Source organism: Pirellulales bacterium, assembly GCA_036499395.1.
Lineage (GTDB): Bacteria > Planctomycetota > Planctomycetia > Pirellulales > JACPPG01 > JACPPG01.
Map to the genome: position 1 here is coordinate 1 of DASYDW010000063.1, position 57,671 is coordinate 57,671.

Here is a 57,671-nt window from a genome sequence, read left to right on the forward strand (position 1 = left end):
CATCAAGATCGCGAGCTGGTTCATTATTGCCGTGGTGATCAGCTCATTTGCCTCGCGGGTCAAGCGCAGTACCGAGCTGCGATTTAAGGCCTTCGACTTTGCGAACTTCGAGTCGAAGTTTCTGTGGGAAAGCTTAAAACATCTAGAATTCCCCGTTCTCGTTCCGCACCGTCCTGGCCGTCGTGGATTGGATGACAAGGAAGCCAGCATCCGGCGCCGCCATCGAATTCCTGACGATGTACCGATGGTGTTTATTGAGGCCGAACTGGGCGATGCCAGCGAATTCCAGCATAGCCCGCTGATGGAAGTGATCGATCATGACGGTCGGTTCGTCATCAGCGTAACGCGTTGCGCCTCGATTGCACATGCGATCGCGACAGTCGCCCTGGAGCTGTCCCGCGTAGGAAAGCCGCCCGAAATCCACTTCGGATGGTCGGATGACAACCAGTTGGCGGCGAGCATCGGGTTCTTCCTTTTAGGAGAAGGAAACGTTCCCTGGCTGGTCCGCGACTTGATCCGAAAGGCCGAGTCGAATGCGAACCTTCATCCGAAAGTGATCATCGGATAACTTTGCAACAGTGGCCTTGAAGTTCTCTGTCTGTCGTAGATCACGTTACGCAGCAGCTCAATCGCAGCCGCATGGCCCGTATTGGCCAGTGCCATGACGCCGACCAGAAAGTTGGTCGGAAGAAGATCGCGGCCGCGACGAGTGGCGGAAGGGAAGCTTAGTTGGCGCCCATATGCAGGCCGCTGATATTCGAGTCAGTGGCCCACACGTCTGCCGTCGAACGACGAAAGCGTCACGGCTGCGCCTGAGCCGTCCTCGCTCATCCTCGCCGCGCTCGGCGGCTTGGCGTTGATGGCGATTCGTCGTAGATGATCGCCTCGCGACGGCACGGTGGAAACTGATCTCACAATTGTTACACACGGTGCGACACACGAAGAAAACAAGAGCATGGCCTCATGACCAGGGATGGGTCGTGTTTCTTGGGAGGCACGATCGGCGATGCTGGAGGAATCAATGCCGGTGAACAGGTTGTAGGGCAATCGTACACATTTGCCAATTCGGTCTGCCATGCGGTCAGTAAATAGTGGCGGACTGCGGCTGGATTTGATCCTCTCGATTGCGGACTTGGTCACGCACCGAGCTTCCAGACACGCGTCGGTCAGATTGAGCGAGGCATGGCGAATCGCATGGGTGACTCGCGTCGGTTCCCCGAATGGCTTTTGGGTACACCCAAAAAGCAGACGTGGCGCAACACGCCAGCATTCACTGCTAACGATAGGCGCAGTGGAACTATCGCGAAGCGACTAGCAAGGACCGGTGCGAACGTCGGAAAGTCTGCAGATTTCGGCGTTTCGGCGCAATTTTGCAGGTCAGGCGCGAGTTGCGATCCATCGGGCACGACAGTTGCGTCACCTGCCGAGGTTGCGCGTCAAGTAAGCAAACTGACAGGTAGCACCATGAACCCCGATACTATCGAAGAACACAAGGAAAAGAAGAAGAACAAGAAGAAGAAAAAGCATGCCCTATTAGCGGCTACAACAGACGAGAGCGTGGCTGGCAATGGCTCGAATGGGCACGCCGAGTTGGTCCTGCGCGGAGATCGAAAGGCCAAGCGGCACAAAATCGACAATGAGTTCTACGAGAAGGAGTTGGCGCGGCTGCAGATCGAACTGGTCAAGTTGCAGGCGTGGATCAAACACGAGGGGCTGAAGGTCGTCGTGCTGTTCGAAGGGCGCGACGCAGCCGGCAAGGGGGGCGTGATCAAGCGAATCACAGAGCCTCTTAATCCGCGGCTGTGTCGCGTGGTTGCGTTGAGCAGTCCGACCGAGCGGGAGAAAACGAGCTGGTACTTCCAACGCTATGCGGCCCATTTGCCGTCAGCCGGGGAAATGGTCCTGTTGGACCGCAGTTGGTACAACCGCGCGGGTGTCGAGCATGTGATGGGTTTTTGTACCGAGCAGGAGTATCAGGAGTTTCTGCGTAGTTGCCCCGAGTTCGAGCAAATGCTAATACGCTCGGGAATCATCCTGGTGAAGTATTGGTTCTCGGTCAGCGACGTCGAGCAGGAACGTCGATTTCAGGGGCGGATGCACGACGTGACGCGGAGTTGGAAATTGAGCCCGATGGATATCGAGTCACGGGCCCGGTGGATCGAATACTCGCACGCCAAGGACCGAATGTTCGCCCATACCGATACCAAACAGTCTCCGTGGCGTGTGGTCAAAGCCGACAACAAGAAGTGCGCTCGGTTGAATTGCATCCGACATTTGTTGAGCGTGATTCCGTATCAAGATCTCACGCCTACGCCGTTGGAACTGCCACCACGTCCGCCGGCGACCGACTACGTTCGTCCGCCGATGGAGGACCAAACGTTCGTGCCGGAAATCTACTGAGATTTTCCCGCGTCTTCGATGACTCCCTCACTTTCCACGGACCGTCGCGAGTCGGTGCCCATTGCGCTGGCTCTTGGCCGTTTATGAACAGGTGCCATGCGCAAATACATCATCATGGGGGTGCAGGGCTGCGGCAAAGGCACGCAGGCTAAGCTGTTGGCGGAGCAATTCGGTTTGGTACATATTTGCGTAGGGGACATTTTTCGCTGGCACATTCAAAGCAAGACAAAGCTAGCGGCTCGGATCGCCCGACTGACGAATGCCGGCGAGCTGGTGGGCGATGACATTGTCGAGGAGATCGTCCGTGGCCGCCTGGACCAGCACGATTGGAACTACGGCTACATTTTGGATGGCTTCCCGCGCAATCGTCGGCAAGCTGAGTTCTTTCTGGAAAGTTACGATATTGACGCGGTTATCCAGATCGACCTGGCCGACGAAATCGTCCTACAGCGCGTTCTGAACCGTCGGGTCTGCGGCAAATGTGGTCTCGACTTCAACCTGATCTTTCATCGGCCGGTGGATCCAGAAGTGTGCGACGTGTGCGGCGGATCGCTGCTGGCTCGGGCCGACGACAACGCGGAGGCGCTGCAAACTCGGCTTCGCGACTACCACGGCAAGACTAAGCCGATCCTCGAGCTTTTCAGCCGAAAAGAGTTGATCGTGCAGGTGGACGGATCACGCTCGACCACTGACGTGCAAGATGAAATCCGCCAGCGGTTGGGGCTGGGTTGAGATCGCCGAAAACCAGTGCTTGCAGGCCACCGGCCGCAAAATATAGAGAGTTAAGGCAAGCCCGCGAGGGGCACTTCTGTTTCACGAACTTCTGGTTCTTTTAGGGCTTTTCGCACATTTCGCTGTGAATCGCTGACGCGACTTCTATTTCGCAACGTGGAGATTCGAGTCCTCCCGGAGGTATTTACTTATCCAACGACGCCTTAAGGTGAATGACCTGCGGAGTTTTTCAGCATTGTATATTGGGTGAACCCATAGCACTGCGTCGTATTGCTTTTGCAGGCAATTGGGAAAGTGGCTGGATCCGACGAGTCCGAACCAGACGTCTGCGATCAGGTCATACTCGCGCTCGCGCGTGCCAGTAGTTGGATAACCGAATTCCACGGGAGCTGAACCTCTTGACGGACGCCGAAGCGACCAAAATGCTCTTTCGCCAAGACGAACCGACAAAGGCGGATGTGGCTCTCGTCTTCGGTTCCAACGAAGAGTTGCTATCTAAAGCCCGTGCGCGACAAGCCTCGTGGTTGTACCTTAATGGTTTTGTACGCCTCGTCGTTCTCACTGGAGGAACGAACGAGCCCGAAGCGTTACCCGAAGCGGTTTGCATGGCGAAGGTTCTCTCCGACCACGGTATCCCCCAATCGGCGATGCTACTCGAAGTCACGTCGAGAAACACCGTTGAGAATGTCCGCAACTCCCTACATATGCTTGACGAGAAAAATCTGCTCACAGAGCCCTTCAAAATATTGCTGGTCTCTTGTCCCTGGCACATGCGGCGGATCTTTGAAATCTCAAAACGAATCTTCCCGCTAGGTACAGGTCTAGTTTCAGCGCCTCACTCGGAGTGCTGCACTGCCACGAATTGGTCGACATCCCCAATCTGTCGCAGCCGAGTGCAAAACGAACTCCGGCTACTTGGGGCGACACCGCTTGTGCCTTCGATCGGGGACAATTGCGACTGACCGGACCGTCATTCCCGACGCATCTATGCTTTGACTCCCGCCAGATGTCCGCTCATCCCGCGAAACATTTCCTCGCACCAGAAGTGGCAACGCCAGACAAATTCTAAATAGCGCGCAGTTCTGGATTCGAGCAAATCGCGGATCACGTTTTCGACTGATAGCACATCCGGAAAGCCAAATCGCTTTATCATGGCACGTTTGGCAACTACACGATCACCACTCGTTTGAAACCGACGAACGATAGCCTGACCGCCGCCTTTGGCGCCGCCGGTGACGAGGACACGTTTGGCAGCGAACTCGCTGCTGGAGACGTCGAAACCATATGTAGTAGTCATGCCTTCACCATCGATTTGTTGTGAATGATGACGAGCTGAGTGATCCGGCCGCTCCGGAGGGTGAAATAGAAGCTCAAGATCAACGGGTCGGGCAGGCCCGTCTTGTCGTAGGTCCCGTCGACGCGTGCATGCACCGTGACATCGCTGTGGTGATCCCAGGCCTGCTGGACGTCCATGTTCACATTCGCTCCAAAGATTTCAGCGTCGGCGAAGCCGCGGATGGCCTCTGTGCCTACGAACTCACGTTGGAAGTCGTTAAGCATGGCGTCTGGAGCGAACGTCGCCATCCAGGCCTCGATGTCGTGGGCATTACAGGCGGCGATGTGGTCGACGATGATCTTTGGCAGGTTATGAGTGATATCGGTGTGCAATGGAGATCTCCTTCGCATAAGAGGGGGGGGAAGCCTTTAGCGCCTATCGCCGACGGTTTCCGGCGGAGGCGCCCTTCGAATCGTGGACTTTCCAAGCGTGGTTCAAGATCGATAGAAATTGCTCGGTACTTGTGCTCCACGAATCTGGACTTGATTGTTCACCAGGAAGAACGAGAAGCCCGAGATGCCGATCCGCCGAACGGCATTTTCATCATCTTGCTGGATGAAAGAGCGGAGCCCATCGCTCCCTCTATTCCATAGACACAGGCGGTGAGGGACTGTGACAAATCTTTGTCAAGATTCTTCAGTTAAGATGGAGCGCGGCGCGGACTTGCTGGTTTGTCAGCAGCTGCCTGAGCCAAATGGTCTGATCCACTGGCTGCAAGAATGGATGGTCGCGATAAATAGCCGCGTGCTGGCGTTCAACAACGTCCTCGATCTCTCGGACCGTTTTGGCGGCGGCATCTTTGACTCGCTCAATGTGCTGAGGAACGAACCACAGATGCTGGGGATCGACGTGCCCCGCCTCGATAAAGCCCCGGGTCTTTTTCGCACAGCGGCAGGGATTATTCCTATTCACCAGGCCGCACTGATTGTTCATGAAGCTGTAGAGGTCGCGGCGCGCACGGACTAGGCACTGGCGGAAGTTGTCGGGCTTCATTTCCAGAACATCGCCACCAACCCTGTCGCTGATGCCGAGGATTTCGCCAAGCGTAAAAATCAGGCGTTGCTTGCGGTCCAGGCAGAGCAGCATGCCTGTCGTACAACTGATCTTGGTCTCTTCGATCAAAAGTGGTACCTCGACCGGCACGCTTTTCGGATCCGGCAGCTCCAGGTCGGGTGTGTCGTCAATGGCCGCGCCATACGTGGTGAACGTCAACTCTTCTGTCTCCACCCTCTGGCGTTTCATATTCAGGACGTGGTTGGCCGCGATGCGGTAGAGCCAGGTGCGAAACGCGCTTTCACCTTTGAAGGTGCTGAGCTTGGTGATGACCTTGACGAGCACCTCCTGGGTGACCTCTTCGGCGTCGTGTGGGTGGCAGACCATGCGGACAGCGATGTTGTAAATCCATGCCTGATGCCGTAGGACTAGCCTTTCCAACGCGGCGCGGTCACCGTTCTTCGCCTGCTCAACCAGCTCCGCATCAGCCGAATCATTCCCAACGCTTTCAATAAATGGATTGAACACGACTTGGCTCCTCGGTCCGGGGCACAGTCATACTAGGCAGTGGACACAATGTCCCATCCCTTGGACACGCTCCAAGGACGAATGTGACAGTCCAGTAGAAGAAATCACGGAGTAGCCGACAGTTTTCCCTGTCATGCCTTCTGACCGGCAGAAGGATTACCGGTGACACCTTCACGGGCTGATCGGCGGCAGTATTGGCAATAGACACCAGCCACCCTATCGTTCCTAGGACACGGAGTTTCATGGAACTCGCGGAGCGAGTAGGGTGTCCATGCAATCGCCGATCGGGTACCTCTCGAGGCTCAATTGGGCGTTGTCCTTTCCGGCTCAGGAAGTCGGTTCATTACTTACCTCGCGAATGCACCTGCAGACATAATGCGGATGAAGGGCAATGATCCTGGTCCGGGCGGTCTAGAGCGCTTAAAAGACAATCATTGGTTCTTGATTTGCACTCTACGGGGCAATTCCTGCGCTGCATGTGCAACGGGCATCGGTCTTTTTTGCGGCCATCGCAAAGTCCTTTTTTCCGATGGCGGCAACCACTATTTGAGTCTAAAATCTGGTTGACGCACCGTTTCCTAACAGCCTGCGAGTGACCCATTCGATGCCTTTTTGTCAATGTCCCAAGTGCAAATCTGTGTTCACAGTCCAGGTCGCTGATACGAAGGCCTGGTACGCTGAAAAGTGGCCTAACTACTCGACGAACGAAGTCGTTCCAGAAGTTTGTCCAACATGCTCACAGAAGGCGATGGATCGGATGACGGAGATGGGCAGCGACCAGAGGCTTCCTCCATTTGGCCGGACCTAACGTCGGCCTTGACAAGGCAGCGGCACCAGACCGGTATCTCGCCAATCTCGTCTTGATAATGGCGCCGACAACATGAGGGCGTTCACTCGACCACTGCGCTAAGTGACCCGCTGACATGGTCGCTGTGACGGCACCTTCGATCGGCTCACTGAATTTTGGCAGATCGATCGATCAAATTTGACCTGCCCCCTTCAAACGAGTCCATCGACGGCGCGATAATCCGTTGGAGAGGACGCAAGCGAAGGAGGGCGACCGATGCCACGAGGTCAGAAGTCCCGGCAGAAGCGATCATCGCGAAGTTGCGTGAGGCGGACGTAGAGCTCGCAGGGATTCTCATTATTCGGTCCGACAGACGAAAAAGGGAAATTCGATCACCAAGCAATTCCGCGGATGCCATACATCACGGCAAACGTCAGATACCCAATAATTACCCCAGCGACGGTCTGCATGAGAGTGTGGCGACGCAGATAGACGCGTGCCCAAGCAATAAGTGGTACAAGCGGTGCGTAGCGGAGTGCCGCACTGCCCAAGACAAACGTTGCAAATGTGATTAGGCCCGCCATCGCCGCAGTATGAATGCTGATTTTCCAACTCAAGGTGATCGCAAATAGGAGGAAGGTCTCTACGAAAACGGCTAGCAATGCGACAAATAGGATCGTCGGTGCATGCAGGGCATGTAATAGTATCAATCCGCACAAAGCAGCACACAAGCTGACCACGAATGGTACCGTCCGTTGATGTCGCTCGGACAAATGAACGTCAGACACACGATTCGTGGTGACCAGCCAAAGGACATAGCCGAGCGGCGGTGGTACAGCGATCAGAAAGTACAACAACGCGAAACGGTAAGCCCCTGACATTCCCGTGGCCATAACGCCCAAGATGAGGAAGGGAATTCCCAAGACTGCCGGATTAAAAACATCCGAAATGATCCTGGCAATTCCGTGCAAGGAAATAAGTGGGCGTGCGTCCGAGCCAGTGAATCGATATGTGTTCGCCATATAAGTATCTCGATGTATGGCGACAATCCTGGCCGTCGCCTGTTTTAAGATTGAAGTTCGAGAGTCATGCGAAGATGGTCGACGTAGGAATTCAAAAGGGCGCGTTGCTGTAATGGAGTGAAAATTTGCGGATCGCAGCGAGCCCCGATCGAGAGCCGACCCGCGTAAGAATGGGCCGAAAACGAAACGCGCGTGTCCGGCCGGATAGGGCCAGCCCCCGCGCCACTTTCCAGAATCAGGTCGCCCGCGAGTTTATGCCGATCTGTGGACGGTAACGGCATAGAATCGAAGGCCGAACCCAGATTTGTAAAAACGGCCGTCGCGAACGCCCATCGACGATTCAACGACCAGCGCACGAAGGCAGGGAAGCGACAAAGCAGCCTCAGCCCTGCTTCGTAATACAGACCAAGATTGTCGCGCTTAATCGTCGCCATGTTCAGCGAAATGCTCTTTAATAGCTGCTCTCGACCGGCGCAAGCCGACGCGAATCGAGTGATGAAGGCATAACTGAACACGTTCGCCGCCGGCATCCGGCTGTCTTCGCGTCGCCGCATATTGGTCGGAATCATAATCCGCAATGGCCCACGTTCTTCGGATGTGCCGCGGTTCCAGGCTGCGAGCATCAAAAAGAAATCACGCAGCAATAGATCGTTGACCATGACGGAGTGCTTGGACGCGACGCGAGACAGGGCCGTTGTCTCGTCTTCGGTGAGATGTTCGACCAAAAAGTCGGTGGGCAAGCTCGGTGCGAGGTGATCGTTCTTGTCCGCTCCCGGTTGATCGCTAACCAAGGCGGCTGGACGAATGCTCAAGGGAAGATGGACGCGCAGCGTCCGCCACAGATCCACCATCTTCCATTTTCTGCGAAAGAGGTGGTGCCGATCTCGTTCTCGAAGTAACTCGTTGTTTAAAGTACGCCACGAGGGAGCGCCAGCCGTTTCTGCAGAAAAATGTGCATAGGCGACGAATACGTCGGAAATGAATTGGAACGCACCCAGCCCATCGACGGCCCTATGACGAAAGGCGAATAATAAAACCACACGGGTGCCATTTACGCGAACGTGCAACTGCACGCCAGCCTTCGAGGCCGAGTCAAATCGGGCAAACGAATCTTGAATTCGCCCGTCTTCGATTCTGGGCTCCACGCTCTGCTCAAAGATCACGCACTGTGGTTCACCGGCCGACCAGTAGGGCCATCCTTTGTCTTCTCCCTGGACTCGCGAGGCTAGAATTGGATGGCGAATCTGGGCCAGGGCAAATGCCTTTTCCAGCGCTTCCTGATCCAATTCTCCGGCCGCGATGACTTCTATGGGAATGACCCCCTGATACGCAGGCCGGTCATCACACAGGAAAAAGAATTCAAAGGGGGTCAGGTTTAGGGGAAATAACGAGGTCGGACTGACGCTTTTTGGGTCTGATTCAGGCTGAGGTCGGGTTGTTAGGGGCTCTTTAAGAGACATGAGGATGTGACAAGGGGACTCGTCCTCCACGCTGATGCATTTTAGCTGTGTACATCGCACTGCTTTCGAGGGCCGGCGCTTGCATTTGGTGATGTCGCGAATGGCATACCACAAATGGCGAATGTTTGAAAATTACGCAAATAACCAGAGGACAATTACCGCCGAAGTGCAAGATACACGGAACTGTGCCTGGCGGTCGATCAGTTAGCCGGTGGCCGCGATCGCGTCCAGGACGCTGAATTGAGCTGATTTTAACACGATATGGTCGTCCCGCTGTCGCATTGACTGCCGAACGCCGAATCGCGCGTGCTATTTATCGCGATCGACTATTTCTATCGGATGCCTAGGATGCAGTGCGGAAGGAGAGTCATCGTAAGTCAGCTTTCATCGAGTTAGCCAGGCACAATCATGACGAAACAAGTTTCCGCAACGATCCCCCATTCGCTCGGCAAGGAAGAGGCGCGCCGCCGGCTACAAGAAGGTTTCGCTAGGATTCGGCAGCAGCTCAGCGGTGGCCTGGCAGGAATGCTCGCATTTCATGACCGGTGGGACGGCGACCGCCTGTATTTTGAGGGAGGCGCCATCGGGCAAAAAATCAGCGGCCGGTTGGACGTTCTCGCAGACTCAGTTCAGATTCAGTTGGATCTTCCGAACGTACTCGCCCTGATCGCCGAGCAATTCACCGGTCGGCTGAAAAAAGAGACTCAAGTGCTCTTAGAGAACAAATAAGGCGATTGCGCAATTGCTTCGGCAAATACCAAGCAATGGACCATCGCTGTCTCCCCGCCGTAACCGGCAGGACATCATTAATGCAATCCTCTCAGTCCGATGCTACCAGTCAGTTAACGCGGATAGGAATTTCGAGCCCGCACCTAGAATTTGTCGCTGCAAATGTCGAGAAACCTGCCGTGCGAACGTAGCGAGACGTTACAACACGGCCTCGGCGCCGATTTCGATCACGCGTTCCGCGGGCAAGTGAAAATACATCGGAGCGGCATTCGCATTCCGCGACATCCACGAGAACAGCTTCTCACGCCAATTGTAGAAGATCGAGGTATGCTTCGACACCGCGGTCTCGCGACCGACAAAGTAGCTCAACGTCGAGAGATCGAGCCCGGACGTTAAGGGCAGCAAATCTTGTGGGACGTTCGGTTCGTCCTTGAAGCCGTAGGTGAGAACGGCGCGGGTGATGTCCTCACGAACCTTTTCGGTTTCGAGCCGTTCCCGCGGCGGCACAAAGGGGCGCGCCGCGGTTTCGACGGTCACGATAAGATTCCGCTCGTGCAAAACGTGATTGTGCAGCACATTGTTCTGCAGAGCCAACGGTGTGCATGTCCGCGTACTTGCCATAAAAATGGCCGTGCCGTCGACCCGGGTCGGAGGATCGGCCTCGAGCCCCGCGATGAAAGACTCGAGTGAGGGCCTGGCAGGATGAATGCGCGCCGCGAGTCGTTGTCGGCCATCGTGCCAGGTGCTCATCAACAGGTACACCGTGGCTGCAATCAGCAAAGGAAACCAGCCGCCATGCGCGACCTTGATAAGATTGGCGCTAAAGAACGACAGGTCGATGATCAGAAAGAATCCGGCCAGTAGGATTGCCACACCTACAGGCCATTTCCAGTGATCTTTGATCAGCACGAAGAACAAGATGGTGGTGATCACCATGGTGATCGTAATCGCCACGCCGTAGGCAGCAGCCAGATTGGTAGAATTGTGAAACCCCAAGACCAGCGCAATTGTCGCGAACATCAACATCCAATTGACCGTGGGAATATAGATTTGGCCAATGTGCTCGGATGACGTGTGTTCGATGCGCAGCGGAGGGCAATAGCCAAGTTGAATGGCCTGCAATGTCAGTGAGAATGCGCCGGTAATGATCGCTTGCGAGGCAATGACGGCCGCCCCTGTCGCAATCGCGATCAAAGGGTACAGGGCCCAGTCCGGAGCCATCCAAAAAAATGGATTCTTCGCGGCCGAAGGATCGTTCATCAATAATGATCCTTGGCCAAAATAATTCAGTAGCAAGGCTGGGAACACCAACGTGAACCAAGAGATGCGAATTGGCAATTTTCCGAAATGGCCAATATCCGCATAGAGCGCTTCACCGCCGGTCACCACCAGAAACACCGTCCCGAGAACGATGAAGCCGGCCTTGCCATTCTGCTGAAAAAAGCTCCAGGCGTGACTGGGATCGATAGCGCCCAGGATGTCTGGACGCTGGGCGATATGCCAGATGCCGAGCGCGCCGATCAACACGAACCAAGCAAACATCAAAGGTCCAAACAGGGCGCCAACCGTCGCCGTCCCCCGGGCTTGCAGGCAGAAAAGACCGACCAAGATCACCACGGCGATCAGTTCGACGTAGGGCCCGAAGACAGGCGTGGCCAGTTCGAGCCCTTCGACAGCGCTCAGGACCGAAATCGCTGGAGTGATCATGCCATCCGCGTACAGGAACGTGGCTCCCGCCAGACCGAGTACGACGATGATCCCTCGCCGGGGGCTGGTCTTCATACGGGGATTTAGCATGGCCACAAGCGCTAAGATGCCTCCTTCACCTTGATTGTCCGCTCTCAGGATGAACACGAGATACTTGAGCGAAATGATCAGCGTCAGCGCCCAGAAGATGAGCGACAACATTCCCAAGATATTCCCCGGCGACACTTCCAAGGCGTGGGCGCCGTGAAAGCATTCCCGGATCGCATAAAGCGGGCTGGTGCCGATGTCGCCAAAAACCACGCCCAAGGCCGCGATAGCGAGTATGAACCAGCGGCTGTTCGTTTCTGCGCGACTGTCGCGGGGTGCCTTTGCGTGGCGACTGCCTGGGAGATCATTCAAATCCGTCGCCATCATTCGGTCAGACCTTCGCGTTTTTAAGCATGCGTGCGGTGAGATATGGTCGACCATCGCCCTGGCCGGGCGACAAACCGGAATTGCCAGAGACAGAACTGCGGTCGGTCAAGGATTTCAAGAATAACTCGCAGTGTCAAAACATTCCGAGGATCGGTTGGCATCAGCAAATAGCGATGCATAGAACTTAGCTGACGCGAATTTCCACTTTGTGAGTTATTCCATCGTCGACGAGCGGCAAAAAGAGTTCCGGTTGTTCGATCCCATCGAGAATGACGCGGTCGACGACGATCCCGCTGCCGCCGTTCCAGATCGTGATTTCAAAGTTCGTTTCATGGAAGCGGTAATAAACTTTGATCGAAGGCCAGCCGGCCGGCAGACAGGGCGCGAAATACAACTTGTTTACGTCCAATCGCAAACCCAGCAGTGATTCGGTGATCAGGCGATACATCCAGCCGGCTGAACCGGTGTACCAGGTCCATCCACCTCGCCCCACATGGGGAGTAACTGCATACACGTCCGCCGCAATTACGTAGGGCTCGACTTTGTAGGTAGCGATTCCCGGCGGCGTGGAACCGTGGTTAACGGGATTGATTAACGACAGCAATTCCCACGCCCGGTTGCGATCCCCCAAGGCTGCAAACGCCATCACGGTCCAGATCGCGGCATGGGTGTACTGGCCGCCGTTCTCACGGACGCCTGGCAGATAGCCCCTGATATAGCCAGGATCCAGCGGTGACTTATCGAACGGGGGTTGGAACAACTGAATCAACGACGCGTCACGCCGCACCAGCCGGTCGTTGACCGCGGCCATCGCTTGACGACACCTCGCCAAATCCCCGGCGCCAGACAGAACGGCCCAACTCTGAGGGATCGAATCAATCTGGCATTCCAGGTTGGTCGCTGAGCCCAGCGGCTCGCCGTTATCGAAATAGGCCCGTCGATACCATTGGCCGTCCCAGGCGTTGGCTTCGATGTGTTTCGTCAACTCGACCGCCTGCGCCTCGCACTTTTCCGCAAATGTCTGATCGGCGCGCTGGCGAGCAATGTCAGCGAATTCCTTCAAAACATTGACCAGGAAGAATGCCAGCCAGACACTTTCGCCCTGCCCTTTTTCGCCGACCAGATTCATTCCGTCGTTCCAGTCGCCGCAGCCCATCAAGGGTAATCCGTGTCGGCCGAAGCGCAGGCCATTCTCAATCGCCCGGACGCAATGTTCGTAGAGCGTGGCCGACTGGTCGGAATGGCTTGGCAAGTCGTAGTACGCTTCCTCCTCGGGCTTGAGCGCTCGACCTTCAATGTATGGAATACGTTCGTCGAGAACGCCGGTGTCACCGATTTGCTTTACGTAACGGCAGGTCGCCAAGGGCAACCAGAGAAAGTCGTCGGAAAAATGCGTCCGGACACCACGTCCCGTTGGTGGGTGCCACCAGTGCTGAACGTCACCTTGAGGAAACTGGTGTGCCGCGGCGCGCAGTAGATGCTCGCGAATCAGTCGTGGCTCGGTATGGACCAAAGCCATAACGTCTTGCAGTTGATCGCGAAATCCAAACGCACCGCCCGATTGGTAGTAACCACTTCGTCCCCAAAAGCGACAGGCCAAGGTCTGATAGAGCAGCCAACCATTGGTAAGAGCGTTAATTCCGGGATCGGGTGTTTCTACGTAGACTGCCCCCAACGTGCGTTGCCAGTACTGCCATACCGCTTGCAGCGCCTTGTGTGCCGGATCAACTCCCCGGAATCGCTGGATCTGCGTGCGTGCGTCGTCGATGTTTGCCGCGGCGCCTAGGCGGAAGACGATTTCGCGCTCTTCACCTGCCGCGAGTACGAACTGCGTTTGCAACACTCCGCACGGATCAAGCCCGGCGCCGAGTTTTCCGGAAAGACGGTCGCGGCTCATAGCCGCGGGGTTAGCGTAGGAGCCGTTCCGCCCGATGAACTCAGTGCGATCGCCGGTATACGATCGCGCCGGCTCACTGATATCGAGATAAGCAACCCGTCCGGGAAACTCCGAATTGTAGGAATTTCGGGCCAGCAAAGCGCTCGTGCCCTTGTCGATTTCAGTCACCACGTGCATCAGCGATTTGTGACGCAGGTCGCCCAAGATCCACTCGATGCAACAAGTCGCCGATAGCCGACGTGTCTCCTGCGACGTATTGCGCAGCTTGAGCGAATAGAACTTTACCGGCGCATCCAGCGCGACGAACAAAGTCAACTCGGACGAAACACCGTCTTCGATCGTCTCAAAGACACTGTAACCAAAACCGTGTCGCGTCACATAGCTATTGTTGCCCGGCGCAGGCAGTGGCGTCGCCGACCAGAACCGACCGCTGTCCTCGTCGCGGAGATAAAGCGCCTCGCCGCAGCGATCGGTCACCGGATCGTTGTACCAGGGGGTAAGTCGAAATTCATGCGCGTTTTCGAACCAGGTATATCCGCTTCCGCTTTCGGTCACGACCGTGCCGAACTCGGCATTCGCTAAGACGTTCGACCATGGGGCCGGCGTGCGTTGCGCGGCGCTGGTCGTGATAACGTATTCCCGACCATCGGGAGTAAATCCCCCCAATCCGTTCGCGTAAATCAGATCGCGATGCGGCAGGCGTGGCTGCGAATCAGCGGCATTTGTCCGCACTCGTGTCGAAATCAGCGACGGCATCGTCGGTTCACGGCTGCCGCGCCGTTCGATTTGATCTGACAGCGTCCCGGCCGTGTCGGTCAGTACGATGCGCGCCGCGGTCTCGAGCAGAATCCGATCTTCCTCGGACATCAGCTCGGGCCGTCGAACGAAAATCCCGCCAGGGCGATCGACGAGATTGGCTTCCGTGCTATTGCCGATGATGTGCATGATCTCATCGTGCAATTCTTGGCGGTAGCCCGACTGGTCTTCATTCCAAATGACCAGATCGACGACTAACCCTTTGAAGCGCCAGTAGGCATGGGCACGGACGAGCTGCTCGACGAAATGAATCTTCTTCTGATCACTGAGCCGTAACAAAATAATCGGCAGATCGCCCGAAATGCCATGTCCCCATAGACCAGATTGGCCCCGCGTATTCTTGGCGAGTATGTTTACGTTCGCGCGCCGGGTGCTGCTGGCATAAATGACAGCGCTTGCCAGGCGCCCATAGAGTTGAGCCTCGGCCTCGCTCGCATTTAGTTGCTGCAGAACGACTTGACTGTGCGTCCACGCCAAATCGATGAGCCGGTCGGCCAAATGGCGATCGTGATATTTCTCGATCAAACCGATTGCTACGTCGCGAGTTTCGGCGGCGCCACTGACAATGTCGACCACGGCGGTTTCACCGGGCTCAATCGTCAGAGTGGCTCGAATCGCCACGATGGGATCGAGAACGGGGCCCTCACTGTTCGAAAGCGGGGCCGCCCGTGTCATCACCTGCGGATTGCGCACGTTGTGAGCGCGGCCCAGAAACTTGGCTTTGTCGGTTTCAAACGACGTCGAGCCCACCGTCCGACCGTGAACCGACATCAGATGAAGCATCCAGGGGGGATGTTCGCTGTGCGAACGAGGGCGGCGAGTGCAAAGGATGGCGTCGCGCTCGCGTACGATCTCGGTTTGCACAAATAAATTACTGAACGCCGGATGCGTCGCATCAGACTCCGCCGAGGCCAAAACCACTTCCGCATAGGTCGTCAGTTCAATGGTCCGCGGATGTCGCGAACGATTGGAAATATTGACGCGGCGCAGCTCGACGTCGTCCTCGGGGGATACCGCCACTTCAGTGTACGTGTCCAGATCGAAGTCGCGGCGTCGGAACTCGGCACGCGACTGGGGAAATATCGCCTTGTAAGATGTCGCCGACTCGAGCGTTGGCTGGTACGTAACTGACCACACCTCATTCGAGGTGACATCACGCAAGTAGCAGAAAGTTCCTGAGTCATCTTGCGCGATGTCCTCGCGCCAGCGCGTGATCGCGATGTCCCTCCAGCGGCTGTACCCGCTGCCGGCATTCGTGATCATTACATGATAGCGCCCATTGGAAAGTAGATGTACTTCAGGCGCCTGCGTATTCGGTGTGTTCAGGACGCGCATCAGCACATCGCGGACAACCTCTGGTCGGGAGGCGTCGTCGTTCTCTGCGGATCGCGGAAATACGGGAATGGTTTTGGGAACGCGCTCGTGCAAGAGCAACTCTGTCGCCTGAAACGGCGCATAGGATTCAAATCGCCGCTGCATCGGTCGCTTCAATAGTTCGTAGGCAAACGCCAAGAAGCTCATGCCCTGATGATGCGCCATGAACGATCGTACGACGCTGTACGGTTGCCCTCGCCCAACGCGGGCGGTCGTATAATCCAACGCTTCGTAGAATCCATATCGCCCTTCGATCCCCAATTCGGCAAGGCGGCGTAGATTCGCGCAAGAGGCATTGGGATCCACCATCAGCGCCATCGCGGACGCGTATGGCGCGATGACAAGGTCGTCCGCAAGACCTCGTTTGAAGCCCAAACCGGGCACCCCAAATGCGCGGTACTGGTAATTCAATTGAGCGTCGGTGGCGTTGTATCCCGATTCGGAAATGCCCCACAGGACGTGGCGACTGTTTCCGTAAGTAATTTGTCTGGCCACCGCCCCTTTGTACGTTTGATCGAGCAGGCTGTCGGCAAACGTGGGCATTACCAAGAGCGGCATCAGATATTCGAACATCGACCCGCTCCACGAGAGCAGCGTCGGTTCTCCATTCACGCCGGTCAGCAATCGCCCCAGTGCAAACCAATGCTCCTGCGGCAGTTGACCCTGCGCGATTGCCACGTAGCTTGCCAGGCGTGCTTCCGAGGCTAGTAAGTCATAGAAACTTGCATCACGCCGGTATTCAGTGACGTTGAACCCGATGGCCAGCAGTTTTCGCGACGAATCGTAGAGAAACTCGAAGTCGGCGGTACTCAGGTCTAGGCATGCTTCGGCCAATTGCTCGCACGTGTCCATGCGCAACTTGGCCTCGCGACTTATCTCGCCCACAAGGCGTTTCAACTCAGCCAGCTTCTCGTGATCGTTTTGCGTTGAAACCGAAGTGTCAGTGAGCAGCTTGGCCAACTCCTCTTCGAGCGCCGCCACGCGACGCCATGTAAACGGGCCTGCATCGGGGGAAATGGCCGCCTGCAAAGCATTCGAAAAGCTACTCCCCAAAGCACCGTCGCTCGACGGTTGTTTAGGATGCAGCAAGCTCGCCAGCGGCGCGAGCCAACTTACATCGTCGAGCCAGCTACGGACCTGCCGCCGTAAAGCACCGGACCACCAGCGAACTTCCTCGTCGGGATGCTTTTCCAATTCGGCCAGATCCGCACATTCGTCAATCCCCCGAAGCAACGTCATGCGGGCCGAAAAGTTGGGTGGTGCATTCAATAATTGTGCTTCGAGTGTCCCAAGCTCTCGGCATGCACGATCGCTGTCACGGCTCAAGACGCCGGCTTCGTGCGACGTCGATCCGCTACTCGAACGTATTGCCTTAACGAGCACTCGTAACGTAGCGCCTAACCCGTGCATCGCACCTAGGGGGAGTACGTCATGATCAGCGATCTGCAGCAGTCCCTCACGGAGAACAAGCAGATGGCCCACAAGATTGCCGCTGTCTACTGTCGAGACGTATCGCGGCAAGAGTGGGGCGAGAGTGCGGGTGTCGTACCAGTTGAAAAAGTGTCCTTCATATCGCTCAAGCCGCCTTAACGTCGCAAAGGTGTTAGTGGTTCGCTCCGCCATCTCCTGAGGCGCGATAAAACCAAAATCATATGCAGTCAGATTCGACAGCAGCGCCAAGCCGATATTTGTCGGAGACGTGCGATGCGCGATGACCGCGGCCGGGTAGTCCTGAAAGTTATCGGGCGGCAACCAGTTATCTTCGGCGCTTACGAACGTCTCGAAGAATCGCCAGGTCTTCCGCGATAACTCGGCCAGGAAACGCTCATCATCAGCGGTCAATCGTCCGGTCGTGCTGGGCAGCGGTCGGCTCAACCACCAGGCTACAACCGGAGACACAATCCACAGCACCAGCACGGGAGCCGCCGCCGCCATGGCGCCTGGGCGATATCGCATCAGATACCCGGCGAGCAGCCCCGCCAGCACTGGGCCGAACCACATTGCGACAAGCAAGCCAAACAGATGAGGACGGGCGCTTCGTTCGACATCACTCGAAGTCCGCCACTGCAGCAGGTTGCGCTTCGTGATAAATAGTCGGGTTACAGTCCGGACCACGGCATCGCTGCTGTAGTAGGCCTCGTCCGGCAAAAATGTTAAGGCACATAGCGCCTGGATCATCCGCAGCCCCAGCGATCGCAAGGTATCGCGCGCGTGCAGCGGCCAGGAAAGGTCGGTTGGCTTCTTGAGAAATTCGACGAAGATTCGCAGCAGTACTGGCGTCAGCAAGATCAAGGCCACAAAGAACGTCCAAAACGCTGCCGTTCCCAATGGAACTAGCCAGTACAACGACAGCAGCAGCACGAGCGAGATCGGTACAAAGCTACGGCGAAGATTGTCCAGGATTTTCCAGCGCGATAGCGCGGAAAGTGGATTAGCTACTAGGCCGCCCTGCGGCTTTGGTACCCACGGCAACGCCCACATCAGAATTTGCCAATCGCCGCGAATCCAGCGATGGCGTCGGCTGACATCGACGCCGTAGTGGGCGGGATACGTCTCGAACAACTCGATATCGCTGACCAGGCCGGAGCGGGCATGGCAGCCCTCGAGCAAGTCGTGGCTGAGAATCAAATTGTCAGGAAAACGTCCGCCCAGGAATCGCTCAAAGGCGTCGACGTCATAGATCCCTTTGCCGATGAACGACCCTTCGTGGAATAAATCTTGATAGACATCCGAAACGCTCCCGGTATAAGGATCAATTCCTGCCTGGCCACCAAAGATGCGCACCAGCCATGATCGTCGAGCACTCGCGAGGCTTAACGACACGCGCGGCTGCAGAATGCAGTACCCGTCGCTAATGAGTCCGCTGCTGCTGTCGACGCACGGACGGTTAAGAGGATGCGCCATCGTCGCAATGAGCCGTCGCGCCGCCTCTCTAGGTAACTGAGTATCGGAATCCAGAGTGATGACGTATCTCACCTCGCCTATTGACGCGGTGTCGCCAACGACTACGGTAAATCGCGAGTTATCGTTACCGCGCAGGAAGGCGTTCAAGTCACCGAGCTTGCCGCGTTTCCTCTCGTACCCCATCCAGGTTCGCTCTTGGGAATTCCATCGGCGCGGTCGATGGAAGAGGAAGAAGATGTCGCTGCGATCGCCTTTGTATTTGTTATTTAAAGCCTCAATCTCTTGGCGAGCCTGGTCGATTAATGCCTGATCTTCCGGCAGTGTCTCGGTGGGCGCATCTTTCAAATCCGTGAGCAGAGCGAAATGGATTCGCTCGTCGCGATTCGCCAGATAACGAACTTCGAGAGATTCGATAAGATCATGCACGCCGTCGGGGCTCGTCAGCATGGTCGGTATCGCAACCAGCGTACGACTATCCGCCGGGACGCCCTCCGAGAAATCCATCCGCGGCAACGTACGCGGCGCCGTCCACAGTGTTGCCAGCCAATTGACAACTGCCACGCCTAACTGCGACGTGCCGAGGAGAACTAACACGGCCGTCGTCAACAGTAACAGTCCGCTCGCACCATTGCCGTAGGCATAGGCCAACGCGCAGGCTGAAAACGTCGCAGTGATCGTCGCGATGGCGCCCAGGTATAAAGGGAGCGGGTATCGGCGACCAAACCGACTGATCATCTGCCTTAGCGTCCGGCGAGCGTATGTCTCCTTCTCGAGTATTGGCAATCCTCGATCAATCAGGAAATAGCCGACGTGGGCCGACCGGTCGTGGACTCCTCTTTCATCCGCGCAGCGTTGAGCCAATCGAGACGCTTTCAACGCGACTTGCCATTCGGGCAAACCACTCGACTTCGCGACTTGTTCGACCGCGTGGCGATATTGATCACGAGTCGCGAAATCCATCTCCTCGTAGACATCCGAATAACTTTGTAAGTCTTGGATAATGCGGCGGTAATAGGCGGCATCGTCTGACGAGTCGCCAAATGCCTCCAGCGGATAACCTCTCAGTATTTGCTCGACAATGCTCAGCAGTTCGACGAAGGCACGCCAGTCGACGGCTCCTAAGAAGCGAAGACTGCTGACACTGTTGCCGATCGACACTTGATCGGCGGCCTGCTGCTGTCCCTCGCTCTGCATCAGCTGATCAATCGTGACATTGCGCTCGGCGAGCCGCTCCTCGAGCCATAGCAATGGCAAAGCCATGGCGTGGCTGCGTTCCTGAAGGCGGCGCGCAAGTTCGGCGACGAACTCGCTATCCATCGCCGGGGCCGCGCGCGTCATGTCGGCCATAACAACCACGATTCCGGCCGGATCCGCTTCGGCCGCGATATTCATCCGATCGGCCCAGGCGTTGGCCTCGTCTCGGTACAGTCGAGCCGCGGTCATCCGTGCCACCACCCGGCGCAAGTTCTCGACCAGCGCCAGGCGAAGCATAATAGGAATCGCCCACAATTCGCCGAGCGTCAGCGGATTGACCGTTTGATAGGCGGCGACGAGTGAAACCAGGCTTTCCGAAGTGACCCGCCCATCGACGTGCGAGATCAGTTCCTGCATCAGGTCGTAGACGCGCGGAAAGCCGGCCAGTGGACCCACGGTCAGTCGCGGGAGCTCAGTGCTGTAATCCTTGGGAAGATGGCGCCGGGCTATACGGATCTGATCTTCAACGAGGTAATAGTTGTCCAGCAGCCATTCATCTGCCGGAGACGTACGGCGCTTTGCTGCAACGGCCGAAACGACGCGGCGATACCCTTCGTTGAGAACCGCTTCGTTTTCCTGCAGTCTGCCGAGAAGCCGGTCTGGTCCAGGGCGTGCGTCGACCTCGTGCGATGCGGCAACTGTCTTGGCATGCTGTTCCAGTTGCTCGGTGCTGAGTAGCTCCGCTCGCAAGGGGGCCTCTTCGGCGAGGCCCTGCTTATTCCTTATCTTCGGATTGGCGAGATCAGTTAACTGCCGCGATAAACCACGATACCAGCTCGCCAATGGCTTTTACTCCATGTGTCTATTTGCAGACGCGAACACGCTCGGCACGCTGCAGTAGTATATAGGCTTCCGCCCGGGCAGCCGTTTGTGATCGAAATCCGCACTCGCGCTTCGCGAAGCTCGCCAATAATTCGTTGTATGACCGACTGCCAGGGTGGACGCTGAACGCGCAGAACGACTTACACCTCGCTCCGGTCAAATGACGTGTCTGGGGCGTCCTTTATCCGGTACCACATTTGCTACGCGATCCTTGTGCCATTCCGAGGAACTTCGAAATTGAGCCGTTTTATGGACGTCAGCTTGCAAATCGCGATCGCCGATGATGACCGCTCTAGCCGAGCAATTCTCCGGCAAATCCTGCAAAAGCTGGGGCATACCATCGTGGCTGAGGTCGACAGCGGCTGGTCGCTCGTCGAGCAGTGCGCAGTCACCAACCCCGACGTCGTGATCACGGATAACCGGATGGCGGATATAAGCGGACTCGACGCTGCGGCCGAGATCTGCCGTCACAGGCAGCTTCCGATCATTTTAGTTTCCGCGTTTTGCGACCCGGATTTGGTGCGCATTGCTGAGCAAAAGCACGTTTCCATGTACTTGGTGAAACCCATTCACGAAGCGCACGTTGCCGCGGCCTTGTCTCGCTGCATTGCTCAGCGAGATGCTAGCGGCTTTTTGGAGGAGCCCGGCGCAGTCATCCTGCAATCGTCTGAAGTGGCCGACAGTCGCTCAAGGTTAGTGCCTCGCGACCGCTGAATCGTGGCAAGCGCCGGCAGCATGGGGGACCGTCTAGATTCGTTTTCCTACCGCCGACCTTTGTCGCTGCTCTGCTCTTCCGCGAGTCCGATTTCATCGATCGAGTGCGATGATGTATCTTGCGATTGGAGCTTCTCGAAACGATCGTGGAGGCGCACGATCTCTGCTTTGCTCAGGTCCTCAATATTGATCAGGCGTGGGCTTGCCTTGTGCAATGCTGCGAGTGGCTCGTTGACTTTGAGATGAAGAGCCATGCCGTCCTTCGTCTGCGACCGCTGCAAAAGGAACAGCAGATGCGTCGATGATGCGCACATCCAGTAAGCCTTCCTGACCAGATGGCTCTGGTTTCTTGTTTTTTCGAATGCAGTCAGATGAATAGATGATTTCCGCAGCGATCTGGTAGCGATGTTTAAAAGTCGTGGTTTTGGATTTCTCCTTCTGTGACACCGTTTGCTCAATATCACCGTTCCAAGTAAAAGCCGGATCCATCTTCAGAATCCCTTCGGTCCCAATGATTTGGTATTCAGAGACCTTTGTCTCGCCAAATCCGCACAAAAATGTCGCCAACCGATCCTTCGGGAAGCGCAACGCAGCTCACACCGCCTCGGGCACTTCCTTAAAGCGGCGATCTTTACTGCGAATGGCGAAAGCCGTTACCTCTTCGGGCTCGGCTTTAAAAACGTAGCGAGCGGCATTCAGGCAGTGGATAACTCCGAAAGATCGGCACGATTCGACACCGTCGCGCCTAAACAGAGACGACTTGCGCAAGATGCCGTTTCGCACGTCTGATAGGAATGATGCTGGCCCGGTCTGCATTACGATGAGGCAGGAATTCGTAGTCGGAACGAAGGAGTACTACTGCTTTTTGCGCGCAGTGCGGTTGTAAGGAGGCCGAAAAGAAACTTCGCTTACCCTGCTCCGGAATGCACCAAAGTGCAGAGTAGAATCCTGCAGCGTCTTAGTACCTAGTTTCTGCCGGCGAGTGCTCTGTCGTTTGCACCTACGAGGGCGCCTCGAAAGTTGTTGACGCTGGAACGACCGCAAACCCCTCATCAAAAAAAACGGGCAAGTTGTTGATCGTGAAAGAATTAAACCTGCAGACGCACGTAGAAGGATAATCTGCCCGCGACAACGGTCATTATTTGGCAATCCATTTGTTGAGGACAACTATGCGAGTGTGGCCGGGACGACCTTACCCCCTTGGTGCGACGTGGGACGGAAACGGCGTCAACTTTGCACTCTTCTCAGAATGCGCCACCAAAATAGAGTTGTGCCTATTTCATTCGGCCGAAGACTCCCAGGAGTTTGAGCGCATCCCCGTCGTAGAGCGTCGAGACCTGGTCTGGCATTGTTATCTACCCGACATTCGTCCTGGCCAACTCTACGGATATCGTGTCCACGGTCCGTATGAACCCGAGCATGGGCATCGCTTCAATCCGCACAAGATTGTGTTGGATCCTTACGCAAAGGGCATCGGACGCGACGTGCGCTGGTGCGATGAGATGTGGGGGTACAAGATCGGCGACCCTCAAGAGGACTTGTCGTTTGACGATCGTGACAACGCGCATGCGGCACCATTGGCGGTCGTGATCGATCCGGCCTTTACCTGGGGCGATGATCGCCCTCCTCAACGGCCGTGGCATGAGACGATTATTTATGAGGTGCATGTAAAGGGGTTTACCCAGCTACATCCGGGGGTGCCGGAGGAGTTACGCGGCACTTATGCCGGACTTACCTCACCGGCCGCCCTTGATCATCTGAAAAGCTTGGGAGTTACAGCCGTTGAACTACTCCCGGTCTATCAGCGCATTGATGATCGCCATCTGGTCGACAAAGGTCTTTGCAATTATTGGGGCTATAACACGCTGGCTTTCATGGCGCCTGACCAGCATTATGCATTGGCGAAAACCGCAGAAGACGCCGTCAAAGAATTCAAGACGATGGTCCGCGGTCTGCATGCGGCGGGCATCGAGGTTTTGCTCGATGTCGTCTACAACCATACGGCGGAGGGGAATCAAATGGGCCCCACTCTGTCGTTCCGTGGAATCGACAATGCATCCTATTATCGCGTCTCGCCGGAGGATCCGCGTTACTACATGGATTTCACCGGCTGTGGAAATGGCTTCAACATGCGAGCGCCGCGGGTTCTGCAGTTAATTATGGACAGTCTTCGGTACTGGGTTACCGAGATGCATGTGGACGGGTTTCGGTTTGATCTCGCGAGTGCCCTGGCCCGGGAGCTGTTCGAGGTGGACAAGCTCGGGGCATTTTTTGACATCCTGCATCAAGACCCCGTGCTGTCTCAAGTCAAGTTAATCGCCGAACCGTGGGATCTGGGCTCCGGCGGCTATCAGGTCGGAAACTTCCCCTCTCAATGGTCCGAATGGAACGGTCGCTATCGCGATAATGTCCGCCGTTTTTGGAAAGGGGATAGTAAAACGCTGTCGGAGTTCGCCACGCGCATCTGCGGCTCGGCTGATTTATACGAATGGAGCAGCCGCAGACCCTACGCGAGTATCAACTTTGTCACCTGCCACGACGGTTTCAATCTTCATGATCTCGTGAGCTACAACGAGAAGCACAATGAAGCCAACGGCGAAGACAATCGTGACGGGGCGAACGACAACGAAAGCTGGAACTGCGGCGCGGAGGGTCCGACGGAGGATGTCGCGATCAATCAGCTCCGCGAGCAGCAGAAGAGAAATTTGCTGGCCACGCTGTTTCTCAGTCAAGGCGTTCCGATGCTTTTGGCAGGCGATGAACTCGGAAAGACACAGAATGGCAATAACAATTGCTACTGCCAGGATTCAGAAATCTCCTGGTTGCAATGGGAATTGGACGACGAGCAAAAGCAACAACTCGACTTTGTACGAGGCCTAGTAGCGATCCGCAAGACTCAGCCTGTGTTTCGTCGTCAAAAGTACTTTCAAGGGAGATCCATTCGTGGCCAAGAAGGGGTCGTTTCGGACGTTGGTTGGATCGGCACTGACGGCAAACCGGTAACCGATGAAGTGTGGAACGCCGACTTTGTGAAATGCATTGGTTTACGACTGGATGGCAAATTGATCGACGAAGTCGACGAACAGGGAGTGCCGATCGAAGGCGATACCGTGCTCTTACTCTTGAACGCGCATCATGAGAGCATCTTGTTCACGCTCCCGACACCGGTCGCTGACGCGTTCTGGGAACCGATGATGGACACTGCTCAGTTTCCCGGAAGACTGTCGGATACAAAGGGCGGAACACGGTACGAAATACTCGCTCGCTCAATGGCTTTGTTGCGGCTGGCCTCGCCCACGATTGTGGAGAAGCAAAAGGAAGGGTTTGTCGCGGCCGAAATCATCGCCGAGGCCGCGATGGAAACCGCAACCACTCTGCCGGCAGGTAGCACAACAAAAACATCCAGCCAATAATCGTCAAGCTACGGATGTGGGCCGTGGACGACGATCTGATGGCCGACGTTGGCTGGTCGCTCGGGCCGTTGGTCGCAATCCGTCAGAGTTGAAGTAGGAAGTGGCCATACAATCTCTGCGGAGTGGTTGGCAAATTGTCTGGGGCCAACGATACGTCCGGTAAAAGGCAGATAGCTGCGGCGAGATCCGAAACGATGAGAGGCCAATCAGAATGGCGCTCTTTTATTTCCGGATAGACGCTCGCGACAAATCAAGAGTTCAAATCCGCGAGGATTTCTTCGGCCATCTCGTGGTACTCGTCCACGAGTTTCTTGCCGAAGGTGTAGGTTAGACCCGCCCCAGCCGCGACGGCGAGGGCCTGGCCGGCGAACGGGATGAATTTTGCAAACGTTTTCGGCACTTCGTGTTTGCCGATAGTCTTCAAGATGCCGACGATGGCCGACTCGGTACCATACTTCAGAGTTAATGCGACCGTCTTTTGTAATACGGCACGCCCATCCGGTCCTTTCAGCAGAGTTTTCCAATACTCTTCTTGCTCCTTGGTCAAACTATAAATCTCAGCGACCTCGCGCGAGAGCCTGCGAAGAATTCCGAGATCGACGGTTACATCAAGGCCGACTACAGGATTGAGGCCATTGAGCGCCGCCATGCCTGCATACCAGGCCGTGAAGCGCATGGCATTCTCACGCTTCCTCAGCAGTGCCTCTTTGCTCCAGGCGGCGAGATCGTTTTCCAGCCGCAATCTCTTCATTCCATCGAACGAGTCTTGAATATCTTTCAACAAAGTCGGCAAGTCGAAGTGCGCCGGATGCCGAGCAGACACCATGTACACCTTCTGTACGTCCAAAGGTGCCAGGTTCTCCCTGATGTTGTTCTCGATGGCCGCTTTGCTCTCCGCTTCGGTCAGATTATGTCCGTCGTACGCGGCGTCAGCCAGTACAAGATCGAACTTATTCCGCACGAGAAAACACGGCTTCTTCAGTTCATTTCTGATTTGGGAGTATACGATCTTGTCGTCCTGAAAGAATCGCAACTCGGTGACGAAGATGAATAGGTCATGGTCGCTCAGATTGAGTTTTTTGATGTAATCCTTGGTCGGAAAGCGCTCCTTGCCACATCCAGGAAGATCGACCAAGACCAGACCACGATGAAAATATTCGTGAGGCTCAACAGTCGTTTCCTTTGCAAAGCCAACAGCAGCGAGTTTTTCGCCAGTGATGGCGTTGATGAGGGACGACTTGCCTACTCCACTGCGGCCCACGAAGCCGCATTTGACCTTGGTGAGTTCGTACTCTTCTTTTTGACGGGCAAAGTCGCTGAGCAGCTTGGCGATGCCCGTTTCGTTGTCCTTCTGAGTTGGCATCGCACTTCTCGTTCTGCTGATTGAAATGTCGCTACCGCATGCGGCTACGCATCGGGCACGTCATCCGGATGGCCAACTATCCACCAAGCGACATTCGCTGCTTCCGATTCCCCGAGATGAACGCCATGCTTTTCAAGCGTCCGCTGCACAACTCGGCCTAGCTCAATAAACGCCTCTTCTCGCACGGAATCTAACAATCCTGGTACGGAGATCGCGAATCGTACCGCATCAGCTTCTGCAGCCGTGGGGCGAGGTTCACGTTTCTCCGCCGCTTGATCGACACGATTTTTGAGTGTTGCTGCCGGACGAATACCTGCTCCGAGTGACCGTTTTGGCTTGGCCATTCTCGTCGGTGCACGCTCGCTCGCCGACTTCGAACGTCTGGCCAATTTGGTGGGCTTGGTGACTTTGGCCTTGCCGTTTGCCCGGGTGGCCGACCCAACATGTTTGTTCTTCGCCATTCGCGCACCGGAATTGTTTGAGGTGTTGGGCAAATGCCGCTGTGTGCGACGACAGAAGCTTTACATGAGACCCTAGCGGCTATTCTATCCCACAATCCCTGCTTCGTTGTTACCAACTACCATTTGGTTGAGACCTATCTCGATGGACGTCCCTCCTCAGCGGTCTGGGAAATGCATTCGTGCAAGTCGAAATCCAAAATCTACGACTAACGGGGCTCAAAAGCGATCGCTCTCGCTACAGATTGGACGCTGCACTACCACTTCGCCCGCTGCAAAGGAGCATTTTCGAAATGACGCCATCGCATCAAAAGACCAAAGCTGATGATGCGTCGCGAAGTAGAGGGCGTTGATTTCGGGTTTGGTCAGGTGGTTTGCTGGTAATTCCACAGCGCAATGATGGCTTCGGTCACGCGCTCATGAGCACCAATGACGTTCGAGCAGAGTGGGAAAGTAAGAGTCTCAAGGACGCATTGCTCGATGCGTTAGAATAGCGGAACTTTATCGCAAAACGGTTGTTTACGTCCGGCGGTCACAGGTATATGACTTATCGACCGAGACTCGTGGGTTGAGGTGAGGCACGCGAGGGGCTCAAAGCTAGGGCCAAATGCGATCAAGCGCCCTCCGAATTGGCATCGTTGTGTTCAAGCTCATATTGGCGGATTTTGTCAAAGAGTTGACGTCGACTGATTCCCAACGTTTTGGCTGCCTTCGTGCGGTTCCATTCGCATTGGTCCAACGCTTGTTCAATGACACGGCGTTCTGTCTCAGCCAGGATCTGCCGCAAGGACAGGGATTCGTTGGCTACTTGACCTCCTTCCGAGGCGATCGATTGTGACTTCTTCGTTACGGTAGGAATATCGTCCGCCAATATGACCCGACCTCTGGTCAGCGCGGCCGCTCGCGACAAGACGTTTTGTAATTCCCGAACGTTCCCTTCCCAAGTGGCTTCGCAAAGCTTGCTACAAGCCTCCTGCGAGAGGGCGAGCTGGGGCCAGTGGTACTTGCGGGCCAGATGGCGAACAAAATGCTCGGCGAGCAGGGGGATATCGTCAGGACGATCGCGAAGCGGAGGAAGGGAAACGCAGACGACATTAAGCCGATACAACAGGTCCTCGCGAAAGCTGCCTGCCGCAATCATATCGGAAAGGTCTTGGTGGGTCGCGGAGATCACCCGCACGTCGACTGAAATTACATCGTTGCCCCCGACGCGTTCAAATTGGCCAGTTTGCAATACCCGTAAAAGCTTGGCCTGCAGGTCGATATCGAGATCACCAATCTCGTCCAGAAACAACGTCCCTTGATGGGCCTGCTCGAATCGGCCGATACGCTGCGCGACCGCACCGGTGAACGCTCCCCGTTCATGGCCGAAAAGTTCGCTCTCCAGCAGAGTTGGACTAAGTGCCGCGCAATTTACTTTGACAAAGGGCTTTGCTGCACGAAGCGAGTTTTTATGGATAGCGCTGGCGACTAATTCCTTGCCCGTGCCGCTTTCGCCCAGGATCAGTACTGCTTCCGATGTCGTTGCAGTGCGTCCGATGGTTTTGAACACTTGCAGCATCGCTGGCGTGCGGCCGATGAATTCTTCATCGGACTCAGGTTCGGTAACACGTGGCCGCTCTTCAAGCGAACGCAGCTGGTCGAGCAATGCCTGCTGCTTGAGAGCTCGGCGCACCGTGAACAGAACCTCGTCCAGATCGAACGGCTTGGTGATATAGTCGAAGGCGCCGAGCTTCATGGCTTCAATGGCTGCTTGGCTGCCACCGAAGGCGGTAATCACGATCACCGGGATGTCTTCCAGTTGATCCTCGAAATCGCGCAACAACTCCAAACCGGTGTGTCCCGGCATCTTGAGGTCCAATAGCGCTAAGGTGATTTTGCCCGTCGATAGAACTTCGGACGCCTGCCGGCCATCGCTCGCCTCGAGCACTTGATAGCCTTCGGAACGGAGTAGGACTGCTAGGTTTGTGCGGATGGTCGTATCGTCATCCGCAACAAGTATGGTGGTTTTCGACGCGCGCTGATTCGTCATTTCTGGCCTGATCGAAGAGGAAGCGTTACGCGAAACGTGGTTCCCGGCTCGGGGGAAGCCACGTATTCGACACTTCCGCCGTTTTGAATAATGATTTCTCTGCACAGCGCCAAGCCGAGCCCCGTGCCCATGGGTCTGGTTGTAAAGAAGGGTTCGAACAAATGGCGTCGACTCTCGGCCGAAATCCCCTCCCCACTGTCCTGAAATTCGATAACGTAGTGCTTGCCGTCAGCTTGTCGGGCACTGCTCACCAGAACGCGGCCACCGTTAGGCATCGCTTGCAACGCGTTTTGGAGCAAGTTGACGAACACCTGCCGCAGGCCGGTAGGCGATCCGTTGACAATTATTTCGCCGGAAGCAAGTCGCCAGTCGATTGTGACCTGCTGTTCGACAGCCTGGGCCGCAAGCAGCTCTGCAGTTTCATGCAATAGGTTGTGAATCTCGACCGGTTTCCGGTCCGAGTGGTCGGCGCGAGAAAAATGAAGCAACTGCGAGATGGTCTGATTTAACTGGTCCACGGCACCCACCACGGCATGTAAGGATTGAGGAGTGCGCGTCTCGTCGGGAAGCCGCTCCCATAACTGGACGGTCGATCGAATGGCCGCCAGCGGATTACGCAACTCGTGGGCAACACCTGCCAGGAGCTTACCCAGTGCGGCAAGGTGCTCCGACCGGCGGAGATCTTCTTTTAACCTTGCTTCCTGCTCGCGTTGCGTTCGCACAGTTCGGCCCAAACTGATCAAGAGTGCCGCCGCCAGTATCAATCCGCCAATCGCCATTGCCGTGGATGCCTGATAGCGACGCACTTGATTGCCGAGTTGCCGCGGGTCGACGAGGCGGTACATCAGCCATGTTGCCAGTCGTGCGGGACGTTCGGCGCCGACTGGCTCTGTCACAATCATGACTCGGCTAGCTTCCACGTCGCGAACCGACAGGCGAGTGTCGCCTGGTGCACTCATCAAGCTCTCTCGTGCTTGCAAGCGAATGTAGGGCGCCTCCAGCGGCGGCGGGTCACTCTTGTTGGGCTCTCGCCCCGGGTGATGATGCGTGGGAAATGCATAGCCCAAAAAGCGGTCGACCTGATCGTCGACGTAAAATCCTCCTTCGATGTCGGGAAAGTTCCGCAGGACTTGCGTCGTCAACTCGCCCAAGCGTCGATTGTAGTCGTCGATGGATTCGGCGCTTTGCAGCTGCGGGCTTCCCAAGCGTGCTGCCTCTTCCGCCATTCGATGACTGGCTTCCTGCAATTGCGCTTGTACTTCTCTTTCTCGCTGAGGGCTGCTGCGCGTCACGAACGCATCGAACGCCAAGAGAGCGAGCGATGCCGCCACCACTGTTGCCAGCAGCACAGCTTGCGTGCGTACAGTCCAGAATCGTCGTATCGAGAAGTGACTCACAAAAGTTCCGGCATCGGCGGCCAAGACTAGATGCATACCCCGGAAGCGAACAACAAATACCATACCACGCCAACGACGAGCCGATTAATGGTCCCGCACGACTGAAAGTGGGCAGAGATCTGCTCACGGAAGCGGGGGGTTTCTGCCCACATCGCGATTTGGAACGCACGTCGTTCCTCTCGGCTGGTTGCCCCAGCGTATTTGTCAACTTGCCGCGAACTCAAAGTGCAAGGCCAACAAGTGCCGTACTTGATGTACTTTTCGACGTGTGCCGACCGTGTCGTTCGCAAGGTGAACACATGCCGCGAACTCGCCTTCGCATGCTTTGGCATTGCGTTCGCTATTGTCGCAGAGCGTCAGATCAACTTGGTGCCGGCGACGGTGCAGGCGCTACATTTTTCAAGAAGGAGACTCATCATGTTATGGAACTGGAAGTTAGCTCTTCTATCCGCTGCGTTTGGCCTGTTCGGCACCATCGCCTGGGGCCAGACGTCCAACACCTCAGTTCGCGGAGAAATCAAGAGCTTCACGACAGCGCCAAAGGGAGAGACCGATGGCGCGATGTTGACAGACGGGAGCTACATCCATTGGCCTCCGCACGTCGGCGAACGGATCGCAGCGATCCTCAAGGTCGGTGATCGGCTTGAATCTGAGGGCCGTTGGGAAAACGGTCCTGAAGGCGATCGACGATTTGAGGCCGAGCGCGTTATCAACACCAAGACGAATGAACGAGTCGAGATTGATGGACCGCGCCGAGGGGCACGGCCGGATGCGAAACCGCGTCGTGGCGATACCAGTACCAAGGTCGGTCGCATTAAGGAAGTGACTACGGCACCCAAGGGTGAGGTTGACGGTGCGCTGCTGAAGGACGGCACGACGCTGCATTGGCCACCTCACCTTGAAGGACGTTTTCGGACGGTGGCAGCAGTCGGGGCCGAAGTACGGGCTGTCGGCAGGGATGAAACCACTCCCAGGGGCGATTCGCACTTCGAAGTTCAGTCCCTAACGAATCTGGATACCGATCAAACAGCCGCCAATGATGATGAGCCCGCACCACCGCGCGGACCGAGGGCAAACCGGGACGAGCGGCTGCGCGACTTGCAGCAACAGCTCGACCGCATCCAGCGAGAGATCGTCGATCTGCGACGCGCGGACTAGCGCCGAGAACTATTGTCTCATGATGCGACGTGTTGCGCGCAGGGAACCTAGCTCGCAAACGTCGCGTTTTGCTTTCCTCCCGGAACTAAGAATGTGTGGAGACGAGATCAACCCCATGAATCTGAAAGTCATACTCGCGGTAGTGGGGATGCTGTGCCTGTCAAACGTGTTCATGACGTTTGCCTGGTACGGCCACCTTAAGGATCTCGCCCATCGCCCGTGGTACGTCGCGGTACTGGTGAGCTGGTTGATTGCGTTTTTCGAGTACCTCGTGCAGGTGCCGGCCAATCGTTTCGGCGACGCTCATCAAATCAACCTCGGTCAACTGAAAATTCTGCAGGAGATTGTCACGCTATCAGTTTTCGTGCCCTTTGCCATCTTCTATATGCACAAGCCGCTGAACTGGAACTTCCTTTACGCAGGATTCTGTCTGTGCGGCGCGGTGTATTTTGTTTTTCGAAGCTGAGAACCAGCATGTCTCTTAAGACTCAAAATGCCCACCAACATTCGGATGACCCAGCCATGGCTGGGGAGAAAGAGCCTTTCGGCGACGCCATCAATCCCGCAGCACAAGCAAAATCCAGAGGCAGCGAACGGGCGCTTGACGCAACCGCATTTTTTCTTGCAGATGTTGCCGACGGCTTAGGGCCATTCCTGGTGATCGACTTAACCAGCCGCCGGGGCTGGAGTGCCTCTCAAGCCGGGCTGGCGATGGCGATGCTTTTGGTTGGCACGGTCGCCATGCAAACTTTTACCGGTAGCTGGATCGATCGCACGCGTCACAAAACTATGGCGATTGCCATGGCGTGTTGCATCGTGGCTGCTGCCACGGTGGGGCTCTATTTCTCGACGACACCTTCAATCGTTTACGGCCTGCAAGCCTTGACCGGCGTGATGGTGACTGTGTTTCCACCTGCACTGGCAGCAATCAGCTTGGGGCTGGTCGGTCGCAATCGCCTGGCCGCTCGCATAGGTCGCAACGAAGCTTGTTTTCACGCAGGCAATGTGACAGCGGCATTCCTGGCCATTGCGACCAACTACCTGTGGGGAACCATCGGTATCTTTTGCAGCGTGGCAGCGATGGCGATCGCCAGCGCGGTGAGCGCGCATTTCATCGACAACTCACAGATCGACCATGAATTGGCCCGTGGAGCAGATGATGGCGGCGGCAGTCCGTCTATCCTTCCCTGGCGAAGCGTCGCCACCGACCAGCGAATCCAATGGTTTGTTCTCGCCGTAGTCCTGTTCCATTTCGCCAACGCAGCCATGCTGCCGCTGGTGGGTCAGAAAGTAGGACACTCCAATCAAAACGCCGCACAATCGATGATGGCAATATGCATTATCGTTGCCCAGATTGTGATGGTGCCCATCGCATTCTTGGCCAGCCACTTTGCCATCCTAGGTCGTCGCAAAGTATTTCTGGTCGGTTTTCTTATCCTGCCGATTCGTGGTCTGCTCTACACGCTAACCGATTCGCCAAGCTGTTTGATTGCTATTCAAGTGCTCGACGGCATTGGTGCAGGCATCTTCGGTGTGGTCGCCGTCCTCATGGTGGCTGACCTGACTCGTGGCACGGGCCGGTTCAACTTCGCTCAAGGCCTGATGGCGACCGCAATCGGCTTGGGAGCGGCGGCCAGTCAGTTCCTGGCAGGGATAGTCGTCGACCGCCTCGGTTTCGATGCCGGATTCCTGTTCTTGAGCGGGATCGCCGTACTAGCTGTCGCGGTGTTCCTCTTCAAAGTGCCAGAAACGTCTCCGCACTTACGACGGACGGCGTCACTTACGGATGGTCGTTTACCAGACTAGTTGCTATCGAGGGGCCGGCGAGAAGCTATTCGCGGAAACCATCCGCCTAATTCTATAGCGTGGTCGCTTCGGATCCAAAATGGGCGGTCAGCAGTCGCACGTTGAGCGGCGGCGCAAAAATCTGCAGCGCGCCAGTGCTTAAAAAAGGCCGTTGAATGGGCCACGAATTGGCAGTTGTCGGTATATTTCCCCAGGATCGCCCTCATTCGTGCGGATCTCCGTCCATGCTAGCTTTTGTGCGTGAGATACGCCAATTGGCTTATACGCCATTTGGCACGCGAGGTGCAGTGACGCCAAGTGGAGTTCGAGAATTCGCGAAGGAGGAAAAAGCCATGACCCGTACCAATAATAAAGGTAACCGAAAGAAACCGATTAGTCGGGTTTTGCGGAAGACAATCCGAGACAAAGGACTCACCGCTTACGCGACCGCAAAACAAGCGGGCGTATCGGTGGACGCAGTTCAACGATTTTTGAAGGACCAACGCGGTTTGTCCCTGGAGACGGTGGACAAACTTGCCGGGGCGCTCGATCTAACGCTCTGCGATGACGACACGAACACGGGGACGACTTGACTGTCTTAATCCGCCGTTGACTGGGTCAGATGGCGGATGGGCTGTCGACCGTCGTGCAATAATCGTGATCGAGGATGATTAATCGTAAGGCTCGTTAATCAATGGCCCAGATGTTCGACGCAAGCCTCTTCCGTATACTCATCGAGCATAGTTTCGACGCCATCACCACGATTACGCGTGACGGGAGGGCCTCATACGTGAGCCCTGTCATTACGCGCGTTCTCGGTTACTCTCCCGATGAATTTCTAACCTTTGACGCCTTTGAGATCGTCCATCCCGACGATCGAAAGGCAGCAGCCGATCGCTTTACCGAGCTAGTTGCAACGCCAAATAGTTCACAGACTACAGTTAATCGGGTTAGACACAAAGATGGGTCTTGGAGGTGGATCGAGACAGTCGCGTCGAACCATCTCGATACGCCACACGTCGATGCGATAATCGCAAGTTGTCGAGACGTCACCGAACGAAGGCAAGCAACTGAGGCGGTCCGTCAGGCGGAGGAAAAGTTTCGCAGTATCGTTGAAAGTGCGACGGAGTTTGCAATTTTCACCACCGATCTTAATGGCAATGTGAATAGCTGGAATTCTGGTGCAAGTCGACTTCTTGGCTATGACGAATCCGAAGTAATCGGACGGAGTTGCCGAATCTTCTTTTCGCCTGAGGATAATGAGCGAGACAAAGCTGAAGCGGAAATGCACGATGCTCTAGTGCAAGGGCGCGGGAGAGATGAGCGATGGCACGTAAGGAAGGACGGAAGTCAATTCTGGGGCAGTGGCTGGATGATGCCGCTTCGAGACGAAGCGGGGAGCGTTCGCGGATATCTAAAGATCTTTCGTGACATGACTCGCACTAAACTAGCCGAAGAGGCTTTGAAAGAAGCTAGTCGAAGAAAAGACGACTTCTTGGCGATCCTTGCCCACGAGCTTAGAAATCCGCTGGCGGCGATTAGCAATGCTGCTTTGCTCCTACAGATGCCAGCGGATGACCGGACAAGCGAATGGGCTCCAGATATGATCTCTCGGCAAACGAAATACTTATCGCGGCTCCTTGACGATCTGCTTGACGTATCGCGGATTACAAGAGGAAAGTTACGACTTAAAAATGAACGGCTGGACCTCTCGCCGGTCATTGCAAAGGCAATTGAAACGGTCAGGCCTCTCGTTGAAGAGAAGAGACATAGCCTCGCTTTTACCGTTTCGGCGGGTGGAATATCTGTCGTGGGCGATCCCGTGCGGATCGAGCAAGTATTCGTGAATCTGCTTTCGAACGCTGCGAAATACACTGACGAAGGAGGCAGCATCTCGGTCATTGCACAGAAGGACGAAATGGCCACCATTGTCGTCCGGGATAACGGCATCGGAATCTCCGCTGATATGCTAACTCGGATTTTCGAACCCTTTGCTCAGGCAGAACAATCGCTCGACCGTTCGCAAGGCGGATTGGGTATTGGATTGACGTTGGCCAGGTCACTGATCGACTTGCACGGGGGGACGATCTCCGTAAAGAGCGAAGGAGCAGGCCGAGGGAGCGAATTTGCGATCCGTCTTCCGTTGGCGAGTAGCGAGAATGACCCGGAAACGTTACCCGCGAACCAAACACTTCTACCGCCCAAAAGGACGTATCGCGTTCTTGTTGTCGACGACAACCAAGACTCTGCCGTCTCGCTAGCAACTCTGCTCAAAGTCCGAGGATATGAGACGAACATCGCTTACGACGGACCGGCCGCAATCGAGCTCGCGCGATCATTTGGTCCCGATGCGATCTTGTTGGATATCGGACTTCCCAACATTGACGGTTACGAGGTTGCTAGGCAGATCCGAAACAGTGAACGAGGAAAGTCAATGTTTTTAATCGCGATCTCCGGCTACGGCCAAGAACAGGACCGCCGCCGCTCCAAAGAAGCTGGGTTTGACCATCACTTTGTCAAACCGGTCGACTTTACGTCGCTGTCTAGCTTGTTGTCGGAACGTGTTCCGAACGTTCCCAAGTAGTGAGGTCGGCAACCAAATCGGCCTGCGAGCGCCTAAGCCGTTGCCAGTAAATGCCGCGCCGCTTCGAGTTGTAAGTCCGGAGATTCGCAACAAGCTCGGCCTTGAAGCAGGCCAGATAATGCACAAGAAGTGCCCCCCGGTTGGGCAGTAGTGACGCGACACGATCGCCTTGAAGGAGGCCCAACGCCAAATACTGTCCTGCCAGCCGAGTCGAAGCTTGGTCCAGTTCGCGCCACGACCAAGTCCGTTCCAGCGAGATCAACGCTGGCCCGTCCGGTTTGCTTTTTAAGCCGACATCAAGCAGACTCGCGAGCTTGACCGGCCGTTCTAAAACGGCTCCGACAATCGCCACAAGAACTCCTTCACATTAAGCCTTCGTCGATAAAAAGTGGACCGCCGCAACATGTTAATAATTTGCACTAATGCCAACTAAGATGGCCAAGGGCTTGGGCTATACCGCTGTCAGCACTTCAATCGTGAAAACGATCATCGCGAAACTGCCGCGAGGCAAATAATTCAGGCCAACTCGTCAGAATTGGTTTAACCAATGCGACCGCAGTAGGTTGCACATGATCGGTCGCCCGATGATTCGGGAGGAAATCTCCTTCCGCTCTTGAATCAACAATAGTTCGGCGTTTTTGCCTTACTAATATGCTTCGGTCACATCGACCGGTGGCACTAAAGTCACCTGCTTTGGACCGGCGGAAGCGACAATGCCTCAAGAACCGCGCCGGGTGCTGTCCCTGGGAACACGAACTTGCTGGAAAGTTGCTATGGGCATAAATATCGAGTGGCCGCAAAAGCAGCGCGAGTTGCACAACCATCACTTCGACTCGACGATCTGGAACGAGTTCTCGTTCCGCGACGACGACATCATCATCGGGACCTACGCGAAGGCCGGCACGACTTGGATGCAGCAGATCGTTGCGCAATTGCTATTCAACGGCGAGCCGGCGTTGGAAGTCGCCGAAATGTCCCCCTGGCTCGACCTCCGCGTGCCGCCAAAGGAGATCAAGCTGCCCGTGGTCGAGGCGCAAACTCACCGCCGCTTCATCAAGACGCATCTTCCCGTCGATGCGCTGCAGTTCTCGCCGGCGGCGAAGTATCTTTACATCGCGCGTGACGGTCGCGATGTGGTGTGGAGCATGTACAACCACCATGCCAATGCCAATCGATCCTGGTACGAGGCTCTGAACGATACGCCGGGACGCGTCGGACCGCCGATCGAACCGCCGCCGGACGACGTTCGCCAGTATTGGCGAGATTGGATGACGCGCGATGGGCATCCGTTCTGGCCTTTTTGGGAAAACATTCGCAGCTGGTGGGAGATCCGCCATCTTCCCAACGTGAAGCTCGTGCATTTCACAAACCTCAAGCTCGACATGCCGACAGAGATTCGCCGGGTCGCGGAGTTTCTTGAGATTCCGATCAACGAATCGTGTTGGGACGCGATCCTTGAGCACTGCTCTTTTGACTGGATGAAGAAGAACGCGACGAAGTGCGTCCCGCTGGGAGGAGCGTTCTGGGACGCTGGGGCCGAGGTCTTCATCAACAAGGGGGTCAACGGGCGATGGAGTGACATCTTGACGGCCGAGGAGTCAGCCGAGTACGAGCATCGCGCCGAAGCCGAACTTGGACTTGAATGCGCACGCTGGCTTGCGACCGGTAGGTAGATCCTCCGATGGCGTGCCCACTTCGGTCACATCGACCGAGGCACCGAAACGACTCAATGAGGCCGAGCTAGTAATCGTTCCTTTGCCGGTGCTCGCAGCAAGGCCAGATCCACGGCAACTCATGGTCGCGTACGATTCCAAAATACGGATGCGTTTTCGGAGAACTCAGACCGTCTCGTTAAACGGTTGTGTTTCTGACTCGGTCCACGAATCGCGTCATCAAACGGTGCTTTTCTCGGAGACCATGTAAACGTATGAGTTAATCGGACCCCCGAACATCGCACAACGCTCTGGTTCGGAGTTTGTCGGAGACGGCGACTAGCCATTTCGTCCCGCATTGATCGTGTTTCGGAGCGAAATTGGGCTCGTCCACGCCCAGCAGTTGCTCGACCTCGGCGCGGAATCGCACCATTTCGTCGTTCTTCGGATCGTTCTTCTCCATCCACTCGACGGCCTGTTCGAATAGCCGCCGGTCAGGGATATCTCGCCGCTGCCGAGACGTTTCCGAATCCGCTGGTTCCGAATTCCGCAGGCATCGGTTCGAGCCCGTTTGGCCGGATGAACGTGCAGAGTCATGCCGAAGAGCTGCAGAAGGCAGGTGCGGCGGGGATGCCGTGGGTGGTCGACCTATCTTACGAAGCGTTGGCTGGTACATACAATTTTTTCGAGCTTCAATGCATCACGCTCGGTGCGAACGCTCGTTCTTTTCCCGAGCCCCTTCGATCTTCTTATCCAAATGCTTGGTTTTGCGCAGTTCTTTGTGCGCCTTTCGCTGCAATTCCTCGACATGCATTTCGCTGACACCGAACGGCAGACAGCTTACCGATTCATGCGACCCGCGTCCCATTTGACCGAATGGAGTTAGAGCCTTAGAGTACCCGCTACTCGATCAGTCCGTTAATCGGATCGCGTTTTGCCGACTCGACCGTCGAGTTCGCTGGCTTGAGGATCGTTCGCCGCTGGCCCACCCCGGCAGCCTCGGCCGCCGGTGCCACTGTGCGGTGATATCGTGGTCGACTAATACGCCGAAGAGCACCCATGCGGTTTTTCACCTTCGTCATCAAAAACCTCGTGCGGCGACGATTTCGATCACTACTGACCATCGCCGGCATTGGATTGGCCGTGGGGGCCATGATCGCACTGGTCGGTATATCGCGCGGCTTTGTCGACTCGTTCCTGGAATTGTATCAAGGACGAGGCATCGACCTGGTCGTCGTGCGGTCCGGCGTCGCCGAGCGCTTGACGAGCGCCCTGGACGAATCTCTCGGCGACAAGATCCGCCAGTTACCGGGAGTGAAGCAGGTAGCCGGTGTGATGATGGATGTGATGTCGTTTCCCGAACTCAATTTATTCGGCGTGCCGATCGTGGGATGGGAGCCTGACGCGTTCATGTTCGATAATCTGAAACTGGTATCAGGCCGATCGCCGACGGCCGACGATGGCCGAGTAGTAATGCTGGGAAACATTCTGGCGAAGAACATGGGCAAGACGACCGGTGACACGCTCGACGTTCTCGAGGACGAACCGTTTCAGATCATCGGCGTCTTCGAAAGCCTCAGCATGGTGGAAAACGGGTCGATGATCGTGACGCTCGCTGAATTGCAAAGATTGATGGATCGCCGTGGGCGGGTGAATATGCTTAATGTAATTGCCGAAAATCGCTTTGACGAAGGATCGCTCGAGCAGCTACGGAGCGCGATCACGGCCGTGGCTCCCGGACTGTCGGCCATGACGACCGAGAATTTCGTCACCAGCGATACGCAGATTCGGGCGGCCCGGGGCATGGCGTGGATGACGTCGCTAGTTGCACTGTTGATCGGCTCGGTCGGAGTGCTGAATACAATGGTGATGTCGGTCTTCGAGCGGACTCAGGAGATCGGCATCCTACGTGCCCTGGGTTGGCGCAAGTCGCGCGTTGTGCGGATGATTTTGTTGGAAGCGATTCTGTTGAGCCTGGGCGGAGCGTTATTGGGGGCCGCAGGCGCCGTCGGCCTAACGCGGATGCTGAGTCGGGTGCCGGCGTTCAGCGGCTCGATCGCCAGTCACATTCCGCTGCCCGTCATTGCTCAAGGATTTTTGATCGCGCTATTCTTGGGATTGATTGGCGGACTTTATCCCGCGGTCTATGGCGCGCGGCTGCAGCCTACCGAGGCGATCCGACATGAATAATCCATCAACCAACGGTGATTTCCTCCGTACCAGCGGACTGACCAAGGATTACCCTGATGGCAAAGTCACGGCCCTCACAGACGTGAACCTGGTGATCCCGCGCGGACAGTACGCGGCCATCGTCGGGCCGAGCGGTTGCGGCAAGTCGACGCTGTTGAACCTGCTCGGCGCACTCGACCGGCCCACCTCAGGAGACGTTTATTTCGAGGGACGGTCGTTCGCCGCGATTGGGGACCTGGATCAGTTCCGCGCCCTGAAGCTCGGTTTCGTTTTTCAGTCGTTTTATCTGCTACCGATTTTGACCGCGCGCGAGAACGTGCAGATTCCAATGTTTGAAGGTTCACTGGGTGCGGCCGACCGGGCCGCGAGAGCCGGGGAGTTGCTGGAGTTGGTCGGTATGTCGCATCGGGCCCACCATCTGCCAAAGCAATTGTCGGTCGGCGAACGCCAAAGGGTGGCCATTGCCCGCGCCTTAGCGAATGCTCCTGAGTTGCTGCTGGCGGATGAACCGACGGGCAATCTGGATTCAAAGGCCGCGCAGGGTATTTGCGACATGTTCGAGCACCTGCACCGCGAACGCGGCATGACCCTGGTCCTGGTGACGCACGACCAGAACGTCGCTGATCGGGCCGAGCGCATCATTCGCATGCGCGACGGTCGCGTACTCGAGGCATAAATCGCAGAGCCGGCGCGAGGAGGCTTTCGAATATCCCGGGACAATCGGCTATTGCTGCGCAATTGCGTTGGCGCGGTCCGCCGTTTTTGTTAATCATGGGGGGCGCTCCGTGGCTACCCGCCCTCGACAATTGTTGCGAGATATTGCCTTTGTTCCGTCGAACCAGACTCCTTCTGCGCAGGCTTTCCCCCTTGGTGGGAATCGTCGTTCTGGCCGCGGTAGCCCGTCCGGCGGCCGGGGCAGATTCGGCCGTTGCCAGTAGTGGATACGACCTCCGCGAGCAATCGCTGCCGAGCATTCGCGCCGGCACGGTTATCGGCGCTGCGGCTCCTAAGAATTGGTCGCACCTGGTTATCAAAAGCCAGCCTCGCGTCGCGCAGGGCGATGTCAACGATGTATCGCAACTCACACTGTCGCTGGCGCGATTGCTGTCGGTCAGTATTGTCGCGAATATCGAGGCGAACGACGTGGGAAAGCATCCGCATTATGTGCTCGACCGCGTCGCCCTCGGTCTGGGAACGCGAATCGGTGGTCGGGACGTGATCATCAATAGCGACACGCAGTCGCAACTCGGCGCCAACCTAAGTTTGCTGGCCCGCACCGTGCTCAGTAGCACCGAGGCCGAGATGCAATTAATCAGGCAGGTGCTGCGGTCGCAGACCTTGCTGATCTTTGACGTACCCACGATCGCGTTGCTGCAATCGGAACATCAGCAGATGATCGTCCGTCACGCGCTGATCGTGGATGGGGCGAACGGCCAGTTGAACACGCTGGTCTGGCTCATCGACAAAAGTGACGCGGGGGAATATGCCCAGGCCGTCGGCACCATGAGTTTGCTCGCGCCCAACACTCTGGAAGACCGACTGCTGAGCGTTGATGCCAACGAATTCACCCTAGGAATTCCTTCGAGCAAGGCGATCGCGATGGTCCGCATCCCACCGGGAAAGCCAATTGCCATTGCTCCACCATTGCTCCCCTTCGCCTCGGCCCCCCGTTTTACCGATGAGAGCGCGCGGCAACTCGACGCCGGATTGCGGGACTTGATCCGCCAGGCACAGCGCGACCGAGCGACGGTTCGTGAAAACCCTGGTCCTCCGGCCGCCAACTCAGCCCGCCCTCGCGGCAAATAACATTTCCTCGAGTCACACCACGATGTTTGTTCCAACGCTATTGCTCGCGTCGCTCTTGCTGGGCGCCGCGCACGACGACAATCCGATCCTGAAGCAGTTGGTCGACGCAGGTGTACCGGTCGGCTCGGGGGCACCGCTGAAACTACCGCCGCCCACGTTGCCCGATGGCCTGGACGCGGCCGCGCAGAAAAAAGCCATACAAGGAATTGCCGACGCCAACCATCCGGTCGATGCTTTGTTGCGTAAGTCGATTGTGTCGCCGTTTCAGCTGATCATTCGTAGCGAAGGGAATGCCACGGGCGACGTAACCGGTAAGCGAGTCGACATCTGGTGCGTCGTTTACGGAGACCTGTCGACCATCACCAAAGAGGGGTTCCTGGAGGAGCGGTTCTCGCTCGGATCGAAGGGAGAAAGCAACAACAAGCCCGCTGCGAAGTCCGTAATTCTATCCGCCGAGGAGTTGAAGAAGCGCAACATCCAGATCGCGACCGCGGCTGACGCGAAAGAGGGTTTTGCATACGCCAGCTTTTCGCTCTTCGACCGTGTGCAGATTAGCGGGACGGGCCACGTGTATCAGACGCGGACGAAGACGTCGGTCCTGATGGCCTCACTCCTGGCGCCTGGCTTTGCTGACGACGCGGACTTTGCCAACCGCTGGGCGGCCATCGATCGTGACAAGGAAGGGAATTTCAAGGTCGGCGCGCCGCATCCCTACGCAGGCTATGGATCGTACGTAAAGGTGACCGAGCTGATCGAACCGTCAGGGGCCCTGTTTGTGGAATACCACTTGGTCTTCGACGAACCGAAAGCCTGGTTCAGCGGGGCGAATCTGCTGCGCTCGAAGCTACCACTGATGGTGCAAGACAATATTCGCAAGTTTCGCCGCGAAGTGGCAAGCGAGGCGCACTAGAACGGAAGCTACGGCAGGAACAACGTGTTGCAGGCGATAGCCTCGGGACGCCTCAGTCGTGTCGTAGCGCGGCCGTGGGAAGAAGTCGCGCGCTGCGATAGGCTGGGTAGGCCGCCCCTACGAGCCCTACCATCAAAGCCAAAATCCACCCTTCGACCATGACGCGCCAGGGGACCGTTCCATCGACTACTCCACTGGCAACGGGCAAGGTGCTCAGGAGCTTCGTCAAGCCGACGGCGCCAAGCGTTCCGATTGCCGCTCCGATCAAACTGACGAGTAGCGATTCCGACAGGATCATGCGGACGATGCGTCCTTGACGCCAACCGATCGCGCGAAGGATGCCGATCTCACGCGTCCGCTCCAGTACCGTCATGAACATGGTATTCAGCACGCCGATCGTCCCGACGATCAGGCCAATGAGCGCCGTCAGCCACGCCATCCCTTGCACGGCGCGGATCTGCGAAATGCCCGCCACGTGATCCTTAATACTCATAGCGGTCAGTCCGGGACTGACCGCTTCTATATCCTTGGCGACGCGTTCAATTAGCGCGACGTTATTGGGTTCGGCAACGCTGACGGCAAAGCCGGTCACCTGGCCCGGCCGATCCATGAGTCGCTGCAAGTCGGCAAGCGCAATGACCATCGAGCTGTTGTCGAAGACATTGTGACTTTCATAGATGCCGACGATGTTGAACTTTTCCAAAGCATAAAGTTCGATCGAATCGCCGAGTTTCTTGCCGAGGTTCTCGGCCAGCGTTCGCCCGATCAGCAAAGCCTGGCGATCGTCGCCCTGCAGGGCGCGCCCTTCAACGACGTTGAGGTTGCCGACGAGCCGCGACGAGGGCTGCAAGCCGCGCAACGGAACGCCGTACAGGTTCTGCTCTTCGAACGAGACAACGTCCAAGAGCGTAGGGATCACATCGACTATGTCAGGAACGGAGCGGATCTTATCGCCGATTTCGATGTCCAGGCCGCTATTTATCCGCTCTTGCACGCCGGTGCGAACGACGATCATGTCGATGCCGGCCCCCAGGTAGACGTCGAGGAAAGACGCCACAAAGCTGTCGGCGATTCCCACCAGCGCCACCATGGACCCGATCGCCACTGCCACGGCGATCACCGTCAACGCCGAACGCAACCAGCGACGCGTCACGTTGCGCCAGACGAGCGTGAACAAATGCATGAGAGGGGCACCTCCAAGACGGACCAAGACCGTGACTATCCCTGTCGCGGTCCGGTAGGTCAAGAGGCCATCGGTGCGATGCCGTCCTGCGCTGTTCAAACCGACTGAGCCTCGCGAATCACGACTGCATCGTCAGATCCGGATCGATTCCGCGGGCTTCTTTGGCGGACAGCGGCGTCATCGCCGGCGCGCCATCAATTTCGAACTGCTTGCTGGCCCGCGCCAGCTGGCGACGCAACCGTTGTGCCAAGGTTCGCACGTGTGGTTCACGCATCATCGTCAGATGGTCGCCGGGAACCGTGCGGCTGCGCAGGTCTTCGGTCACATGATTTTCCCAAGAGGATGCTGCTGTCGGGACCTCGTCGCGGGGCCGCTCTTCGGCTTTCAACAGAGCGACGGGCCCCTGGTAGGATTGCGGACGAAACGCCAGCCAGGCGCGGCAATTCGCTTCGAACACTTCGTAGTGCCGCTCGATTTCCCAGCGATCCGCACCCGGTTGAACTAGGCCGGCTCCCTCGATCTGGCGGCCAAAAAGAACTAGCTTCTCGGAGCGGGAGAGTGCCCGAATTTGGTCCGGCAGCATTTGCTCGACGGAAGGAAACATCGACATCAACGCGGCAAAGGCGTCATCGCCTTCCTCTTGCGAATTGTCCTGCGCCGCCTGCGAGTCAATCAGCACCACTAGCGGCACCTGCTCGCGAACATGGGCCAATTGCCGCGCCATTTCGTACGCCACGAGCCCGCCAAAGGACCAGCCTGCCAGGTAATAGGGGCCCTCGGGTTGGATCGTCCGGATTGCCTGAATGTAATCGCGGGCCATCGCTTCGACCGTCTCGTGAAAGGCTTCATGGCGAGCCAGGCCGCGCGACTCGAGCGCGTAAACCGGCTGATCCGCGCCCAAGTGATGCGCCAAGGCGTAGTACGGAAAAGCGCTGCCGCCGGCCGGATGAACGCAGAATAGCGGCGGGCGATAGCCGGTTCGGCGAATCGCCACGAGCGGCGAACCACGATGCCGTGCCGCAGCCGCGCGCACCACCGCCGCCATCGTCGCGATCGTGGTGGCCGTGGCCATCTCGCTCGGCAGAAGGACGATGTCGTTTCTCGCGGTGAATTTTGCCAGACATTGGTGGGCCGACTGCTGGCCGTCTCCCAGTCCGACGAGATTGTCTTCGACACCCAGCGGGCTGAGTCCCAACGTTTCCTGGCAAATATCGGTGAGCTCTGCTTCCAAGGCATTGCGGGGCGCGACATACCGGGAGAGGGCCGCTTCTCGCAGCGATGCGACGGACGCGCAGTCGACAATCATGTTGCGGAGGGCGTCGAGGAAGGCGCCTATCACGCGTTCGACCGTCTCGCGTTGATGTAACCCTTCGCAGTAGGTCCAGTCAAAGCGCAATTGGCCCCCCACGATCACGCCATTAATTTCCAGCAAATGCGTGCGATGCTGCCGCGACGAGCGCATCGAGCCGACCGACTCGCTTGCCGTGCGCAGCCGTCCGCCGGAATTCGCAAGCTGGTCGACCTGGCCGAGATAGTTGAAGGCGATCTCGGGTTGCGGCAGTGTCGCGAGCGCAGTGGTCACGGTTTCGTCCTGGCACAAGTACTTGAGCGTTCCGAATCCGATACCACGGCGAGGAATGTCCCGCAGCTGCGCTTCCATAGAGCTCACAGCGCGGCGGACGTCGGTTGTTTGATCAAGGCAGAGTCGAACCGGGAAGACACTTGTGAACCAGCCAACGGTACGCGACAGATCGACGTCGTCGAACAGGTCCTCGCGGCCGTGCCCTTCCAGATCGACCAGTAACGAATCTTCGCCGGTCCACTTCTGGAACGCTTGGGACAGGGCCGTCAGCAGGATGCTATTCAAGGGCGCGCGGTACGCGCGAGAAACATCTTCCAGGAGCCGTCGCGTTTCGTCCACCGCGAGTGACGCCGATACAGTACGGGCGGAAGCGATCGAATTCTCCTCGCATCCCTTGTAAGCATGACCATTGCTACCGGATTGTGTGTGGCCATTTCTCGTGTGCGAGGAAGTGGACGAAGCGGCGCCTTGGACCGGCAGGCGATCGACGGGGAGGTGCTTAAACGGAGCTTCCGCCAGCCGGAGCCAATAGTCGAGCTCCTCGCGAACCAGTGCCGACTGAGCGTACTCGATCAACCGCTCCGACCATCGCTGATACGAGGTCGTCTTGGCGTTCAAGCAGGGCGCCTCGCCGCGGCTGAGCTGCTGATAGATCAGATGCAAATCCTCGAGTAGGATGCGCCACGAGAAGGCATCCACCGCCAAGTGATGAATGACGAATAGCAATCGACTCGGGCGTGCCGGACCAAGGTCGATCAGGCACACACGCACGAGCGGTCCCTCGGCCAGGTTCAAGCTCGCTTGCAACTGCGTGGCAACGGCTTCGATCGCGTTCGGCTCCTCGCTGGTCGGAACTCCGGCAAGATCCACGCGGCAGTAGAGCTCGGCCTTATCGCTGGCGTCATTGGATTGTTTCCAACCATTCTTCTCGCGAACAAAGCGCAGACGCAGAGCGTCGTGGTGCGCGACGAGATGCTCCACCGAGGCCTGCAGAAAGGAGGGTTCCAGGCGATCGTCGACTTCGAGCATGACCGCCTGGTTGAAGTGCTCAGGCGCGGCGAGTCGTTGTTCGAAGAACCAATGCTGAATGGGGGTTAACGGGACCGGCCCCACAACAGCTTCCTGTGCTGCTGCGGTGGCAAGGATCGGCACGGCCACGGTCGCCTGCTCGGCAACGGTTTGATGCTCGAATAACTGGCGTGGCGTCAGGCGCAATCCGACGCGTGCGGCGCGCGAGATGACTTGCATACTCAGGAGTGAGTCGCCGCCAAGTTCGAAGAAATTGTCGTGAATTCCGACCCGCTCCAAACCGATCACGCCGGCCCAAATATCGGCCAGGGTCACTTCGACGTCGGTACTCGGGGCTACGTAGCATTGGTCGAGCACGGGACGGCTGCGATCGATCCCGGGCAAGCTATTCCGATCGACCTTACCGTTGGGGCTTACCGGCAGAGCCGGCAGCGCGACGAAAGTGGACGGGATCATATAGTCGGGAAGATGCGACTTGATGAACTGATGCAGTTCCGTGGTCGTGGGCGCCGGAAGTTCGCCTGTGCCGACGTAGGCCACCAGCCGCTTTTCGCCCGATTCCTGTTCGCGCACGACAACGACTGCTTCGCGGATTGCGGGGTGCGCGGTCAGCGCCGCTTCAATTTCTGGCAACTCGATGCGGAAACCGCGAACCTTGACTTGATCGTCGATTCGCCCCAGGAATTCCAGCTTGCCGTCAGCCCGGTAGCGAGCCAGGTCGCCCGTGCGGTACAGACGTCCGCCGGATCGACCGCTGAAACGATCGGGCAAGAACTTTTCAGCCGTCAGCTCGGGGCGATTCAGGTAGCCACGCGCCACGCCGACACCGCCGATATAGATCTCGCCGGGCATGCCATGCGGCACTGGTTCGAGGTGCCGATCAAGCAAGTACACATTGACGTTGGCGAAGGGGCGGCCCAGGGCGGGCGCGCGTCCCTCGCCCGCATGGCATTCCCCTTCGGTTGCGCCTACCGTTGCTTCGGTGGGGCCGTAACCGTTGATCATTCTCCGGCCCGGCGCCCAACGATCGACCAATTTCGCTGAGCAGGCCTCGCCGGCGACGACCAACGTGCTCAAATGTGGCAGAGGGGCGGCAGGCAATACCGACAAGACCGACGGTGGCAGGATGACAAACGTGATGCGATGATCGTCGAGCAACCGGACTAGATCAGGTCCTGGTATCAACGCGTCCTCGGGCGCCATGTATACCGATCCACCCACGGCTAACGTGGCAAAGATCTCCAGGACCGAGGCGTCGAAGTTGGGCGAAGCGAATTGCAATGTTCGACGTTCGCTGCCAGGACCGATCCATCGTGCGGCCACGGCCACGGCATTGCACACGCCACGGTGCTCGATGAGTGCACCCTTGGGCTGCCCGGTGGATCCGGAAGTGTAAATCACATAGGCCAGATTATTGGCAGTGGCCGTCCGTTGGGGATTCTCGGTCGACGCGGAGCAATCGCCTGCCGTTTCGTCGGCGAACACCATCCGGGTATTTTGCGCGGCGAAAACCGTGGCGAGTTCACGGGAGGTGACGACTACGTCGAGCTGTGCGTCGCGGAGGATCAGGTCGAGCCGCGCGGCGGGGTAATGTGGATCGAGCGGCACATAGGCGCCCCCCGCTTTGAGAATACCCAGCATGCCGGCCACTAGCTCGACCGATCGATTGAGGCAGATGCCGACCAAGACGTCGGGGCCGACACCCATCGTGCAGAGGCGATGCGCCAATCTGTTGGCCCGCTCGTTGAGCTGACGGTAAGTGAGCACCTGCTCTTGGAAACAAAGGGCGACGGCATCGGGGTTTTCTTCCACCTTGCGCTCGAACAATTCATGAACGCACACGTCGTCGGCAAATCGGATCCGTTCGCCTGCTGCCGCGGCGAGCAGACGTTGGCGGTCATGCATACCTACCAGCGTGAGCTTCGAGATCGGATTGTCCGGTGCGGTGACCGCGGCGCCCAACAGCGTTTGGAAGGATTCGAGCAGGTGTTCGACGTTCTCCTGATCAAATAGATCCGTATTATATTCCAGCCCACCAACGAGTCGGCCGGCCTCTTGCCTGAGCGAGAGGGTAAGGTCATGCCGCGCTGTGCCATTGTGAACTTCTTGGAAGGTCAAGTTCGGTCCGGTGAATTCGAGCGGCGCGTTCTGCAGGATGAGTGCCGCCTGGTAGAGCGGTGAGTGGCTCAGTACCCGCCGCGGCGCAAACGCCTCGACCAATCGCTCGAACGGAAGGTCCTGATGCTCGTACGCTTCCAGGGTGACCTGTCGTGTCCGTGCTAGCAGGTCGCGGAACGTCGGATCGCCTGACAGGTCGCCGCGCATCACAAGAGTGTTGACGAAAAAGCCGATCAGCCCTTCCACCTCTGGTCGGGTTCGATGGGCAACGGCCGTGCCCACGCTGATGTCGGCTTGGCCCGTATAGCGCGAGAGAAGCGTCTGAAACGCCGCGAGCAGCGTCATATACAGCGTCGCCTGCTGCTCACGGCTAAACTGCTCCACCGCTTGCGACAGGGAGAGCGGTAGGCTCACGGGAAGGAGCGCGCCGTGAAACGTCTGCAGCGCCACACGCGGTCGATCAGTCGGCATCGCGAGCACTGCAGGCCCGTCTTCCAGCTTGCCTCGCCAGTATTCGAACTGCGGGCTAAGCGCATCGTCGGTGCATGTTGTCCGCTGCCAGGCGGCGAAATCGGCGTATTGAATATCGAGGTCCGCCAGTGGTGATCGTTGACCGTTGGAAAAGGCCTCATAGATCAATAGAAGTTCGCGGAGAAAAACACCCATCGACCAGCCATCGGAGATGATGTGGTGCATCGCCAACAGCAGCACGTGCTCGTCTGCCGTCAAATGCAGGTGCGTCACGTTCCACAGCGGGCCGGTCGCCAGGTCGAAGCGTTGCCGCGCCGCGGCCGATGAGATGCGCTCGACCTCGGCAGCGCGATTCATCGTGTCGAGTTCGCGTAAATCAAATTGCGCGATCGGAACGGCGCCCAACGAGCTTACGCGTTGCTGCGGCAGTCCGCCCGCATCCACAAACGTCGTGCGAAGCGATGCATGGCGGCGAGCAATTTCCGCAAGGCTCTTTTCCAGCAGCGCCGTCTGCAGGTCGCCGCGGAAGCGCGCTGAAAGACAGAGGTTGTTTACCGGTACTTCCGGCAGCAATTGGTCGACAAACCACAACCGCTGCTGCCCAAACGAGAGCGGCGAATCGTCCCGCTGATCGGCAGGGACGATCTTCGTAGGGCTTGCCGCGGAAGGGGTGGCGTAGTTCCGTTCAACGACAGGGGCCAACTCGGCGACCGTGGGATGAGCAAACAACTCGCGCAGCGGCAGAGTGACGCCGCAAGCCGCCGAGACGCGCGACATGAGTTGCGTCGCCAGCAGTGAATGGCCACCGAAATCGAAGAAGTTGTCGTGGATTCCCAGGTCGTCCTGGCGAAGCACTTCGACCCAGATCTTCAGCAGCGTTCGCTCGGTATCGGTGCGTGGGGGGACTGCTTCTCGCCCCTCGGCTCCGCCGCTGCTATTGTCGCACCGGCTGGCGTTCCATTGTGTCACGACCGCCAGATGGTCACTCAGATAATCATCGCGGCAGGATCGGCGGCGGATCTTGCCGCTGGTCGTTTTACCGATGGTGCCGGCCTTGATCAGCACGATGGCTTCGACTGGCAGGTCGTGCTCAGCGAGTATTGCGCCACGTATCGACCTTACGATCTCGTTGAGATCGAGTTGCTTGGGACGGGTGACTTCCTGCACGACGACGAGCCGTTCTTGACCGTCGCGTTCCATCGAGAACGCCGCCCCGCCATCGATCTTTAAGGCCGGGTTGCAGGCCCAAATGGTGCGCTCGATGTCTTGCGGATAATAGTTCCGGCCACAGATGATAATCAGGTCCTTGAGTCGGCCGGTGACATACAGCTCGCCGGCATGCAAGAACCCCAAGTCGCCGGTGCGCAAAAACGGACCATCACCGGAGTCCGCCAGGCGAGCCGCGAACGTGCTCCGCGTCTCCTCGGGACGATTCCAATAGCCCTGCGCCACGCCGGGGCCGCGTACCCAGATTTCTCCTACGCGATCGGATGCGGCGCGCGTGAGCGTTTGCGGATCGACGATCACGACCTCGGTTTCCTCGATCGCGGGACCACAGCTTGCCAGGGTTCGTGAATTCGATTTCCCATTCAAATTGGCAACGACCTGATTCTCCTCCAGATTCGTTGCACAAAAGTCACCGACGGTGTAGAGACTTTCGTGGTCTCCGCCAGTGACGCCCAAGGTGGCTTCGGCCAGCCCGTAACAGGGAACGAACGCCGTCGGGCGAAAGCCACAGGGGGCGAAGGTCTGAGTGAATCGCTCCAACGTGTCGCGACGAACCGGCTCGGCGCCATTGAGGATGACTGCCAGGCTGGTCAGATCGAGGGCTTTGATCTCCGCGGGCAGTACCGTTCGCGAGCAAAGATCGAAGGCAAAATTCGGGGCGCCGGTGATTGTGCCACGATAGCGGGAAATCGCCTCGAGCCACCGAATGGGCCGTTGCATGAAGTCTAGCGGCGACATGGAAATCGTCTGTCGGCCAGCATACATCGGCAGGAGCACGCCACCGATCAAACCAAAGTCGTGGTAGGCGGGCAGCCAAGTAACGCCAACGACGCCTTGGCTCTGGCCGCGGTCGATCTTCGCCACGTTGTAGAGCAGGTTGGCGTGGCTCACCATCACACCGCGCGGCGTACCGGTTGAGCCGGAGGTGTATTGCAATAACCCCAGTGTCGTAGAGGTAATCGTCGGCGGCGTCCAATCGTCTTCGCACCCGACAGGGAGTGCGTCGGTGGCCAATATCATGCGAATCGAGGGACCGATCGTCACGAGTGCCTGGACCCAAGTCAGACTGTTCGCCGTGCCGAGCACCGCAACGGCCTGTGCGTCGTTGCACACGGCCTGCAGCCGGGGAAGCGTGCGATCCATGCGCAATGGATCAGGCGGATAGAGCGGTACCGGTGTCACGCCGGCGTATAAGCAACCAAAGAATGCGGCAATGTAGTCAAGCCCTGGCGGATACAACAACAAGGCCCGGCCGCCGGTGGCGCCCGCGGCATTCAATCGCACCGCGATGCGGCGCGCGATCACGTCCAACTGACCGTAAGTGAGATTGAGCTCGTCTCGTTCGCCGTCAGTCAGGAACGTATAAGCGATCTGATCCGCTTGGAGGTTTGCCCGGTAGCGGCACATTTCCAGAAACGTTTCCACTTCTGGAATCGGTAAGTCCCTCGATAACTCCGACATGCTCAGCCCTTTGCCCAATCTTCAATCGCATCGCGAAGCATTTAAAGGAAGGTCGCGATCCATGAAATACGACCGCCTGACGTCGACCGGGCGGTCTAATGACCAGTGCCGGACGAGGTCGAATTTGCAGGCGACGTGCCTGAAACAGGCGTGCATTCAAGAAAGCGCAGTCCAACCCTATATGTTACTATTGTCTTTCCCCGTCTAGACATTAGTACAGTGGCTCCGCACCGCCTCCCAGGCTACCTTGCCGCAAAACGACCCTCAAGTAAAAACCCCAAGAGGCCAGGCGTTTCTGCGTGCTACACTGGTCCGATTTTGTCCCCTATTCCGGCCAGTTCGAAGGGATACCGTTCACTAATGGCGGTCCGGCATCCCGAAAAATGGCCACTCGAAGGGGAAATACTTCTTCGATAAAAATGAGTTGAACAGCCCACTCAGTAGCCGGCGCTGAAATTGCACTAATCGAATCGGTGGGACCGCAGCGATGGGCGCCGGTCAGAAATTATCCATGCATACTGAGTGGTGCGCCACTGCCGCGAACTACTTCTCCGATTTGCTTCGGTCCGACACACCGACGCAGTGGTGCGAAAACAAAGTCCGGTATCCGCCCATCCGGCACAGTCGAAGCGCATGAATCGTTTCAGAAAACGACCAAATAACGAGACGAGTAAAGTACCAACGTCCGCCGTTATCGAATGCTGCAAACGGACAAGCGGTCCGGTTGTGCTCGGACGGCAATGACATCACCGGAACGAGCAGTTGCGGAAAGTTGTCATTTCTAAGACTGCTCCGTTTTAGGAACCTTTGATAGGACCCATTGGTGTGCTGCTGCGACTAAATTAGAGTTTCGCGTTCGCTCCGTTTCACCGCATTGACCCGAATGGGCGGTATTGGGGAAAAACGCGCGGCCGACCCGCCATACGCCAGGCGCTTCGAACGCTTCCTCGCCATTTCCACATACGCAGGCCGTACTTGATGCGATTTGCAATCTTCGCGCCCTTGACGATGCCGACGGCATCGGCGACGGATTTTTTGGTCAGACAGTGCCTCCGATTACATCCATCACAACAAGAGATCGGAACCTTCGGGCAAAGAAGGGCTGCTCGATGTGCGGATAATCGATGGTCTGCGACGCTCCTATCTTGGGTATCGCACGATCAAGCTGCAGCCCCTGGCCAGAGTGCAGCGTCCGTATCGCGGCTAGCCCATTAAGAGACGCCCTACGAGAAAGCCCGCGCCGGTGAAGGCCCCTCCTCCTTCGAAAAAGTTGGAACTGTAACGCAGCATCATGGCGGTCACGAATCGGGCCGGAACGGCGCTGTTTGCATCCGCGGATTTGTTGCGGATGAATTTCCGTGGAAATGCCAGGAAGGCGATTGGTATTAGTTGCCGTGCGACTCGTCGTGTTTGCGAGTGAAAGTCGCTGACGGCCATGTTCTCTGGCTCTCATTTGTTCAAGGCAGATGGGGGGCTTATCGCCGGTGCGTCGCGCATTGCCCGCGCTATGTAGTTGCCGTCGTGACAAGTCCCCCCTATGTGCGACGAGTTGCGCGCAAATCCTGCGTTGTGACTTGTTTCTGCGCTGCGCGATGTTTACAACGTGCGCCTACCAACTGCGCTACATCGAGTGCAAAGCCTGGCGAACAGTCTTCGCAGGTCTTGGTAACCGCGGCTTTCTAAGGGGGCATCCGTGGGTGAAAATTCTGGCTGGTCGTCCACCAACGTCTTGCTGCCCGGCGCGATTGCGCTGGCCTTGGCGATCACAAGCTACTTGACCTATGAGCCGACGCTGACATCCGTTCGACCGGCGGCACGTACGGTCCACGGGATTCCCCCGCCACCGACCCCGGATGGGATGGAGGCGTTCTATTCGCGATTGTGGGAAGACCCCCTGCTGACCTCGTACAACAACCAGACAGCCAAAGGTGACGCGAACGCAAAGGATGACGCAAAACCGCAGCCGACTTATACAGCTGGTCCGGTGCCGTTGAACGAAGACTGGGATGCGGCCTACAAGGACACCTTCACGAAGATTCTGAAGAAAAGTCACGGCAGCCTGCTATGCGTGCCCGTACTCGTTCCTGGCGGACCGTATGCGGACGACGGCGAAGCGCGGATGCGAACCCGTTACGCGATCCAGATGGGGCTCGCCCGCGCGGGCTATGAGCTGGCCTTTCCGATGCAAATGAGCTACGTCGACGTACCTGTGACCGTCGACATCGACGACGTCCCCGTACAAGTGTGTGCGAAACGATTTCGCGTTCCGGTGAAAATCTTTAGCTTTCGCTCGGAATCAAAGAAGGACAAAGGCAAGAATCAGCCTGACTTTGTCGTCGTCTTGTGGATTAACGAAGACGAAGCAGGTAGCCGGCTATTGAACGTGGTCGACCAGGTAGTCGCTGCGCTGTTCAGGCCAAAACGGCGCAGCGAAAGCGTGCGCGACCAGTTTCGCGCTGATCGCGAGTGGCGCGCGCGGATGAGCGTCCGCGTGATCGGGCCCTCCTCGTCCGACGGCCTGCGAAAAATCTACTTAGAGCAGCGCAGCACCCACCCGCATAAGACCGAGCCGCAGATCCCGCTCGCCGGCTTTCGCGACCCAAAGATTTATTCGCCGCGCGCCACGATTTCACACGATGAGCTGGAAGAGTTGGTAAACGAGCAACTCGCGATTCGGCAAGCGTCAAGCGGCAACAACGCCCGAGCCGAGATGAAGACGGCGACCTCGGTCGCTGTGTTTCCTCCCATCATTCGCACGATCGGCGATGACAACGTGCTGATCGAGGCGTTGATTGGCGAGCTAAAGCGGCGTAATCATTGGCTGCCGCCACCGGAATGCGACTGCAAAGTCGCACCAACGCAGCCGGACGACCATTATGGCGCGAAGAGGGAGCGAACCGGCGACAGGCAGAAGGGTGGGGCCATCGTGCTGGTCTCCGAGCAAGACACTCTCTATGGCCGGACATTTTCCAGGTTGCTCGATGACCGTCGTCCGGGCCACTCGCTCTACAGATACTCGTTCTTTCGCGGCCTCGACGGCGCGATACCCGGCGATCGAGCACCGGCGATCGAGTCCGAGCTACATAGCCTGTTGGATCGCGCGCAACATCCTGTGACAAGCCAAGACGGCGACAACGAGCCTCGCCCGACCGGCAAGGGACAAGCCGATTATCTGCGGCGGCTGGAATCGAAGTTAGTTGATTTGGACGACCGAGAATGGGAACACGGCATCGCAGCCATTGGCGTTGTGGGCACTGACCAGTACGACAAGTTACTATTCCTGCGCGCGCTACGGCGACAATTCCCGCGCGCCGTCTTCTTCACCACCGATCTCGACGCGGACTTCGCACATCCTAGCGAGCGTTTGACAACCCGCAACGTCGTCGTGGCATCGCATTTTGGCTTGCAGCTGAGTTCAGCGTTGCAGTGGGATGTACCGCCGTTTCGCGATTGCTACCAGACGTCGACTTTTTTCGCGGCCTTATTGGCGCTCGGCCCGAAAGCGGTCGATGATCTGCCGGAATCCGTGAAGAACAATCCGTGGGGCGAGCACGGAAACAGCACAGATGCGGAACACTTGAAACCATTGGTTTATGAAATCGGTCTGGACGGGCCGTACCAGTTGACGATCCCCCAAGGCCCGTACGAAACCGACGGCCAAACTCAGGTTCAGCCGGATAGCCCACGGAGCTTTTTGCCGTCGTCGCGCCGCTTGGCGGCATTGTTAATGGCGACCGTGTCGCTAGTAATGCTTCTGATCGTGAGCTTCACGTGGCCGCGTCGGCTGATTCGGTCAGAACGTACCAAGAGCTTTGCGACATTTCTAGTCGCGCTCGGCGGGATGACGATTGGTTTTGTGACACTATTCTTGGTTCTATGGGCACTGGAGTTGTTTGATCATCACCGTGACGACGGTGAGCCCTTTTCATGGAACCGGGGCATTAGTCTATGGCCGACGATCTTGATTCAACTCTTGGCGGGCGTGACGGCGTTTGTCTTGTTCTTGTCCAGTTGCAATGACCTGAAGAAGCTACGTAACCACTTCTGGAAATGGGCCAACCCGGTTCTCCCCAAGGACTCTAAGCCGCCAACATCTGGTCAGGCGTTTCGAAATATGTCGTGGCAGGAAAGGGCCGCCTATGTCTGGGACGACGTTCTGACGTTTAATTGGCATGCCCAGGCTGCTGACGAAATCTATTCTGCCCGCAAGCTGTGCGCCGAATACGTCGAACGATCGCAATGGTGGCATCGGATGCTGCGCGTCGTGCCACAGGTGGCGTTATTCGTGGCGTTTACGATCTGCTTGTTTCAAATTACCGCACTCCCCACACGTCCCTTTCGTGGCTGGCTGTGCTATCGGGCTTCTTCCATTGCAATTCTTGTGGCTTTGTTTTCACCGGTCGTACTATCCTTCTTCATGATCGACGCGATGCAACTGTGCCGGCGTTATATTCGCCTGTTGGAGCAGGCCACTCCCGACTGGCAGAACCGCGAGTTCAGCGACCTGATGAAGGCCAGGGTATTTCCGTCAACTGGGGACGACCAACAGTCGGCGAATGCTGAACTCACGCCGAATGACGCCGAGCAAAAGCCGAGTGATGGCAAGCACAAGCCGGGTGACGCCGAGCAACTCACCAGGAAATTGTTCACGGTGCATGTGATTGCGGATTCCTCGCACGTCGTGGGCAAGCTGATCTTGTATCCGTTCATTGTCGTGTTCCTGCTCTTTATCGCGCGCAGCCCGATGTTCGATTATCTGACTCTGGGCGCAGGATTGATCACGATATGGGTGTTGTTGCTTGCCGGAGCCGCGATGGCCAGCATCTCGATGCGCGTGACCGCGGCTCACACGCGTGACGGAATCCTGGCGCAGTTACGCAATGAATTGGCAGGATGCTCCGACACGCGGCAATGCGACATGATCAAGCAGACCATCAAGGACATTGCCGACGAACAACAGGGGGCCTTCCGCCATTGGTCCAGCGACCCGGTCTTCGGTGCGCTTGTAATCCTGCTCGGCGGCGGCGGCAGCCTGGTGGCGATCGAGCAGTTGCTCCCCTGGATGCTGATGTAGCGATCGCTCGAGCAACAGCGCCCAAAGCTGCCCGTGCTACGGCCGGCTGCGCCGGTGCTCGCGCAACTCGGCAAGCTCTTTTTGCATGTCTTGCACTTTCTCCGGCATCTGCGCTGCCAAATTATGTTTTTCGCCCGGATCGTCCGCCAGGTTCACCAGCATCGGCTCGCGATCGGGCTTGCCACCGTAGCCGGCCTGGCTGGATTGCAAAAGCTTCCACGGTCCGTCGCGCAGCGCCAGGACACCCGGATAGCCGCCCGTGTGATGCACCAGCTTGTCGCGCACGGCGCTGGGCTTGCCCAACAGCGCCGGCAGAGCGTTGTAGCTGTCCGGTGCTTCGTCGTCAGTCAATGTCCGGCCCAAAAGCGCCGCGCATGTGGCGAAGAGATCGACGTGGCAGATCAATTGATCCGAGACACCCACGGGCACATGCCCCGGCCAGCGGGCAATGAACGGAACGCGATGGCCCCCCTCGAACAAACTCCCCTTGAAGCCGCGCCAGTCACCGTTGGGGCGCTTTGCGCCGAGATCGCCTGCGGCCCCGTCCTGATAACCGTCATCGAGAACGCCGCCGTTATCGCTGGTGAAGATAACCAGCGTGTCCTTGGCAAGATCGGCGCGCTCGAGCGAGGCCAGGATTTCGCCCACCGATCCATCGAGCTGCATAATCACGTCGCCGCGCGCGCCGTGGCCGCTACGATCGGCATAGCGCGGGTGCGGGACGCGCGGCACGTGAATGTCATGCGTACAGAAGTACAAAAAGAACGGTCGATTGCGCTCGCGCTCGATGAATTGCACGGCCGCGCGTGTCAACACGTCCGCCATTTCGGTGTCGACCCACCGCGCGGACTTTCCGCCCGACATATACCCAATGCGGCTGATGCCGTTG

General features: G+C 57.2%; 32 protein-coding genes (1 of these 32 running past the window's edge). 17 read left to right on the forward strand and 15 right to left on the reverse strand.

Annotated elements, in window-relative coordinates; genetic code table 11:
* The 3 genes from VGN12_09380 to VGN12_09390 form a co-directional block, all read left to right on the forward strand.
* Positions 1–568, forward strand: a 568-nt coding sequence (locus tag VGN12_09380; GenBank protein HEY4309647.1) for a hypothetical protein, incomplete at its 5' end; no start/stop codon positions are given.
* An 896-nt stretch (positions 569–1,464) separates the two neighbouring features.
* Positions 1,465–2,400 carry a polyphosphate kinase 2 gene (gene ppk2 / locus VGN12_09385; GenBank protein ID HEY4309648.1) on the forward strand — a complete coding sequence of 312 codons (936 nt, stop codon included), beginning with the start codon at positions 1,465–1,467 and terminating at the stop codon, positions 2,398–2,400.
* A 96-nt stretch (positions 2,401–2,496) separates the two neighbouring features.
* Positions 2,497–3,132: a nucleoside monophosphate kinase gene (locus VGN12_09390; protein HEY4309649.1), complete on the forward strand. Its 636-nt coding sequence runs from the start codon at positions 2,497–2,499 to the stop codon at positions 3,130–3,132.
* Between the two features lie 985 nt (positions 3,133–4,117).
* On the opposite strand, the gene VGN12_09395 is transcribed toward VGN12_09390, so the two are convergent.
* From VGN12_09395 to VGN12_09415, 5 genes are all read right to left on the reverse strand, one after another.
* Positions 4,118–4,429: a hypothetical protein gene (locus VGN12_09395; protein HEY4309650.1), complete on the reverse strand. Its 312-nt coding sequence runs from the start codon at positions 4,427–4,429 to the stop codon at positions 4,118–4,120.
* Positions 4,426–4,800: a nuclear transport factor 2 family protein gene (locus tag VGN12_09400; GenBank protein ID HEY4309651.1), complete on the reverse strand. Its 375-nt coding sequence runs from the start codon at positions 4,798–4,800 to the stop codon at positions 4,426–4,428. The genes VGN12_09395 and VGN12_09400 overlap by 4 nt, the downstream gene beginning before the upstream one ends.
* Positions 4,801–5,104: 304 nt before the next feature.
* Positions 5,105–5,989, reverse strand: coding sequence for an RNA polymerase sigma factor (locus tag VGN12_09405; GenBank protein HEY4309652.1), 885 nt, complete (start codon positions 5,987–5,989; stop codon positions 5,105–5,107).
* Positions 5,990–7,168: 1,179 nt separating this feature from the next.
* Positions 7,169–7,798, reverse strand: a complete 630-nt coding sequence (locus VGN12_09410; GenBank protein HEY4309653.1) for a hypothetical protein — start codon at positions 7,796–7,798, stop codon at positions 7,169–7,171.
* A 44-nt stretch (positions 7,799–7,842) separates the two neighbouring features.
* A complete protein-coding gene (locus VGN12_09415) occupies positions 7,843–8,649 on the reverse strand; it encodes a hypothetical protein (GenBank protein ID HEY4309654.1) in 807 nt (268 codons plus the stop codon).
* Between the two features lie 1,017 nt (positions 8,650–9,666).
* Between VGN12_09415 and VGN12_09420 the strand changes: the two genes are divergently transcribed.
* On the forward strand, positions 9,667–9,987 hold the full coding sequence (locus tag VGN12_09420) for a polyhydroxyalkanoic acid system family protein (protein HEY4309655.1): 321 nt from the start codon (positions 9,667–9,669) through the stop codon (positions 9,985–9,987).
* Between the two features lie 198 nt (positions 9,988–10,185).
* On the opposite strand, the gene VGN12_09425 is transcribed toward VGN12_09420, so the two are convergent.
* Together VGN12_09425 and VGN12_09430 are read right to left on the reverse strand one after the other, a co-directional pair.
* The gene (locus tag VGN12_09425) at positions 10,186–12,108 is read right to left on the reverse strand and encodes a potassium transporter Kup (GenBank protein ID HEY4309656.1); all 1,923 of its coding nucleotides are present in this window, start codon (positions 12,106–12,108) and stop codon (positions 10,186–10,188) included.
* Positions 12,109–12,292: 184 nt separating this feature from the next.
* On the reverse strand, positions 12,293–21,043 hold the full coding sequence (locus VGN12_09430; GenBank protein ID HEY4309657.1) for a glucoamylase family protein: 8,751 nt from the start codon (positions 21,041–21,043) through the stop codon (positions 12,293–12,295).
* 369 nt (positions 21,044–21,412) lie between these two features.
* Here VGN12_09430 and VGN12_09435 point away from each other — a divergent pair, with 369 nt between their 5' ends.
* A complete protein-coding gene (locus VGN12_09435; GenBank protein ID HEY4309658.1) occupies positions 21,413–21,889 on the forward strand; it encodes a response regulator in 477 nt (158 codons plus the stop codon).
* Between the two features lie 180 nt (positions 21,890–22,069).
* Here VGN12_09435 and VGN12_09440 read toward each other — a convergent pair whose 3' ends face one another.
* Complete coding sequence (locus VGN12_09440; protein ID HEY4309659.1) at positions 22,070–22,456, reverse strand: hypothetical protein; 387 nt, start codon at positions 22,454–22,456, stop codon at positions 22,070–22,072.
* Between the two features lie 602 nt (positions 22,457–23,058).
* On the opposite strand from VGN12_09440, the gene glgX reads away from it, so the two are divergent.
* The gene (gene glgX, locus VGN12_09445; protein HEY4309660.1) at positions 23,059–25,302 is read left to right on the forward strand and encodes a glycogen debranching protein GlgX; all 2,244 of its coding nucleotides are present in this window, start codon (positions 23,059–23,061) and stop codon (positions 25,300–25,302) included.
* A gap of 250 nt (positions 25,303–25,552) precedes the next feature.
* Here the strand turns inward: glgX and VGN12_09450 are convergent, their stop codons facing one another.
* The 4 genes from VGN12_09450 to VGN12_09465 all read right to left on the reverse strand — a co-directional run bounded on the left by VGN12_09450 (position 25,553) and on the right by VGN12_09465 (position 30,552).
* Entirely contained in the window at positions 25,553–26,665 is a 1,113-nt protein-coding gene (locus VGN12_09450) for a GTPase (GenBank protein HEY4309661.1), read from the reverse strand.
* Positions 26,666–26,709: 44 nt separating this feature from the next.
* Complete coding sequence (locus tag VGN12_09455) at positions 26,710–27,126, reverse strand: hypothetical protein (protein HEY4309662.1); 417 nt, start codon at positions 27,124–27,126, stop codon at positions 26,710–26,712.
* Positions 27,127–27,736: 610 nt separating this feature from the next.
* The gene (locus tag VGN12_09460; GenBank protein ID HEY4309663.1) at positions 27,737–29,155 is read right to left on the reverse strand and encodes a sigma-54 dependent transcriptional regulator; all 1,419 of its coding nucleotides are present in this window, start codon (positions 29,153–29,155) and stop codon (positions 27,737–27,739) included.
* On the reverse strand, positions 29,152–30,552 hold the full coding sequence (locus VGN12_09465; GenBank protein ID HEY4309664.1) for an ATP-binding protein: 1,401 nt from the start codon (positions 30,550–30,552) through the stop codon (positions 29,152–29,154). The genes VGN12_09460 and VGN12_09465 overlap by 4 nt, the downstream gene beginning before the upstream one ends.
* A 369-nt stretch (positions 30,553–30,921) precedes the next feature.
* Here VGN12_09465 and VGN12_09470 point away from each other — a divergent pair, with 369 nt between their 5' ends.
* The 10 genes from VGN12_09470 to VGN12_09515 all read left to right on the forward strand — a co-directional run bounded on the left by VGN12_09470 (position 30,922) and on the right by VGN12_09515 (position 42,637).
* The gene (locus VGN12_09470; GenBank protein HEY4309665.1) at positions 30,922–31,710 is read left to right on the forward strand and encodes a hypothetical protein; all 789 of its coding nucleotides are present in this window, start codon (positions 30,922–30,924) and stop codon (positions 31,708–31,710) included.
* Between the two features lie 115 nt (positions 31,711–31,825).
* Positions 31,826–32,176 carry a DMT family protein gene (locus VGN12_09475; protein ID HEY4309666.1) on the forward strand — a complete coding sequence of 117 codons (351 nt, stop codon included), beginning with the start codon at positions 31,826–31,828 and terminating at the stop codon, positions 32,174–32,176.
* Positions 32,177–32,232: 56 nt separating this feature from the next.
* Positions 32,233–33,516 carry an MFS transporter gene (locus tag VGN12_09480; GenBank protein HEY4309667.1) on the forward strand — a complete coding sequence of 428 codons (1,284 nt, stop codon included), beginning with the start codon at positions 32,233–32,235 and terminating at the stop codon, positions 33,514–33,516.
* 224 nt (positions 33,517–33,740) lie between these two features.
* Complete coding sequence (locus VGN12_09485) at positions 33,741–34,088, forward strand: helix-turn-helix transcriptional regulator (GenBank protein HEY4309668.1); 348 nt, start codon at positions 33,741–33,743, stop codon at positions 34,086–34,088.
* Positions 34,089–34,198: 110 nt separating this feature from the next.
* Positions 34,199–36,079, forward strand: a complete 1,881-nt coding sequence (locus VGN12_09490; GenBank protein HEY4309669.1) for a PAS domain S-box protein — start codon at positions 34,199–34,201, stop codon at positions 36,077–36,079.
* A gap of 773 nt (positions 36,080–36,852) precedes the next feature.
* Positions 36,853–37,752, forward strand: coding sequence for a sulfotransferase domain-containing protein (locus VGN12_09495; GenBank protein HEY4309670.1), 900 nt, complete (start codon positions 36,853–36,855; stop codon positions 37,750–37,752).
* Between the two features lie 1,038 nt (positions 37,753–38,790).
* Complete coding sequence (locus VGN12_09500) at positions 38,791–39,921, forward strand: ABC transporter permease (protein HEY4309671.1); 1,131 nt, start codon at positions 38,791–38,793, stop codon at positions 39,919–39,921.
* Positions 39,914–40,597, forward strand: coding sequence for an ABC transporter ATP-binding protein (locus VGN12_09505; GenBank protein ID HEY4309672.1), 684 nt, complete (start codon positions 39,914–39,916; stop codon positions 40,595–40,597). The genes VGN12_09500 and VGN12_09505 overlap by 8 nt, the downstream gene beginning before the upstream one ends.
* Positions 40,598–40,791: 194 nt before the next feature.
* Positions 40,792–41,727, forward strand: a complete 936-nt coding sequence (locus VGN12_09510) for a hypothetical protein (GenBank protein HEY4309673.1) — start codon at positions 40,792–40,794, stop codon at positions 41,725–41,727.
* Positions 41,728–41,749: 22 nt separating this feature from the next.
* Positions 41,750–42,637 carry a hypothetical protein gene (locus VGN12_09515; GenBank protein ID HEY4309674.1) on the forward strand — a complete coding sequence of 296 codons (888 nt, stop codon included), beginning with the start codon at positions 41,750–41,752 and terminating at the stop codon, positions 42,635–42,637.
* Positions 42,638–42,689: 52 nt separating this feature from the next.
* Here the strand turns inward: VGN12_09515 and VGN12_09520 are convergent, their stop codons facing one another.
* A complete protein-coding gene (locus VGN12_09520) occupies positions 42,690–43,820 on the reverse strand; it encodes an ABC transporter permease (GenBank protein HEY4309675.1) in 1,131 nt (376 codons plus the stop codon).
* A 118-nt stretch (positions 43,821–43,938) separates the two neighbouring features.
* A complete protein-coding gene (locus tag VGN12_09525) occupies positions 43,939–51,672 on the reverse strand; it encodes an amino acid adenylation domain-containing protein (GenBank protein ID HEY4309676.1) in 7,734 nt (2,577 codons plus the stop codon).
* Positions 51,673–53,401: 1,729 nt separating this feature from the next.
* Between VGN12_09525 and VGN12_09530 the strand changes: the two genes are divergently transcribed.
* Positions 53,402–56,782 carry a hypothetical protein gene (locus tag VGN12_09530; protein ID HEY4309677.1) on the forward strand — a complete coding sequence of 1,127 codons (3,381 nt, stop codon included), beginning with the start codon at positions 53,402–53,404 and terminating at the stop codon, positions 56,780–56,782.
* 36 nt (positions 56,783–56,818) lie between these two features.
* Here the strand turns inward: VGN12_09530 and VGN12_09535 are convergent, their stop codons facing one another.
* Positions 56,819–57,671: the 3' portion of an arylsulfatase gene (locus tag VGN12_09535; protein ID HEY4309678.1), read on the reverse strand. It continues 746 nt past the right edge of the window; the window shows 853 of its 1,599 coding nt (coding positions 747–1,599); its start codon lies off the right edge, out of view; the stop codon is at positions 56,819–56,821.

Coding starts and splice junctions, on each gene's coding strand:
- ppk2 (HEY4309648.1), top strand. CDS start 1,465: ATGAACCCCGATACTATCGAAGAACACAAGGAAAAGAAGAAGAACAAG.
- VGN12_09390 (HEY4309649.1), top strand. CDS start 2,497: ATGCGCAAATACATCATCATGGGGGTGCAGGGCTGCGGCAAAGGCACG.
- VGN12_09395 (HEY4309650.1), bottom strand. CDS start 4,429: ATGACTACTACATATGGTTTCGACGTCTCCAGCAGCGAGTTCGCTGCC.
- VGN12_09410 (HEY4309653.1), bottom strand. CDS start 7,798: ATGGCGAACACATATCGATTCACTGGCTCGGACGCACGCCCACTTATT.
- VGN12_09415 (HEY4309654.1), bottom strand. CDS start 8,649: ATGGTGGATCTGTGGCGGACGCTGCGCGTCCATCTTCCCTTGAGCATT.
- VGN12_09420 (HEY4309655.1), top strand. CDS start 9,667: ATGACGAAACAAGTTTCCGCAACGATCCCCCATTCGCTCGGCAAGGAA.
- VGN12_09425 (HEY4309656.1), bottom strand. CDS start 12,108: ATGATGGCGACGGATTTGAATGATCTCCCAGGCAGTCGCCACGCAAAG.
- glgX (HEY4309660.1), top strand. CDS start 23,059: ATGCGAGTGTGGCCGGGACGACCTTACCCCCTTGGTGCGACGTGGGAC.
- VGN12_09450 (HEY4309661.1), bottom strand. CDS start 26,665: ATGCCAACTCAGAAGGACAACGAAACGGGCATCGCCAAGCTGCTCAGC.
- VGN12_09455 (HEY4309662.1), bottom strand. CDS start 27,126: ATGGCGAAGAACAAACATGTTGGGTCGGCCACCCGGGCAAACGGCAAG.
- VGN12_09460 (HEY4309663.1), bottom strand. CDS start 29,155: ATGACGAATCAGCGCGCGTCGAAAACCACCATACTTGTTGCGGATGAC.
- VGN12_09475 (HEY4309666.1), top strand. CDS start 31,826: ATGAATCTGAAAGTCATACTCGCGGTAGTGGGGATGCTGTGCCTGTCA.
- VGN12_09480 (HEY4309667.1), top strand. CDS start 32,233: ATGGCTGGGGAGAAAGAGCCTTTCGGCGACGCCATCAATCCCGCAGCA.
- VGN12_09485 (HEY4309668.1), top strand. CDS start 33,741: ATGCTAGCTTTTGTGCGTGAGATACGCCAATTGGCTTATACGCCATTT.
- VGN12_09490 (HEY4309669.1), top strand. CDS start 34,199: ATGTTCGACGCAAGCCTCTTCCGTATACTCATCGAGCATAGTTTCGAC.
- VGN12_09495 (HEY4309670.1), top strand. CDS start 36,853: ATGGGCATAAATATCGAGTGGCCGCAAAAGCAGCGCGAGTTGCACAAC.
- VGN12_09500 (HEY4309671.1), top strand. CDS start 38,791: ATGCGGTTTTTCACCTTCGTCATCAAAAACCTCGTGCGGCGACGATTT.
- VGN12_09505 (HEY4309672.1), top strand. CDS start 39,914: ATGAATAATCCATCAACCAACGGTGATTTCCTCCGTACCAGCGGACTG.
- VGN12_09515 (HEY4309674.1), top strand. CDS start 41,750: ATGTTTGTTCCAACGCTATTGCTCGCGTCGCTCTTGCTGGGCGCCGCG.
- VGN12_09520 (HEY4309675.1), bottom strand. CDS start 43,820: ATGCATTTGTTCACGCTCGTCTGGCGCAACGTGACGCGTCGCTGGTTG.